This is a genomic window from Pseudoselenomonas ruminantium, from assembly GCF_900142515.1.
GTDB classification, from domain to species: Bacteria; Bacillota; Negativicutes; order Selenomonadales; family Selenomonadaceae; genus Selenomonas_A; species Selenomonas_A ruminantium_D.
Window position 1 is genome coordinate 1 of the sequence record NZ_FRBC01000003.1, and the last position, 57,671, is coordinate 57,671.

53 protein-coding genes (1 of these 53 running past the window's edge) are annotated in these 57,671 nt (G+C 52.8%); 8 read left to right on the plus strand and 45 right to left on the minus strand.

The annotated features are described in order from the left end of the window. Positions 1-294: hypothetical protein (locus BUB68_RS15395; protein WP_218587669.1), on the plus strand; the 294-nt coding region annotated here is incomplete at its 5' end. A 37-nt stretch (positions 295-331) separates the two neighbouring features. On the opposite strand, the gene BUB68_RS02000 is transcribed toward BUB68_RS15395, so the two are convergent. The 8 genes from BUB68_RS02000 to BUB68_RS02035 all read right to left on the minus strand — a co-directional run bounded on the left by BUB68_RS02000 (position 332) and on the right by BUB68_RS02035 (position 12,233). Beyond that, positions 332-1,057: a hypothetical protein gene (locus BUB68_RS02000; protein ID WP_073088139.1), complete on the minus strand. Its 726-nt coding sequence runs from the start codon at positions 1,055-1,057 to the stop codon at positions 332-334. Between the two features lie 18 nt (positions 1,058-1,075). Beyond that, positions 1,076-1,798, minus strand: coding sequence for a hypothetical protein (locus BUB68_RS02005; protein WP_073088140.1), 723 nt, complete (start codon positions 1,796-1,798; stop codon positions 1,076-1,078). 131 nt (positions 1,799-1,929) lie between these two features. After that, positions 1,930-5,061 carry a pullulanase X25 domain-containing protein gene (locus BUB68_RS02010; RefSeq protein ID WP_073088141.1) on the minus strand — a complete coding sequence of 1,044 codons (3,132 nt, stop codon included), beginning with the start codon at positions 5,059-5,061 and terminating at the stop codon, positions 1,930-1,932. A 20-nt stretch (positions 5,062-5,081) separates the two neighbouring features. Then, complete coding sequence (locus tag BUB68_RS02015; RefSeq protein ID WP_073088142.1) at positions 5,082-6,608, minus strand: S-layer homology domain-containing protein; 1,527 nt, start codon at positions 6,606-6,608, stop codon at positions 5,082-5,084. Between the two features lie 90 nt (positions 6,609-6,698). After that, the gene (locus BUB68_RS02020) at positions 6,699-7,472 is read right to left on the minus strand and encodes an HAD-IIB family hydrolase (protein WP_073088143.1); all 774 of its coding nucleotides are present in this window, start codon (positions 7,470-7,472) and stop codon (positions 6,699-6,701) included. Next, positions 7,469-9,163 (minus strand): glycoside hydrolase family 13 protein, encoded by a 1,695-nt coding sequence (locus tag BUB68_RS02025; protein WP_073088144.1) that lies wholly within the window; start codon positions 9,161-9,163, stop codon positions 7,469-7,471. The genes BUB68_RS02020 and BUB68_RS02025 overlap by 4 nt, the downstream gene beginning before the upstream one ends. A 12-nt stretch (positions 9,164-9,175) precedes the next feature. After that, the gene (locus BUB68_RS02030; RefSeq protein WP_073088145.1) at positions 9,176-11,293 is read right to left on the minus strand and encodes an alpha-glucoside-specific PTS transporter subunit IIBC; all 2,118 of its coding nucleotides are present in this window, start codon (positions 11,291-11,293) and stop codon (positions 9,176-9,178) included. Between the two features lie 169 nt (positions 11,294-11,462). Then, on the minus strand, positions 11,463-12,233 hold the full coding sequence (locus BUB68_RS02035; protein WP_073088146.1) for a MurR/RpiR family transcriptional regulator: 771 nt from the start codon (positions 12,231-12,233) through the stop codon (positions 11,463-11,465). Between the two features lie 99 nt (positions 12,234-12,332). On the opposite strand from BUB68_RS02035, the gene BUB68_RS02040 reads away from it, so the two are divergent. Further along, entirely contained in the window at positions 12,333-12,986 is a 654-nt protein-coding gene (locus BUB68_RS02040; protein ID WP_143188051.1) for an RNA polymerase sigma factor, read from the plus strand. Here the strand turns inward: BUB68_RS02040 and BUB68_RS02045 are convergent. From BUB68_RS02045 to BUB68_RS02080, 8 genes are all read right to left on the minus strand, one after another. Continuing rightward, a complete protein-coding gene (locus tag BUB68_RS02045; protein ID WP_073088148.1) occupies positions 12,944-13,981 on the minus strand; it encodes a LacI family DNA-binding transcriptional regulator in 1,038 nt (345 codons plus the stop codon). The two genes, BUB68_RS02040 and BUB68_RS02045, sit on opposite strands and share 43 nt — an antisense overlap. Positions 13,982-14,078: 97 nt before the next feature. Further along, the gene (locus BUB68_RS02050; RefSeq protein ID WP_073088149.1) at positions 14,079-14,753 is read right to left on the minus strand and encodes a uracil-DNA glycosylase; all 675 of its coding nucleotides are present in this window, start codon (positions 14,751-14,753) and stop codon (positions 14,079-14,081) included. A 3-nt stretch (positions 14,754-14,756) separates the two neighbouring features. Continuing rightward, positions 14,757-15,743: a 2-amino-4-hydroxy-6-hydroxymethyldihydropteridine diphosphokinase gene (folK, locus tag BUB68_RS02055; RefSeq protein ID WP_073088150.1), complete on the minus strand. Its 987-nt coding sequence runs from the start codon at positions 15,741-15,743 to the stop codon at positions 14,757-14,759. A 3-nt stretch (positions 15,744-15,746) separates the two neighbouring features. Continuing rightward, the gene (gene folB / locus BUB68_RS02060; protein WP_073088151.1) at positions 15,747-16,109 is read right to left on the minus strand and encodes a dihydroneopterin aldolase; all 363 of its coding nucleotides are present in this window, start codon (positions 16,107-16,109) and stop codon (positions 15,747-15,749) included. Then, a complete protein-coding gene (gene folP, locus BUB68_RS02065; RefSeq protein ID WP_073088152.1) occupies positions 16,102-16,962 on the minus strand; it encodes a dihydropteroate synthase in 861 nt (286 codons plus the stop codon). The genes folB and folP overlap by 8 nt, the downstream gene beginning before the upstream one ends. Then, complete coding sequence (gene folE, locus BUB68_RS02070; RefSeq protein WP_073088153.1) at positions 16,959-17,525, minus strand: GTP cyclohydrolase I; 567 nt, start codon at positions 17,523-17,525, stop codon at positions 16,959-16,961. Before folE ends, folP begins: the two co-directional genes overlap by 4 nt. Before the next feature lie 104 nt (positions 17,526-17,629). Beyond that, entirely contained in the window at positions 17,630-19,462 is a 1,833-nt protein-coding gene (locus BUB68_RS02075; RefSeq protein ID WP_073088154.1) for an acyltransferase family protein, read from the minus strand. Positions 19,463-19,553: 91 nt separating this feature from the next. Beyond that, on the minus strand, positions 19,554-20,168 hold the full coding sequence (locus BUB68_RS02080) for an S-layer homology domain-containing protein (protein ID WP_073088155.1): 615 nt from the start codon (positions 20,166-20,168) through the stop codon (positions 19,554-19,556). Between the two features lie 176 nt (positions 20,169-20,344). On the opposite strand from BUB68_RS02080, the gene BUB68_RS02085 reads away from it, so the two are divergent. Next, the gene (locus BUB68_RS02085) at positions 20,345-21,055 is read left to right on the plus strand and encodes a phosphatase (protein ID WP_073088156.1); all 711 of its coding nucleotides are present in this window, start codon (positions 20,345-20,347) and stop codon (positions 21,053-21,055) included. 5 nt (positions 21,056-21,060) lie between these two features. On the opposite strand, the gene BUB68_RS02090 is transcribed toward BUB68_RS02085, so the two are convergent. After that, a complete protein-coding gene (locus BUB68_RS02090) occupies positions 21,061-21,675 on the minus strand; it encodes an endolysin-like domain-containing protein (RefSeq protein WP_073088157.1) in 615 nt (204 codons plus the stop codon). 518 nt (positions 21,676-22,193) lie between these two features. On the opposite strand from BUB68_RS02090, the gene BUB68_RS15400 reads away from it, so the two are divergent. Next, on the plus strand, positions 22,194-22,388 hold the full coding sequence (locus tag BUB68_RS15400; protein WP_218587674.1) for a hypothetical protein: 195 nt from the start codon (positions 22,194-22,196) through the stop codon (positions 22,386-22,388). Positions 22,389-22,499: 111 nt separating this feature from the next. Here the strand turns inward: BUB68_RS15400 and BUB68_RS02095 are convergent, their stop codons facing one another. From BUB68_RS02095 to BUB68_RS02170, 16 genes are all read right to left on the minus strand, one after another. Continuing rightward, entirely contained in the window at positions 22,500-23,186 is a 687-nt protein-coding gene (locus BUB68_RS02095; RefSeq protein WP_073088158.1) for a CsgG/HfaB family protein, read from the minus strand. Positions 23,187-23,223: 37 nt separating this feature from the next. Beyond that, the gene (locus BUB68_RS02100; protein WP_073088159.1) at positions 23,224-24,255 is read right to left on the minus strand and encodes an autotransporter outer membrane beta-barrel domain-containing protein; all 1,032 of its coding nucleotides are present in this window, start codon (positions 24,253-24,255) and stop codon (positions 23,224-23,226) included. A gap of 24 nt (positions 24,256-24,279) precedes the next feature. After that, on the minus strand, positions 24,280-25,128 hold the full coding sequence (locus BUB68_RS02105; protein WP_073088160.1) for a hypothetical protein: 849 nt from the start codon (positions 25,126-25,128) through the stop codon (positions 24,280-24,282). After that, positions 25,125-25,910, minus strand: a complete 786-nt coding sequence (locus BUB68_RS02110) for a hypothetical protein (RefSeq protein WP_073088161.1) — start codon at positions 25,908-25,910, stop codon at positions 25,125-25,127. The genes BUB68_RS02105 and BUB68_RS02110 overlap by 4 nt, the downstream gene beginning before the upstream one ends. Next, positions 25,911-26,723: a hypothetical protein gene (locus tag BUB68_RS02115; RefSeq protein ID WP_073088162.1), complete on the minus strand. Its 813-nt coding sequence runs from the start codon at positions 26,721-26,723 to the stop codon at positions 25,911-25,913. Position 26,724: 1 nt separating this feature from the next. Beyond that, positions 26,725-27,657: a CsgG/HfaB family protein gene (locus tag BUB68_RS02120; RefSeq protein ID WP_073088163.1), complete on the minus strand. Its 933-nt coding sequence runs from the start codon at positions 27,655-27,657 to the stop codon at positions 26,725-26,727. Continuing rightward, the gene (locus tag BUB68_RS02125; RefSeq protein WP_073088164.1) at positions 27,644-28,474 is read right to left on the minus strand and encodes a hypothetical protein; all 831 of its coding nucleotides are present in this window, start codon (positions 28,472-28,474) and stop codon (positions 27,644-27,646) included. The genes BUB68_RS02120 and BUB68_RS02125 overlap by 14 nt, the downstream gene beginning before the upstream one ends. 165 nt (positions 28,475-28,639) lie before the next feature. Further along, positions 28,640-29,605, minus strand: a complete 966-nt coding sequence (locus tag BUB68_RS02130; protein WP_073088165.1) for a CAP domain-containing protein — start codon at positions 29,603-29,605, stop codon at positions 28,640-28,642. Between the two features lie 12 nt (positions 29,606-29,617). Further along, a complete protein-coding gene (locus BUB68_RS02135) occupies positions 29,618-30,793 on the minus strand; it encodes a tetratricopeptide repeat protein (RefSeq protein ID WP_073088166.1) in 1,176 nt (391 codons plus the stop codon). Between the two features lie 94 nt (positions 30,794-30,887). Further along, positions 30,888-32,063: a hypothetical protein gene (locus BUB68_RS15170; RefSeq protein WP_073088167.1), complete on the minus strand. Its 1,176-nt coding sequence runs from the start codon at positions 32,061-32,063 to the stop codon at positions 30,888-30,890. Between the two features lie 225 nt (positions 32,064-32,288). After that, the gene (araA, locus tag BUB68_RS02145; RefSeq protein ID WP_073088168.1) at positions 32,289-33,713 is read right to left on the minus strand and encodes an L-arabinose isomerase; all 1,425 of its coding nucleotides are present in this window, start codon (positions 33,711-33,713) and stop codon (positions 32,289-32,291) included. A gap of 209 nt (positions 33,714-33,922) precedes the next feature. Continuing rightward, the gene (locus BUB68_RS02150; RefSeq protein WP_073088169.1) at positions 33,923-35,530 is read right to left on the minus strand and encodes a xylulokinase; all 1,608 of its coding nucleotides are present in this window, start codon (positions 35,528-35,530) and stop codon (positions 33,923-33,925) included. A 33-nt stretch (positions 35,531-35,563) separates the two neighbouring features. After that, positions 35,564-36,991: a sugar porter family MFS transporter gene (locus tag BUB68_RS02155; protein ID WP_073088170.1), complete on the minus strand. Its 1,428-nt coding sequence runs from the start codon at positions 36,989-36,991 to the stop codon at positions 35,564-35,566. 240 nt (positions 36,992-37,231) lie between these two features. Continuing rightward, positions 37,232-38,110, minus strand: a complete 879-nt coding sequence (locus BUB68_RS02160) for a LysR family transcriptional regulator (protein ID WP_073088296.1) — start codon at positions 38,108-38,110, stop codon at positions 37,232-37,234. A 227-nt stretch (positions 38,111-38,337) separates the two neighbouring features. Next, positions 38,338-39,144: a response regulator gene (locus BUB68_RS02165; protein WP_073088171.1), complete on the minus strand. Its 807-nt coding sequence runs from the start codon at positions 39,142-39,144 to the stop codon at positions 38,338-38,340. Between the two features lie 2 nt (positions 39,145-39,146). Then, positions 39,147-41,936: a hybrid sensor histidine kinase/response regulator gene (locus BUB68_RS02170; protein ID WP_178139445.1), complete on the minus strand. Its 2,790-nt coding sequence runs from the start codon at positions 41,934-41,936 to the stop codon at positions 39,147-39,149. Positions 41,937-41,973: 37 nt separating this feature from the next. Here BUB68_RS02170 and BUB68_RS15175 point away from each other — a divergent pair, with 37 nt between their 5' ends. Next, complete coding sequence (locus tag BUB68_RS15175; protein ID WP_178139446.1) at positions 41,974-42,222, plus strand: hypothetical protein; 249 nt, start codon at positions 41,974-41,976, stop codon at positions 42,220-42,222. On the opposite strand, the gene BUB68_RS02180 is transcribed toward BUB68_RS15175, so the two are convergent. The 12 genes from BUB68_RS02180 to BUB68_RS02235 form a co-directional block, all read right to left on the minus strand. Continuing rightward, positions 42,195-43,058 carry a 4Fe-4S binding protein gene (locus BUB68_RS02180; protein WP_073088174.1) on the minus strand — a complete coding sequence of 288 codons (864 nt, stop codon included), beginning with the start codon at positions 43,056-43,058 and terminating at the stop codon, positions 42,195-42,197. The two genes, BUB68_RS15175 and BUB68_RS02180, sit on opposite strands and share 28 nt — an antisense overlap. 41 nt (positions 43,059-43,099) lie before the next feature. Beyond that, positions 43,100-44,527, minus strand: coding sequence for a sulfate adenylyltransferase subunit 1 (locus BUB68_RS02185; protein WP_073088175.1), 1,428 nt, complete (start codon positions 44,525-44,527; stop codon positions 43,100-43,102). Next, positions 44,527-45,345, minus strand: a complete 819-nt coding sequence (cysD, locus tag BUB68_RS02190; RefSeq protein WP_014425867.1) for a sulfate adenylyltransferase subunit CysD — start codon at positions 45,343-45,345, stop codon at positions 44,527-44,529. The genes BUB68_RS02185 and cysD overlap by 1 nt, the downstream gene beginning before the upstream one ends. Before the next feature lie 21 nt (positions 45,346-45,366). Further along, positions 45,367-45,678, minus strand: coding sequence for a 4Fe-4S dicluster domain-containing protein (locus tag BUB68_RS02195; RefSeq protein WP_073088176.1), 312 nt, complete (start codon positions 45,676-45,678; stop codon positions 45,367-45,369). Next, the gene (locus BUB68_RS02200) at positions 45,675-47,354 is read right to left on the minus strand and encodes an adenylyl-sulfate reductase subunit alpha (protein ID WP_073088177.1); all 1,680 of its coding nucleotides are present in this window, start codon (positions 47,352-47,354) and stop codon (positions 45,675-45,677) included. Before BUB68_RS02200 ends, BUB68_RS02195 begins: the two co-directional genes overlap by 4 nt. A 14-nt stretch (positions 47,355-47,368) precedes the next feature. Next, on the minus strand, positions 47,369-48,439 hold the full coding sequence (locus BUB68_RS02205) for an ABC transporter ATP-binding protein (RefSeq protein ID WP_073088178.1): 1,071 nt from the start codon (positions 48,437-48,439) through the stop codon (positions 47,369-47,371). Then, complete coding sequence (gene cysW, locus BUB68_RS02210) at positions 48,429-49,304, minus strand: sulfate ABC transporter permease subunit CysW (protein WP_014425871.1); 876 nt, start codon at positions 49,302-49,304, stop codon at positions 48,429-48,431. The genes BUB68_RS02205 and cysW overlap by 11 nt, the downstream gene beginning before the upstream one ends. Before the next feature lie 2 nt (positions 49,305-49,306). Further along, complete coding sequence (gene cysT, locus BUB68_RS02215) at positions 49,307-50,131, minus strand: sulfate ABC transporter permease subunit CysT (protein WP_073088179.1); 825 nt, start codon at positions 50,129-50,131, stop codon at positions 49,307-49,309. A gap of 21 nt (positions 50,132-50,152) precedes the next feature. Next, positions 50,153-51,190 (minus strand): sulfate ABC transporter substrate-binding protein, encoded by a 1,038-nt coding sequence (locus BUB68_RS02220; protein ID WP_218587671.1) that lies wholly within the window; start codon positions 51,188-51,190, stop codon positions 50,153-50,155. A 282-nt stretch (positions 51,191-51,472) separates the two neighbouring features. Continuing rightward, entirely contained in the window at positions 51,473-52,756 is a 1,284-nt protein-coding gene (locus BUB68_RS02225) for a flagellar hook protein FlgE (protein ID WP_073088181.1), read from the minus strand. Positions 52,757-53,273: 517 nt separating this feature from the next. Next, positions 53,274-53,408: a hypothetical protein gene (locus BUB68_RS15525; protein WP_371914842.1), complete on the minus strand. Its 135-nt coding sequence runs from the start codon at positions 53,406-53,408 to the stop codon at positions 53,274-53,276. Between the two features lie 138 nt (positions 53,409-53,546). Next, on the minus strand, positions 53,547-53,867 hold the full coding sequence (locus BUB68_RS02235) for a YezD family protein (RefSeq protein WP_073088182.1): 321 nt from the start codon (positions 53,865-53,867) through the stop codon (positions 53,547-53,549). 182 nt (positions 53,868-54,049) lie between these two features. On the opposite strand from BUB68_RS02235, the gene BUB68_RS02240 reads away from it, so the two are divergent. The 3 genes from BUB68_RS02240 to BUB68_RS02250 all read left to right on the plus strand — a co-directional run. Then, entirely contained in the window at positions 54,050-54,703 is a 654-nt protein-coding gene (locus tag BUB68_RS02240; RefSeq protein ID WP_143188058.1) for a hypothetical protein, read from the plus strand. 301 nt (positions 54,704-55,004) lie between these two features. Beyond that, positions 55,005-56,156, plus strand: coding sequence for an exonuclease SbcCD subunit D (locus BUB68_RS02245; RefSeq protein WP_073088184.1), 1,152 nt, complete (start codon positions 55,005-55,007; stop codon positions 56,154-56,156). Between the two features lie 14 nt (positions 56,157-56,170). After that, positions 56,171-57,671, plus strand: partial view of an AAA family ATPase gene (locus tag BUB68_RS02250; protein WP_073088185.1) — the start only. The gene runs 1,691 nt beyond the window's last position; the window shows 1,501 of its 3,192 coding nt (coding positions 1-1,501); the start codon lies at positions 56,171-56,173; its stop codon lies off the right edge, out of view.

Genomic DNA, 57,671 nt, shown 5'->3' on the forward strand with positions numbered 1-57,671 from the left:
AAGTTTCTTCAAACATCTGGCTTAATCATGTTGCATGATTATTTTGCATTGTTTAGTTTTCAAAGAACAATCTTGCAAAGCATTTCTTTCGAAGTGCCTGTCGCTTCAAGCGACTCATTTATCTTACCACCATCAGATCAGCTTGTCAAGAACTTTTTGAAGTTTTTTCGAAGCTTTTTGGAAGCTTTTCAGCGGCCTGCCAATCAAGGCTTGCTGGGCTGTTTCATTTCCGTATCTGTCAGCGACTTGTATTATATTACACGAGTCTTGAGCATATGTCAACACCTTTTTTGAAAAAATATAAAAAAAGTCCCCGCAATGCGGGGATGCTTTATTTCAGCCGGATTACGCCAGGCTGCACGATCTTCCAGGAACCAGCCTTACGAGTGAAACAGGCGGGTAATTTCACCTGGATCTGCTTGAAGCTGCCTGTTTCGTAATTAGAAGCAAACGTCTCTTTCATGCCCCCTGCCTGATGCAGCTTCTCATCATAGGGAACTAATGGATTGGGAACCACCACAAAATCCTCCGGCTGCCCTGCCACGTTCCACGCCCAATAATTGCTGCCTGCCACTTGCTCTACGGTCTCATACGACAGGCTGCCGCCATTCGCGCTTGCCGGACCTGACACCACGCAGACGAGCAAAGTCAGTTTATGGCTTTTCACAAAGTTATCGCAGGCCTCTGCCGCCCTTGGCACATTCATGCTATTCGCCAGGTTATTGTAGTCATCCACAAATTTACGCCAAACCTCTGGCTGCATTTTCTTCTCTGGCGGGGTACGTTTTTGTGTATCAGCTGCAGCTGATGCCCCCGCCTCAGCCGCAGGCGCTGCTTCTCCGCGCCGTATTTTGACTGCGCCGTTTTTGAGTTCTCGGATTTCCTGTTGCAAGAGCTTCAAATCGCGCTCCAGCTGTTCGATCTTCAGGATCTTATCGCGTCTGCTGATGATAATGGAATAGTTGTAAGCTGTCCCAATAAGCGCCACTATACTGACTGCGCCGACCAATATCAGTATCATATCCGCCATCATAGGTGAAAACAAAGCCGGTTCCATAATCATCCTTCCTCTCTATCAGGTTTCTTTCTTGCCATTCAAGATATCACACAGCTCCAGGATATTCTTGATGCGGTTCGCTTCCACCGCAGATAACATACGGTCGTCATTGGAGCCGCCATCCACGCCCAACATCAGGATCTTGCCTGCCAGTTGATCACCAACCTCCCGCATGGCCTTGAGCGTCTCCGTATCCGCGATCTGGTCACACCATTCCATAATGCCGCTGTTCGTCTTAGCTGTGACGACATTGCCTGTGGTCCGCACGAAGTAAATGCTGTCTTCCCCGGTCTGCAAGCCTACGCCATGAAATCCCATCGGTCTCTGCCCGCGATGACGCAGGATAATATGGATCACCGCATTGCCGCCTGCATCCCGAACCAGATACGGCTGTATAAAGATGCCATCCTCGGTGGGGTCTTCATAACGGTAATAGGTGGAACCATCCATTTCCTTGGCTACCAACATATCCGCAGTCAGGCCGCGAATAACCTGGTCCGGTTCTTCCGCCCGCCCGGTACGCTTGTCGATAAGGGCTTGTTTACGGCGAGCCTTTTCCCGTTGTGCTGCTTCCTTGGCCTCTTTTTCAGCCTGGACCGCTTTCCTGGCGGCTTCTTTCTTATCCTGTTCCGCCTGCACGACAGCTCGCGTCTGGTCATACTGTATCGCTGCATAATAACCAGCCACTCCAGCCACCCCAATGACCAACAGGGCTAAAATGATATATTTCAGCTTCGCCATAACAGACACTCCCTTCTCTGGGCGAATGACACTTCTCATCGTAGATATACGCCCCGAAAACTGAATTTTCCTGCAAGGGCGAAGAAAAAACTACGCAAAAAGCCCTCCCCCGAAGGAGAAGGCTTAGAGCATCACTTCATTAACATCATGCCCTGATTTTCATTCAGATGCAATTTCACTTTTCCATTCTGTACACTGACCGTCGTCCCTGTCAATTGGTCGGTAAACACCGTACCATCTGCAGCAAACTGCACGGGCAGTTCCACATCAGCAGCACCGCCGCGGTTCAAAGCCACGATTGCAGCTTCGCCCTGCGCATCCGTCCGGGCAAAAGCATAGACATCACCGCGCGCCAGCAGTGTCTGCACATCACCATGCGCAAAAAGCTGTTTATTCCCTGTCCTTACGCTGATGACCTTGCGATAGAAATCCACCAGCTCCTTGTCCTCACGGCCCCAAGGATAAGTACGGCGGCAATCCGGATCAGCACTGCCATAGACACCGGCTTCATCCCCATAGTAAATGGTGGGCATGCCGGGATACCCCATCAGGAACATGGCCGCCAGTTTCAGACGGGCCTTGCCCAAACGGTAATCAAAGTCCTGGCGGGAAGCCTGCGCCACATTTTCCTTGCCACCACCGAATTTATAGATAGCTCGGACGGTATCATGGGAATCCACGATATTCATCAGGTCATAGAGCGCTTCCTTCGGATAATTCTGCCGCAGCACCGTCAGTTCATCATCACAGGCCTCGGCCTTGCCCTGATTCAGGAACAGATCGCCCACTGCAAAGGAAAGCTTGTAGTTCATCACCGAGTCAAATTGGTCACCCGTCAGGAACTGCGTGCCATCCTGCCAGATTTCTCCCAACAGCAGCGGTTCTTCACCCGATTGCGTGCGGATGGATTTCACATCTTTGCGCACATTCGCCCAGAATCCCGGTGGAACCTCCTTGGCCACATCCAGACGCCAGCCGGACAGTCCATCATCAAACCATTTCATGATGACACCCTTCTGCCCGTCACGGCCCCGCAGGAGATAATCGCCCAAATCGGACACCTGCGTGCCTGCTTCACTGCCGGGATAATCCGCATCCCGGAACGGCGTCAGGCTGTCAAAGCCCTGCCAGTCATGGTAAGCATATTTCTCGCCCATGCTGTCCTTGGTCTTTTCATTGCGGATCTCAAACCAGTTTTCCCAATGCCACGGTGAGAATACCTGACCTTCGGCCTCCAGCTGTTTCTTCGCTTCAGCCTTAGCTGCCTCCAGCTTCATATGTTTATCATTCATCAGGTCGTAAATGCGCGACCAGTATTCATAGGCTCCGACTGTCTTGTACTTGCCATAACGGTCAAAGTAGATCGAGTCATCCCCCACATGATTGAACACACCGTCCATGATCAGGTGCATGCCCCGCTTCTGCATTTCGGCAGCCAAAGTCTTCAGTTCTGGCAATTTTCCTAATATCGGGTCAATATTGCCATAATCCACGGCATCATAGCGGTGATTGGAGCACGCTGCCGACAGCGGATTGACATAGATTGCCGTAATGCCCAAATCCTGCAGGTAGTCCAGCTTCTGCGCAATGCCGGCGATATCCCCGCCAAAGAAGTCATTGCATTCCCAGTTGTCGCCATCAGCTTTGGGAGACTTGCTGGCATTGGCAGGCAGATCCGTCCAGGCGCGATGCTGCACGGGCTGGCTGCCTCGTGCCGTGGTACGGGCGTTATCATTGCTGGGATCACCATTAAAGAAGCGATCCGGGAAAATCTGATAGGTCACAGCCTCCTTGGCCCAATCCGGCGTATGGAAGTCCGCACTGTAGACTGTCAGCTGGAAGGGTTTTGCCCCGCGCAGTTTAAGCGCGCCCGTATGGCCCGGCTTATCATCATCGCCGTATTCCTTGGTATCATCCAACACGAATTTATAGCCATAGATCCCATTTTCCTGCGGACGTATCGTGACTTCCCAATAATCCCGCCCGCCATGGCTTTCCTTCAAAGCCAGCGGATATTCCGTCTTCGTGCCGGCAGCATAGTCGGGATTGTACTCATCGCCGCCATTAGCCGTGATTTTTGCCTTGTAAAGCACGGCTTTGACATTTGCGGCTTCATCTTTGCCCACAGCCAGCCGCAACGTTACCGGAGAACCCGCCTTGATGGCTTCAAAAGGGACGCGGTAAGCCTTGCTCCAGGTATCATGTTCCACCAGCTTTTCCGAAATGCGCCCATCATCCGCGATCAGGCGGTTTTCTTTGCTGTCATAATAGAACGTCACCGCGCCATCTTTTTTGATATTCACCGTCTGCGACAATGGCTTCTTGCCCTTCTGCGCGACTTTGACCTGATAATTGCCCGCTTTCAGATCCACCGTCTGCTGATAGAACTCCGCCAGCTGCAGATCCTGCATGGTATCATCTTTGAGCGCACCGAAGCTGCCACTGATTTTCGGCAGGCTGCCATTATCCAGCATCTTATAACTCGTGCTGTCAGCGATGGCATGCGTCTTGTCATTGTAATAGAACGTAACCTTCTGCGCCTTGGGCAGGGTCAGCTGCACATTGGCACCGTCAAAGTTGCCGCCCAGACCATAGTTTTCTGCCCAGCTGCCGCCCACAGCAATCTTATAATAGTAAGTGCCGGCCGGCAGATCCACGGACAAGCTGTAGAAATCATGTCCCAGCGGCTTCATGCGGGTAGCCATATCGCCCGGGTCCCAGTCCTTCTGGGCTCCGGCCTTGGACTGCACAGTCCCCGCCAGCACGACCACGCGCCCCTGAGCCGCTTCCGCTTTTTTGGCAGCGGCCTGATCCGCTTCCATGCCCTCGTAGCTGACCGTAGTCTCATGACTCAGGCTGTCATAAGTAAAGGTGACTTCTTTCTCCGCCGAAAGTTTCAGGCTGATATTGCCGCCATCGCGGGCACCGCCCGCACCATAATTCTCATTCCAGCTGCCACCGATGGCAACCTTGAATTCATAATTGCCCTTGGGCAGTTTGCCTTTGAGCTGATACTTGCCATTGTCGACAGGCTGCATGATGGTCGCACCATCAGCCGGAGCCCAATCATTGCCGGCACCGAGCTTGGACTGTACCGTCCCCACCAGCACCACATCCGTTGGCCCCACCGCCTGCGCAGCTTCTGCCGTAGCAGCAGCCAGGCCAGCGGGCATCCCCGCTGCAGGGAACGGCATAGGAGCTGCCCAAAGCCCCAATGCCAAAGACATGCCAATAGCAGCCTTCAAGGATTCTTTGCGATTCATATTCCTTAGCTCCTTTCCGCTTAGAAATGGAAGTCCAACCAGGTGCGGAGGATATGACGTTTCACAGGATTGTTCCAGGTGATCTGCTCAGAAAGATGCGGTGCCCAGAGGGTTTCCCATTCCACATTATGTGCCGGCACACACTTGAAGCCAAAGTACCAGCCACGCACGCCATTGGTAAAGGTCGGCTCACGGGTAGACCATTCATCATCATGGCCCAGGTCTGCAAAAGCACCGAGGTTCACATACTTCGCATAGAGTCCATAACTGCCCACACGGTTGAGGTCCGTGCCTCTGTATTCTGCCTTGAAGGCCCAATCGCGGTCACCATGGCCATAGGTTTCATCCTGCTTGGTAAAGGCATGGACATAGGAACCGGTCAGCGTTACGTCCTTGATTGGTTTCACGCTGAGATCGGCATTGACAAAGCCCTTCGTATCATACCAGTAACCAGAGCCATTTTCCTGATATTTATGCCCCACAATATGCGTATAGCCAACATTAGCATTGACATATTTGCCAATAGGGCCCCAGAAATCCAGGGTTGCATTGACCGGTGCGCGCCGTACCTGCACATCCGTATGGTCATAGGTATAGATGTTCTTGGATGGATCGTTGGGATCCGGGGTGCTGTTCCATACCGGCGTAAAGCTGGAGCAGTCCGAAGAAGATTTCCAATACTGGGCGCTCACCCACCAGCCATGGCCTTTTTCAATGGGATGATAGGTGGCGATACCATCGACCTGCCCCCCCAGAAGCAGGTTCTGCATGCCGATGCCGTTCCACTTGCGGCCGATATTCGTGTACCAGTCATGTTTCGGCCCTAGCTGCAATTCCACCCAGATATTGCTGACCAGGCCGCTGTGGTTCGTATCCATATCCGGCATATCCCGCAGCTCACCGGTTACCGGCGCGCTGATCTTATGAGCTACGCCATTGGGATCGTTTGCCACCGAATCCTTCATGACATATTCACGGTCGCGATAACGGGCATTCTTTTCAATGCTGAACCGGGCAGTAGCATGGGGATTTACTTTCAGGGAGCCTTCGAGATCCATATAGAAGCGATTGTTGTAATCCCCGTTCTTTTCCTGCCCCCAGGCTCTGGCATCATTTTTCAGGCCGTTGTCACTGCCCATCTGCACACGGGCCAGGCCATGCAGCTGGAAGCGGTCTGCCTTTTCCTTCAATTCCTTGATGTCTTTATCATGCGCATCCACCCGGCGTTTCAGCGTATCCATCTCACCAGCATACTCTGCAGCCAGTTTATCGAGCACGGCTTTATCCCCAAAGTTCGTGTCCTTTTTCTGCATGGCCTTGGCTACAATAGAAGCCACCTCATAGCGAGTCATGGTGCGGCCTCCCTGGAAGGTATTATCTCCCATTCCTTCAATAACACCTTCTTTGGCCAGATAATCCAATGCCTCATAACTCCAATGATCTTTTGGCACATCACTGAAGCTGTCAGCACTGGCGGCATAAACCTGGCCCATGGCCCCCACGGTCAAACCTGCTAAGATTGCGACAACTTTCTTGTTCATTCTCATAACCAAAGCTCCCTTTCTCTAATAACAACATATATTCATTTATTGATATGTTTACTTAAACTCTTCCCCAAAAAGAAGAGCTATTTACGTTTAAAGATTCGCCAGCAGCATCCCGCCCACAGAGGGATATACCGCTCTGGCTTTTTCCTGGATTGCCTTCCGGGCTGTATCTACGGTAAAGCCCTGGAACGCTTCCAGCATGGGCAGGTCATTGGTCTCATCGCCAATGGCATAAACCTCCGGCTCCTGCCAATGCATCAGCTGCACCAACATCTCAATGCCCTGTTTCTTGCTTACGCCGCGGGGTACGATATCCACGCTGCAGCCATTGGGATAGGCCTCGACCACATCACCATATTTCTCGTTGATGATCGCGCTGACCTCATCCGCTTCGCTGGCCTGCGGAAAGCCCAGGCAAAACTGATGGATCTGCGGCAGGTTCATGATGTCTTCTTCTTTTATCTTGACAATGGTGAAGTTCCATTCCTGCGCCTCCCGCATGATCCAGGATCCCTCCCGTTCATGATAAAGATAGGTCTTGTCCAAGGCCGAAAACGCAAAATGAAAGGAACGTCGTACAGCGGGTTCTTTTACCATTGCCGCCAGCACGTTGTGCGGGATCTCGCCCTGCCATAAAGCAGTCCCATCAGCCCGGCAGATTATGCCGCCATTGTTGCAGACCGCATAATCGGATTCAATGCCGTAATATTTCAGCTGTGGCATCAGCATCCCATAATCCCGCCCGCTGACGACGCCGAATTTATGGCCAGCCGCCCGCCAAGCCTTGACACCGGCCACATCTTCAGCGGCTATTGTTCGCTGACGGAAAAGGGTCCCATCATAGTCGCTTGCTCCAATCTTCATATCGCTTCACCTGTTTCTTTGATATAGATAACGGATTCCCAAGGGCGTAAAGAACCGTGAGCACTATCGGGAATGGTTTCTGCCAGCAATTTCGCCCCAGTCAATTCCGGCAAGTCATAGAATTCTGCCCTGTCCGTGAAATTGATCAACGTATATACACTGCGGCAGCCAAACCGGCGCTTAAACGCCATAATAGAAGGATGCTCTGGCAGCAGCTCCGTATAATCGCCCTGCTGCAGGACACCAGCCGCTTCACCATAAAGGCGGAGTCTGGCCATACGGCGATAAAAACTCAGGACGGAATCTTCATCCAGCGCTTCCGTTTCCACACATTGCTGACGGAAATCTTCATGCACGGGCAGCCAGGGGGTACCGGTGGTAAAACCGGCATTCTTCCCCCGGGTCCACTGCATAGGGGTGCGGGCATTGTCACGGCTGTAGCGGTGAACAATGTCCAAGGCCTCGGCAGGGGTCTTGCCTTCAGCCAGAGCCAGGTCATACTGGCCATGGGAGGATATATCGTTGTAGTTCTCAATCGACCCCCAGGCCACATTAGCCAGGCCTAATTCCTGCCCTTCGTAGATAAAGGGGGTTCCACGAAGGGTCATAAGCATGACGGCCACTGCCTTGGCTGCCAAAATCCGATCTGCTGTAAAGGGGAAGTAATGATTGACACAGCGCATCTGATCGTGATTTTCAAAGAAAATAGGATACCAGCCATTTTGCGCCGTAGCAAACTGACTGGCGCTGAGCACCTGTTTCAGGCGGGGAATGATTGCGGGGGAATAGCCCGTTGCCTGACTCCAAAGCTCACCATGGGGAAATTCCAGATTCATATGGGAAAACTCAAAGAGCATATCGAAAACGCCCTTTTCGCCGACCCACTTGTCCAGATCTTCCGGCTCAATGCCATTGGCCTCGGCCACGGTAAAGATATCGTGGCCTTGGAAGACCTTTTCCTTGAACTCATGCAGGAAATCCAGGATGCCCGGGGTATTGGCGATCATGGAATGGATATTGACCATGCCGTCATCACTGTCCGGCTCGCCATCCACGAATTCTGCAGGTTTCTTGATGTAGACAATGGCATCGATGCGGAAGCCGCCCACACCCTTGTCCAGCCAGAAATTAGCCGCATCATAGAGCGCCTGCCGGACCTGAGGATTTTCCCAGTTCAGATCCGGCTGAGCCTCAGCAAAGGTGTGCAGATAATACTGCTGACGGGCTTCGCACCAGGTCCAGGCACTGCCGCCGAAGATGGAGCGCCAGTTGGTGGGTGCCGAACCATCAGGCTTGGCATCCCGCCAGATATACCAGTCACTGTGTTCACTGTCCCGAGAGCTTTTCGAGTCGATAAACCAGGGATGTTTGTCGGAAGAATGGTTATAGACCAGATCCATGACCATGCGGATGCCCCGGCGCTTGCCTTCGGCGATCAGCCGTTCCATATCCGCCATCGTGCCATAGGACGGGTCAATGCCCGTGAAATCAGCGATATCATAACCATTATCCACCATGGGAGAAGGGTAGACCGGCGTCAGCCAGACAGCTCCGACTCCCAGCGTGTTCAAGTAGTCCAGTTTTTCGGTGACACCATTGAGATCCCCCATGCCGCTGCCTGTAGTATCGAGGAAGCTCTTAGGGTAGACCTGATAGACATTGGTTTTCTGCCACCATTTCAAATCGTTCATGTTATATCTCCATTAGAATACGAGTACCGGGGTTGCACTGGCTTTCACATCAGCATCCTCATGTTTCTGCATCTGCGGATAGTCAGCACTGTTGGTCACAGCCATGATGACGGTAGTCTGATAACCGGCATCCTTGATGACCTGCTGATCGAACTGGATCAGCGGCGAACCAGCCTTTACCTTATCGCCCGCTTTTACGAGAGCCTTGAAGCCCTTGCCGCCCAGTTTCACCGTATCAATGCCGATATGGATCAGGATTTCGGCACCGTTGGCAAAACGCAGGCCAATGGCATGTAGGCTCTCTTCCATGATCATGGTGACTTCTGCATCAGCCGGAGCGACGACTGTATCATCGGTGGGTTCGATAGCAACGCCATCCCCCATCATCTTCTGGGAGAACATATCATCTTTCACTTCGCTCATATCAATGAGCTTGCCGGAAACGCAGGCGCTGAGCTTCATGCCCAGGCTGCTGTCCAGAGCAGTTTCCTGCGGCGCTGCCTGCTGCACGGCTGCCCCTTCAATCTTCTCACCTTTGAGCAGGGCATCGAAATAGCTGCGCACCTGCGGTACAGAAAGACCGACGATAACCTGGATGGCCTTGCCATTCTTCACGAGCCCGAAAGCACCGGCCTTGGTGAACTTGCCTACTGCAGCCACCTTATCCGCATCGGCTACCGTCACACGCAGGCGGGTAGCACAGTTGGTGACTTCCTTGATATTGTCCGGGCCGCCCAGGCAATCGAGGAATACTTTGGCCTTGATGGCCAGTGCATTATCGGCCAGGCCCATCTCTTCCATTTCTTTCTTGGCCTGATATTCAGCCTTGGAGAAGAGTTTATCTTCCACATCATCAGCCGTACGGCCAGGAGTTGCATAATCAAATTTCAGAATCAACGTACGGAAAACTACAAAGTAAATACCCGTGAAGCACAGACCGATGACGATCTGCATGATATAAGTACCCGCATGATACTGGAACAGCGGGACCCAGTTCTGGACAAAGCAGTCAATGAGGCCGCCGCCGAAGTTGCCGGCCAGGCCGATCGCATAAAGTGCCGTGGACAGGCAGGCAGAGAGAACAGCATGCACCAGATAAAGAAGCGGTGCGACAAACAGGAAGGTGAATTCCAAGGGTTCCGTAATGCCGCAGATCACAGCGGTAAGGGTTGCCGGGATAAGGAGCGCTGCGGTCTTCTTGCGTTTTTCCGGCTTAGCGCACATATAGATAGCCAGTGCTGCACCGGGCAGGCCAAAGACCTTGGAGCTGCCATGGAGGGCAAAACCGCCTTCCGGGAACATCTCCTTGAGGCTGTGTGCGCTCGTGGCAAAATCATTGAGATGCTGCAGCCAATAAGCCTGAATGCCGCCATCGCAGACAGCCGGGCCGAAGATGAACGGCAGATAGATGAAATGATGCAGCCCTGCAGGCAAAAGGATTCTTTCTGAGAACGTGTAAGCCCAGACACCAACCAATCCACTGGTCTTCAAAAAATCCTGGAACTGCATGATAGCATGCTGCACAGCCGGCCATACCAGGCAGAAGAGGAAGGCCAGCGGAATCATTACGAGGAAGCCTACCGCGACGACAAAAGCAGGGCCTTTGAAGATACCGAGCCAGTCGGGAATATTCGTATCATAGAAGCGATTGTGGAGATATGCGGTCATGCAGGCGATAAAGATGGCCCCGAGCATACCCATATCCAAGGTCTTGATATTGGCAATCATGGCCAGTCCCGTGCCGGCTCCGGCATCCTGACTGTAATCCACTCCGAAGTATGCACCATGAAGGGTGAGGAACCCGGCGATGAAGTAGTTGAACAGCATGTAGATGACGAAACCTTCCATCGCGCAACGGGCTTGTTCCTTTTTCGCAAAGCCGATTGGCACGGCGATGGCAAAAAGAATCGGCATCTGGGCGAAGACCGTCCAGGCCCCCTGTTCGACTACGAACCAGAAATCGTACCATAAGGTTCCCTGCGCAGCCAGGCTGCCGAGAATGCCTTCATTCTTACAGATGATGGATAATGCCACCGTCAAACCAAAGAACGCGAACAGGATGACCGGCGTATACATCGCGCCGCCAAACCGTTGCATCCCCTGCATCAGACGGTCTTTACTGATTGTCATTGTAATGCCCCCTAATTCATTATGGTTTATTATTGCTTCGCTGAATAAAGGATAACCCAAAAAGCCCGCGAACACAATAGTTTCGCGGGCTTTCGGCACTATGGCCTGCAGCTGTATTTTGTTACATTTGGCGTACTTTGTTCCATGCCTTGCCCACTAAAGGCCCTGGCTATTTTTCCCTGCGCTGCAGATACATGCGGTACTTCACGAACCAGACCTCAATCAACATAAAATAAGGCATCATGGACTGAAAGGCCGTATGCTCATCTTCGCTGTCATAGAGCTGGAAACGCGCCGGCGATACATACAGGTTCACCGTCGACAAGCTGGCCAGCGTGTTATCATGCAGCTTCGTAATGGAGATGAAGGGTACATCCAATAGCTGCAGGCGCCGGGCAAAGTCTACGACCAGAGGCGTTTCCCCCGACAGGGAAACGAAGATAAAAAGATCATCAGCCGTCAGGCTCTGGGCAATAGAGGCAAACTCCTCCCGCCCACTGATTTCATAGATCAGTACGTTATCGTAGAAAAACAGGCGCTTGAGCTCCTGTGCCACATTGCTCTGCACATATCCCGAAGCAAAGATGAACACCCGGTCAGCCTCATGGATCAAGCGGCTGGCACTGTCAAAATTCCGCTTAAAGACCTTGCTGGCCGTCTGCGTGTAGAAATCCTGCAGATCCTGCAGGACATCCTCTTTATAGTAGGACTTCGCCCCTTCCTCCATCTTGAGCACAGCTTTCAAATCGCCAAATCCGTCAAAGCCCAGCTTCTGGGCAAAACGCACAATGGTGGTAGATGACACGGCACAATTCCTCGCCAGCTCATGAATAGAAATATGCCTTGCTTCCATCCGATGCTGAAGGATGTATTTATAGATGACCATATCGGTGTCATTCAAATCCTGCAAATGCGCATTAATGATTTCTTCTAATCGCATGAAAAAACCTCCATTTCCCCTTCATAGTATAGCAAATTACACGATATAAGCCAAATATCAGCCCATTTGAGCGTCAAAACCTGCCTTGCTGCTGAAGGATTGCTTTTCTATACTGAACATCAGCAAAGATCTATAGGAGAAGGAGGTTTTACCATGTATCAGGAACAGGAAGAAAACGAACTGATCTGCCGCGCACAAAAAGGCGACAAGCAGGCTTGTTGCAAGCTGCTTGCCGCCTATGAAGGACTGCTCCGGAAAATGAGCCATCGCTACCAGCATACCCCTGCTGGCAGCCAGCTGAGCGAAGATTCACCGGGCATCCTCAACCTGGCATTTATGGAAGCACTCAAAGAATTCGATTCCCGCCGGGGCACACACTTCGCCGCGTTCCTGCAAAGCCGCCTCCACGGTGCCATCTACAAAGCCTTCCGCCGAAGCTTAAACGATCGCGGGCACACGGCCCATCCTGAAACAGGCACGGAGGACAACACGGAATGGTATGATGCCATCGCCAGCCCAGCCCCAACGCCCGAGCGCTATGCCGCCGCCCGCACGGAACTTGCCGCCATCTTCCATCATCTGAGCACCGCGGAAAAACGACTGCTATCACTGATCTACGTCCGGGGACTCTCATTAAAAGAAATCGCCCGCCGGCTGGAGCTGAGCCCTGCGGCTATCAGCAAGCGCAAGGCAAAACTCCTGGCACATATTCAGGCCATCACCGACATGGATACAGCCTGTCCCTGCACATAATCTTCCTGCAGGTTGCGGACACTTTCCCGTTCCACAAAGGTCAACGGCATGTCCAGATTGGGTGTCTCACGCTTATCCTGCAGCAGATAAAGCAGATAGCTGGCGGCCTTCATGCCCATGAGCTCATAGTCAAAGGACACGGTAGTGAGCGCCGGATAGACAACCGCACCCACTTCATAACCGCCAAACCCCACGACAGAGATCTCCCGGGGGACATCAATCCCCCGTTCATGGAAGTAACGCAGGATTCCCAGACTGATATTATCCGTAGCCCCCACGACAACACTGGGGGCTAATTTGCGTATTTCCTCGGCCTGATTATAAGCCGAGAGAAAATCAAAGCCCGTTTCCACGAAATCGACGCGGGCATCCGTCCGGTCCTCACAGAAGCCTGCCAGGAAGCCCTGTTTGCGCTCAATGCCCACCGCTTCATCATGTTCGGTTACACCGGCAAACACGGCATGCTTATGCCCCATCTGCCGCAAATAGACGCCCATGCGATGACCTGCCGCCGCGTCATCCATCTTCAGGCAATGCACCGCCGGATTCTGCTGGCCCAGATAGACAATGGGCAGGGACCATTCCTGCGCCCGCTGCACATGTTCAGCCGTAATGCCCACAGAATCCACCAGGATTGCATCCACGCCCTGCTGACGCAGCTTCTGCATGTTCTCCAATTCCTTCTCGGCGGAAAGCTGGCTTACCAGCAGGATGCTCTGATACCCCTCCGGCTCCAGTATCCGGGTAATGCCCGCCAACAGTTTCCCCACCGTCACGGAATCCATGCGCGGCAGCACGATGCCGATCAATTTGCTCTCTCTGGTCTTTAACCGCTTGGCAAAGAAATTGGACTGAAATCCGGTCTGCTCAATGGCCTGACGCACACGCGCCTGCTTTTCCACACTGATATAGCCATTATTCAGATAGCGGGATACCGTGCTTTTCGAGACACCAGCCAGCTCGGCTACATCTTTGATTGTTATCTTTTGTTCCATATTTATGCTCAACTTCCCCAAATCGTCGCGTAATCTAATTATATATTAGGAGATTTTTACCTAAAATGCAAGAAAAGAATGGAACTAATCCCACACATCATATATTCGGCAATTGCCAATCGATCGGCGCCTGTCCGGTACGTTTGAGAAAGTCATTCACCCGGGAAAACGGACGACTGCCAAAAAAGCCCCGATAAGCAGACAGCGGACTGGGATGCGGCGATTCCACGATGAAATGCTGTGGATTCGTGATCATCGCCTTCTTGCGCCGGGCAGGTGCGCCCCAGAGAATGAAGGCCATCGGCTTCTCCCGCTGATTCAGCAGTTCGATGATCCGGTCCGTGAACGTTTCCCATCCCTTGCCCTGATGCGAAGCAGCCTGATGCGCCCGCACCGTCAGCACCGTGTTGAGCAGCAGGACACCCTGCTCCGCCCAAGGCTTCAGGCAGCCATTGTTCGGGACCGTACACCCCAGATCGGTCTCCAATTCCTTGAAGATATTCAACAGCGACGGCGGCGGCTCCACGCCCGGCAGTACCGAGAACGAAAGCCCGTGTGCCTGCCCATCCCCATGATAGGGATCCTGCCCCAGGATAACCACCTTGGTATCCGCATAGCTCGTATAATGCAGCGCATTGAAAATGGCATACATATCCGGAAAGATCTGCCGCGTGCGATACTCACCGATCAAAAATTGCCGCAAATCCTGATAATAAGGCTTCTTCAATTCATCATTCAAGAGCCCCGCCCAATCATTATGAAAGATCTCCATTGTTTACCTCACCTCATCAGCCTCAGCCCGCACATACCGGACAAACGAAAGTCCCTGCCGGGACTCGCGGGCAGACTCGGAAAAACCATCAAACTGCGGGAAAAACGTATCCGCCGCCCAGTCGCCTGCCACTTCGGTCAGCAAAAGCTCCCTGGCATAAGGCAACAGCAGCGAATACACCTCACCGCCGCCGATGCCGATAAAACGCTTGTGCGGATAATCCCGGCAAATCTTGCCCAGCACACACCAAAGTTCCGTCAGACTGCGGCATAGCAAAACATCATCCCGCTGCAGCGTCCGCGAGAGCACGATATTCACCCGGTCCGCCAGAGGCCTGCCTCCCGGCAAAGATTCCAGGGTCTTGCGCCCCATAATGACCACCTGGCCAAGGGTCTCCTGCCGGAAATGCGCCATATCCTCAGCATGGTGCAACAACAGGTTTCCCTGTTTCCCAATGCCCAGCTTCTCATCCACGCAGGCAATCAGAGACAACGGATATGGCTCACTGACCTCCGCAGCCGGAAAGATCTCCTGCCCGGCTATGGCCTCATCCTGGCACCAGTCCGCCACCCTGCGCCCCTGCACCACCAGATCCGGGGCAATATCGTTCAACGGTGTGAGCACGAAAGCCCGTTCTGTAAGATAGGGATGCGGCAGCCGCAATTCTTCCTCAGCCGAGGTAAAACCTTCGGCCCAAAGCAAATCGATGTCAATGGTGCGCGCCCCCCAATGCTCGTGACGCACCCGTCCCAGGTCAAATTCAATCTGCTGCGCTCGATGTAAAAAATCCAGCGGTAGCAGGGATGTTTCCACTGCTGCCGCTGTGTTTATAAATGCAGGCTGATCCAGTTTTCCCCAGGGAGCTGTCTCATAAAAAGGAGCATGTCTCAACAACCTGGTACGGGGCAGAGCGCCCAAACGCCGCAAGGCCTCCCGCAAAGTCTCGCCCCGATTGCCCAGATTGGCGCCTAAGCTCAGATAAATACGCATGGCTTAGGACCGGCTGCGCACTACACTGATGCTGGCATCCGTAAATACCCCCGGCAACGGAGCATGGGGCTTGTGTACCGTCACCCGCACCTTCTGTACTTGCGCAAAATCCCGCAGGATGAGCTGGGCGATCTCCTCCCCGACGGACTCGATCAGCTTCCGCGGCTGTCCTTCCACGACTTTTTTCACCACGGTATAGACTTCTGCATAATTGGCCGTGGCTTCCAATTTATCCGTTTTTCCTGCCTCCTGCAGATCCAGATACATGCTCACGTCCACAGAAAACTCCTGCCCCATCTGCTGTTCCTCTGGCAGCACGCCATGATAGCCATAAAAATTCAGGCCCGTCAGTTTTATCTTATCCATTCTGCTCACTCCTCAAAATCACATCCGCCATCCGGCACATCCGCACAATGGGCTTCACATCATGCACCCGCACGATGCTGGCACCCTTCATGATGCCGATCACACAGGAAGCGCCCGTAGCTTCCATACGTTCATCCACCGGCAGGCCCAAAGTCTTCCCGATAAAGCTCTTGCGGCTATTGGCCAGCAGCAAAGGATATTCCCTGCCCGCAACCGTCAGCAATTCTTCCTGCCGCCGCAGGACCTCCACATTCTGCTCAGCGGTCTTGCCAAAGCCAATACCCGGATCAAAGATGAATTGTTCCTCCTTCATCCCTGCCTTCCGGCCAATCCGCAGGGATTCCTGGAAAAAGTCCTGCATCGCAGCGATAACATCCCCGCTGTACTCTGTGCCGTTCTGATTATGCATCACGATCACAGGCAGACCACATTCAGCAGCCACCTGCGCCATCATTCCCGGCTCTTTTTCATACTGCAGCCCCCAGATATCATTGAGGATATGGGCACCGGCTTTTGCTGCCGCCCGTGCCGTTTCTGCCTTGAAGGTATCCACGGACACGGGCACCGGCGAATTCTTGAGGATTTCTTCCAGCAACGGCATCAGTCGTTCCATTTCCTCACTGGCAGGCATCGGCGTGAACCCCGGACGGCTGGATTCTGCCCCCACATCAATGATATCCGCACCATCCGCTACCATTTCTTCCAGATGACGCAATGCGGTATCCCGGGTGTTGAATTTGCCACCATCGGAAAAGGAATCCGGGGTGATATTCAGGATTCCCATTACCAACGTGCGCCCGCCCAGTGTCAATCTCTTTCCATCGGCAAAATCATAAGTTCTTGCTGCAGTCATGCTTTTTCTCCCCCCAAAATCATCCATGCCTGTTGATAAAGAGCGGTATCATCCTTAAACACGCCATTACACTCCGAAGTCACCGTGCGGGTACCATGTGCCAGATCCCCCCGCATAGTCATGCAGAGCTGCTGCGCCTCTACGACCACCAGCACAGCACGGGCACCTAGATCCCGCTTCACTGCTGCTGCGATCTGCGCCGTGAGACGTTCCTGCAACTGGGGCTGATGGGAGAGCTGTTCCACAAGCTTCGAGAACTTGCTGAACCCTGCCACCCGTCCGTTTTCTGGCAGATAGGCAATACTGACCTCGCCAAAGAAAGGTACCAGATGATGCTCACACATCGAATAAAAAGGCACATGACGCACAGCCACGATGCCATCAGAACCGGCATCGAAGGTCTCCCCCCAAAGTCCTGCCGTATCCTTGTTGATTCCATTGAACAGGAATTCATACATCTGTGCCACCCGCTCAGGGGTTTTTTCCATGCCCCGTGCCTCTATATCCACACCTACGGCTTCCAAGAACTCACGCATGGCCTTTATCGCCCGTTCATTTGCCAAAAAAAAACCTCCCCATCTGCTTACTGACTATAATATACTACACTTTCCCCAGCAAGAAAAGGCAAACAGACAAAAGACCGGTCAAAACTGACCGGTCAAACCAATTATTTTTCCAATGTCTGCACAATCGTAGCCTTCACTAATTGTGCAAAAGCCCTGGCACCCTCGTTATTGGGATGGACGCCGTCCTCCACCAGCCACTCAGGATGCTGGCTGGCAGCACTGCACCAGTCCACAATGGTCACATTGGGATGCGCTTTCACCAGCTCTGCCAGATAGGCATTATTGGTATTCTGCCATTTCAGATGCGGTGCATAGGTATTGACCCAGAATATATGCCGCTGCGGCCCCAAAGCATCCAACAGCCGCTTCGTCTGGACTTCATAACGCTCACCGCCGGCAATCGGGCCATTGGTTCCCAGAGCAATGACCACAATATCCCCGATTTTCCCCTGGGCGACCCAGGCCTGAGCCACATCAGCGCCGCCACTTACATAGCGGGATACCTCTGCATCGATCTGACAATCAGGCAAAGCTGCCCGCAATTCACTGCCTGCGCCCAGCATCACCGAGTCACCGATGCAGGCAATGCCATTCAGGTTGACCGCCTTTTTCACCACAGATTCTGCTGCCGGATCTGCTGCCGCAGGTGGTTCCTCCACAGGTTTATCCTGTACCTGATCCAGCTGCTCCGCTTCATGAGCCAGCCGCTGCGCCAGCTCCTGCTGGATATTGGCACGCGCATCAGCAGACATGGCAATCCCATAACAGCCACTTCCCATAAAGAACATGCCCGCTAACGACAGGCAGGCCAGCACCATTACCCTGGCCGCTTGGACACCAGACCCACAGGCAAAGAAATGCGGGCGCCGCAGGAAAGCTGCCAGGCGTTCTCCCCACAAAGTCAACAAGAAAATAGCCAGCAATTGGAGGCCATAATGCCAAACTTCGCTTGTATAACCGAACTGTTCGCTGAGGTAAATCACAGGATACTGCCAGAGAAAAATCCCATAGCTGTGCTGGCCCAACCACTTGCAGACACCATTATCCAGCCAGGCCCCCACCAGCAAGCGGTCATCCGTCGCCAGCTTCATAAGCAGCATGAAGACAAAAGTCATCGCCAGCATGCCGCCCTGATAAACCAGCGGATTGCCGCCATCCAGCCGGCAATACACCACCACGGTTGCCACCAGGGCAACTGCCGACAACAGATATTTCCCCCACGAGCTCCCGGCCGGAACGCGTCCTCCGAACGAAGATAACGGACCGTTTGCCGCCACGGCCAGCCCCAGGCCCGCGCCCCAGAGGAGCGCACAGATCCGGGTATCCGTGCCATAGTAGAGCCGGGTGATATCGCCGCCCTGCTGATAAAGCCACGGCATCAGGCCAGAAGTCCCTGCCGCCAATAAGAACAACAGGCCAATGGCCCAGCGCCGCCCCAAGATTTCCCAGAAGGCAACGACCACAGCAAAAAGCACTGGCCACAGCAGATAATACTGCAATTCCACCCCCAGGAACCACAAATGGGCAAAGGGCGAAGCATTCAGCAGACGCGTAAAATAATCCATGCTCTGCCCGATCTGCCACCAGTTATTATACCCCAACAAGATGGAAAGCACTTCCGGCCGCACCGCTGCTACCGCATTGGGCACCAGCCAGTAAAGCACGCCGATACTGCTGAGCAGCATGATCAGCAGTTCCGGATAGATCCGCCTGACACGCTTGCCATAATAGGAAAGCATGCCAAACCGCCCATCCCGCCAGGCATTGAAACTCGTATAAGACAACAAGAATCCCGTCAGCACAAAAAACAAAACCACGCCCATATAACCACCTGGAAGCATATCCGGCACCATATGGAACGCCGTGACCCCGGCAATCGCCAGCGCACGCAAACCATCCAGACCTCGTAACTGGGGCCGTTTCCCCAAATTCATCAAAAAAATCCTCCCTTTTCAAATTCTACCTTCATTACACTATAAAGGATAGAACTCATAAAAACAAGGGAGGATTCTCATCCATCAACGCCTATTTCTGCAGCGCATTCAAAAATGCTACCATTACAATAGCGGCTTCGTTCTTGGTCATATGTCCGTCACCACGGAAGGTACCATCGCCATATCCGCTCATAATATCCTTGCCACACACATCACTTACAGCCTCATAGGCCCAATGCGCCTGCGGCACATCACTGAAGGAAACCGATGCCGCGCTATGTTCTTTCCCAAAAATATGCAACAATTTGTGCAGGCTCAATGCAATTTCCATACGCGTCATAGCCTTATCACCACGGAAAGTGCCATCACCATAACCAGACAACACTTCATAGCCGGCTGTCATGCTGATCTTATCGGCAGCCCAATGGCTGGCAGGTACATCTTTGAACGTGGCTTTCTTGGCCTGCCCGCCTGATTTTTCCAATACGCTGCCGACCATATAGGCAAAATCATAACGCGTCAGATTGCTGTCCCCTTTGAACAAGCCATCACTGCCCTGATGAAGGATGCCCTCATCCGTCAATGCGATAACCTTGTCGTAGGCCCAATGCCCTTGCGGCAGATCCTTATACTGGGCAGCCATGGCATTAGCCGATATCCCGATAACCAGTGCAGCCGCCATTGCGGCAAATTTTTTCTTCAACATGATAACATCGCCTCCTGATTCTCTTTCCCAAATCACAAAACAATTATTCGCTATGTACACCCCAAAATCCTGTTTTATGCCGGAATCCTGACAAGATTTATTGCAGAAGGCATAGCCAAAAAAAACGATCTGCGTTATGATGGTATTCGATGAAACGATTTGCAGGAGGAAATTTTATGTTAGATCTACTCGATGTCCATACGCATACCATCGCCAGTGTTCACGCCTACAGCACCCTGCGTGAAATGATCACGGCGGCCAAAGAGAAAGGACTGTCCCTGATTGGCATTTCTGACCACGGCCCCAAGATGCCCGGAGCCTTCCACGAATTCTACTTCTGTAACTTCAAGGTCATTCAGCGGGACGCCTATGGCATCGACCTTGTCATGGGTGTTGAACTGAATATCCTCGATTTCTCCGGTTCCACAGATTTGCGGCAGGACCTCTTGGACCGCATGGACTACGCCATCGCCAGCCTCCATGATCCCTGCATCCGCCCCGGTACCAGAGAGCAGAACACCTGCGCCCTGATCAATGCCATGAAAAATCCCAAGGTAAAGATCATCGGCCACCCGGATAACCCATATTATCCCGTGGACTTTGATGCACTGGCCCAGGCTGCCAAGGAAAACAAGGTGCTGCTCGAATGCAACAACAGCTCCTACACCCCCGGCGGCAGCCGCCAAGGTTCCAGAGAACTGGCCGGTGAACTCCTGCAAGCCTGTCAGAAACACGGCACGATGGTCATCCTGGGCAGCGACGCTCATATCGACCTTGATGTGGGCAACCACACGCACGCCCAGGAACTCATAAAAAAATACCAGTTCCCGGAGGAACTGGTCATCAACAGTCAGCCAGAACGGTTCAAAACGTGGATAAAGGACTGAAATTTTTACTTGCCCGTATAGCGGTATACTTCCGTCCAGCCACGTCCATAGGCACTGTAGCAGTCAATCTCGCCGCCCTGATCGCCAGTGCGCCAATCACCGCCTCTGGGGTTATTGACGCCCCGCGCTTCCACAGTCTTGCCGTTGCCGATATAGATGGCCACATGGGCTTCGGGCCGGCACAGGATATCGCCGCGCTTGAGATTATCCTTGACCTCATTCCAGGAATATTTCGTGAATCCGCCGATCCTCTGCATATCCGGCCAGATGGTATCGGCATCACCGCTATACTGCTTGCCCTGATAGAGTTTCATGTAATCGGGATTCTGATGCCAGGCCTCAATGATGGGAAAACCGGCATGTTCCAAAGCATGATAAACCAGCGCTGAGCAGTCGTAATCCGGCCCCTCCCGGGAACCTGTATAAGGATTATTTGCCGTAGCATTCTCTGCCCCCTGGGAATAACCGTGACTATCGTCCGCCGCAATCTGCAACGCCCATACTACAGCCTTCTCCATGGGGTTATCCTTTTGCGGGGCAGCCTGTGCTGCAGACAGTCCGCCCCATATCATGCTTCCCGCAACCATAGAAGCCACAATCCAGCGGCTTATTTTTCTCATAACCTGCACCTGCCTTTTCCTCTTTGCTCTCAAAATCCATTACTGATACTTATTATTATACATGGCAGGCACATTTTTTCAACAATCAGGTATTTAGTACCTGATAGAAAAATCTGCTGCTAAAAAAGATGCTGTAAACATACATATAAATTGCAGTTTGTCGTTTAGTTCGTGCTGAAACTATCCCGTTCATACGCAACAGGGGTTCACGGGGGAGTGCTTTTTCTGTTTCCGCTAAACGACCCTCCCTGTAAGGTTAGAGTTGTTTAGCTGGATTGCGCCGGGCAGGCCAGCGGCGCGTTTTTCAGCGTGCTCTTTAGCTGCTGCCTGCGTCGGGCCGGTCTTCGCTGCGCTCAGACGGTCGCTCCCACAGAAAAAGCACTCCCCCGTTCGCCACCAGGCACGATTTTGGCAATTGGCACAGACTCGGTTCTCCTGTGACAAGAACATCGATGTGCTTGCACCTTTCAGCAAAGGCGTAGTAGTCTTTACGAGCGTACCTTTGGGTGGAGGTGGGGATGCTTTTTCGCCGACGGAACGACTGCCTGAACGAAGTGAAGGCTGGCCCGCAAACAGCATTGGCTGGAAGCTTCGTTGATTGGAGCGCCGTTGGCCTGCCCGGCGCAGGTAGCTGGAAGATGCTTACTTCTGCTGGCGGGTCATTTAGTGGAGCGGCGAAAAAGTATTCCCACCGCCGCCCCACTGCTCTGTAACGAATTGCGTTTCAGCTCGCACCCACAAACTGCAATTTACACGCCAAAAATCCGCTGACATTTCTCAGCGGATTTTTGTGATTTCCGGGAGATATTTCACTGCCCGATAAATTAATTTTTTCTCTTGTTGCCGCTTTTGCCACAAAGCTTTTCCGTGAGCATATCTGCAGTCTGGACGGTCGCTTTGCGGACAGCGTTATGGACGCTGATCTGCGTTACCTTGCGGGTACCCACGGTGACATAGCCGGCCGCTTCACTCCCTAACTTGGCAATGGCACTGTCGGATTTACCCTCGCCCTTTGCCGCCGCTATGATTTCACCGGTCCGGACATCCATCACCCGGGCCACGACCTGCGCTCTTACCGTATGCACTTTGGCACCGCTGCCCATGACGGTGGCCGTGTTCTCACTGACCACCAGGCTGCCGAGATTGCCGTAGACAATATAGGGAACGCCGAGCAGCTCACCGATTTGCTGTGCACTATCCGGGTCAATCCGCCCCGTGTATTTTATCCCCGCGGCCTGCAGCTTCTCCGCATATATATCCTTGTCCATGATGATGAATTTCCCGGATTCGAGCATCTGTTCAATCAGATAATCACTGATAGACTTATTCGCGCCCTTCATCTGCACCTCGCTGGTGAAAGCCCCTGGATAACTGCCAAAATCCATCACCGCGATCCGGCAAGGTACCTCCACCAATGGCGCCGCCAGAACACTGTCGGCTGACAATCTTGACCATAACAGAACTGCCAGCAGCCACAGGATGAACATCCCTTTTTTCAGCACGGTTTGCATTCCGCTCCGCCCCTTCCTGCAGCCTCGAACTCACGCCTCAAAAAACTTTTTTGAACTTTACCCCTGTCGTAACACCGTGCTGCTTGCCCATCCAGCCGGTGACATTGATATCCAGCGCACTGGAGGATCGGGCCGACTGGCGTACCTGCCAGCCCAGTTCGAGCATGCCGCTGGAGCCGTGCTCACTATCGCCCTTCACACTCCAGCCGTTCCCATACGTATCGGCGGCACCGCTATGGTCATACTGATAAGCCAGCCCGGTGTAAAAGCTCTGGGTTTTGCTCGTATAACGGGTAACCTTTGCGCCGACGCGGAAACGGCCGCTGTTGCTCGAACTCGTCCTGTAGCCGAACTTGTTGAGGCTCAGGCCTTTCTGATAGGTATGATGATACATGCCATAGACTTTCAGAATACTCTGCGGATCCACCTTGAGCTGCCGCCCCACATGAATATGCCCGGACCACACAGGCGCCGAAGCATCATCGCTGATCCAGCCTCGCTGCGTATATTCTACCTTGTTGCGGCCATAACGCAGACTGGCTTCATAGTAGAAACCATTCTGCATGGATTGGCGCACTATGCCTCCGCCTGCCCAATAGGTGGTTTTGCCGTTTCCCATTTTCCCCCATTGGTTCGAATAGGTGTCAAAACGGCCATGACCATAGTCGATGACCGGCGCAAAGGTGAGCTGGCCGCCACCAGCAGTATCGATGGTCTTGGCCAGGCCCAGATTCACACCGGTGCTATTCGATTTAATCTCTCCATCCTTAAGATTCGTGTTAAGGTGGCCATATCCCACATTGGCAAAGACCTGAAAATCCCCGGAAGAAGGGGCGCCCGCCACATTCACATCCACCTTGTCGCCATCCTCTTTGACTTCCACGGTATCCGCCGCCAGCCAATCAGTGGACAGATCCGCCACCTGATTGATAACGGTCTGGGCAGGTATGTTCTCACTGACACTGCTCCCTGCATAAGCGGGCGCAGCATACAGGGCCACGCTGCCCGCCAATCCCCCCAAAAGCACATTTCTCGTGATTATCCTGCGCTCTTTGCTGCTTAACTTCATCGTTACCATTCCTTCCTGCAAAAATTATTTCAAAAACAATTTTCCCGTTTCGACATCGGCAAGCAGGGCCTCTGTCACCTTGCCGGCAGCCTGCTCGAGCGCCTTGCGATAAAGGCTGCCGCTCAGCCTGGCCGAGCCCAGGGTAACTGCACCGATGGTAATCCCTCTGGTGGTCGCCAGGCCTACCACCCGCTTCGTCCACAGGACTTCCCCCGTGGCCGCTTTTATCAGGCGGATGTCGCATTCGATGCCTATCCCGGACCTGCTGATCTCGATGTCCCCGAGCATGCCACCCAACGGCCCCGAGATGCCGCTGAGCGACACCGAGATGGGAGTTGCTGCCAGCGCCGAAGCGGTGTTGACCGCCGTCGACATCGCGGCATAATCCACATTCCACCAATTGCCAATTCCCATATTGATGATGGTTCCCTGTATGAGATAGTCCGCCTTGTGCTGTTCGCCGATAGCGCGCGTGATCGAAGGCGTCACGATCTGCCCGACCGAGGCCGTGGCAATGGATTGTGCCTTGTTCTCCCGAAACCCCGGCCCCTCAAAGAGAGCATTGTAATCATGGGTGGCAGCCGCCGTCTTGAATTCCTGCAGCTCCTGCATTTTCTCGCGGTAGAGTTCCCGCTCCATATTTTCCTCAAGCGGCCGGGTCTCCATCAGGCGGAAACGATGACTGTCAAGCAGACGCACCATCACCAGCTCCGAGAGCTGCTCGGCCGTCTCGATGGCATCATAGCGGGTATCATCGGTGAATTTCATCAGCACGCAGGCCGGACGGTTATCTGCTGCCGGCGCCGCCCCCGCCAGTTGCGGCAACAGCAGCCCCAGCGCAAGGCCTGCAAAAAGAATTTTTCTCAGCTTCATTTCGCCTTTGCCTCCTTGCGCTTCGTAACATCCGCCAGCTTAGCCGGCAGGGAAAGATATTCTTCCCGCGGGGCAGCGGTAAAAGCCTTTACCGCAATAATACACTTATGCCCCGTAAGGTTCCCGGCAGCATCCGCACCGAACTCGGCAACTGCGATTTTTGTCAACACGCCGCCTGTAAAATAGCAGCGGATAATCTGCGTGCGGTCCTCGCTTTTCCCCTGATAATCCTCATAGGTGACGCCACCCGCCAGAGTGCCAGCCGCCACCTGAGCCCAACCTTGGGGACGGCCCGCAGAAAGCAGAGCATTTATGATCCGGGACATATCCTCATCCCCGTAGCTCTTGCCCTCCAGGGCTTCGGCCAGATAGTTGCGGTTATTGGCCGTCACCTGATTCTTTTTTGTGCCGAAATACTCATAGCCGCCTTTGCCCTTGTATTTCGTGAAAAAGAAGTCCTCCCCCCCCTTCGTCAAGCGGCAGGCGGCAAATTCCTCATCCCCGACTTCCTCGTAACGGTCCTCTCCCCGGCTCACGATCATCCCCTTGCGGGGGCGATTGGTCAGATAATCATTCTGCGCCACCGCCAGCCCAGTCTTGCCGAAAAGGTGCACCCGGTCACGATTGGTGACCCGCTCCGCCGGGGTAATGTTGTGATATTCGATGGTGTAACGGCCCTCCAGCAGGATTTGCCGATAGCGATCCAACGCAGCAGCCTCGCCAAAGGACGCAGGCAAGATTTCCAAGCCAAGAAGCAGGAGCACCAGCAGGCATTTCATCACTCAAATCCCCTCCAGAATGCCAATCTGCACCGGCTCTTCCAGAAGGTCATTCATATCCCCCCTGCCGGCAGCGTAGAGTTTCGTTTTTTTGGCCACGCGGAACAAATCCTGCGGCCAGGCACTGCCTATGGCCTTTACCTCCAGCGTGTTCACCGCCATTTCCCGGCCGTTGCTCACCACGAAGGAACGGGCCAGCATCAGTTGCCCATCCAGGTATAAAAGCTCATATTGGTAGTCCGCATCCCTTCCGTCAAAGGTCTTCAACTTGCTGCTGTAACGGTCGGACTCGTAATTCTTTCCCCCCAGCACGACCTTGCCGCTCTCCAGGAATTGCGGCTCCGTCATGGACTTAGCGTAAGCTGCATAGGGATCGTCCCAGTAAAGCGGAGCTAGTTCCAACGGCAGGGCGAGCTTCGTCTTCACCTTGCTCCAGCCCATGCGGGGATCGAGGTTTTCGCCTTCCGCTTCCGCTGCGGGGCAGACAAAGGCCTTGTCCGGCTCAATGAACTGATAGTATCTCCCATCCTTATACATGGTTTCCGGATTCCGCGGCGTACGGCCGCCAAAAAGATTGCCGATAGGATTCAAATTCGTCACCCAGGACAGGCTGCTGCCGTAACGGGTGCGCTCCATGCGGGCACCCCCCGCCTCACCGATGACCCGCACATTGTAGTCATCCTTATATTCCACATAAAACTGCCCAGAATGAAAGATACTACGCAACTCCCCGGCCGCCGGATTTTCGGCACTGACCGCCGCAGGGCACAGGCAGCATAGGCACAGCCATAGCGCTGTTATGGATTTTTTCATCATCTCACACCCGCCGCCGCTGGCCTTTGCCGTCCAATTTGGCCAAGAAACCGAATTTCTTGTTGAACACAAGATCGTCAACGGCTTTATACAGGGCGTTCCGGACCTGCACCTGACTGAACTCAGTCGTGCCAATCGTAATCGTGTGCTGTACGGTCTGCTGTACGTGCTGCACGACGACAGGCTGAGTCCCCTCCGTGGTGCTCTCCGTGGCGCTCTCCGTAAGGCTCGTATCCAACACTCCCGCAGCCGTTTCGGATTCACTCGTTTCCGTCTCGGCAGAAGTGCTCTCTACTGCCTCGCTGGACGTGCTCTCCGCTGCCTCGCTGGACGTGCCGGCCACCGCCTCACTGGATGTGCTTGCCGCGGGCTCGCCGATGACCGGTGTTGTCACCGTTTTCTTGAGCTTGAACTGGGCATAGGTGCTGGCAGATTCACCTGTACCACTGGCGGCACAGACAATCTGCCCGGTTTCCACATCAATCATGCGCAGGGTGACATTGGCAATCACCGTATTCTTCTTGCCCCCCACAGAACCGGCCTGGCTGTTCTCATAGGACATGCCGCTTTTCTTGGCACTGAGGCCTGTGACACTGCCGGCGATGAGATATTTCACCCCCGCCAGCCTCCCTACTGCCACAGCAGTACTCTGATCCACCAGTCCGCTCATATTGAGCTTATGCTCCTCCGTGATGGCCAATAGTTCCGAACGTTCAATGAGGTTGAACCTGCCCGTATCTAAAAGCGCTTCAATGACGAACTCCGACACCATGCCTGCATCCTCTAACGACAGTTCCTTGGACACCGCCGCCCGCTGGGCATAGGGAAGCACCGCCACGTTATCCCGCGCCTTGTCCAACGCGGCCTCGCACCCCCCTTGCGGGACAAGCAGCAACGCCCAGAGCACGAGCATGCCCAAAAACTTAACCATTCGCATCTTCATCGCCTCCTTGCCAGGCCGTGGATCGCACTACCTGAACTTTTGCACCGACCTTTTTGAACAGGCCCTCCAGCCGCTCAGCGGCTTCACGGACAGCCTTGGCGCCCGCCTTTTCCTCAGCCCCTTCTGCACTTGCTGCCACGTCACTGGCCCGCAAGGAAAAAGTTCCCACTACGTGATTGCTGCTTTTCTCGATCACCGTCACATCGAGGCTTGCCTGTCCGGAGAACAGCCCCGTAGCCGTGCTTTCCCGTTTGGCATTGGGCACGAAAATCTCCTGGCTCGAAGCAGAAAGCTCCCCTTTCACCAAAAAATCAGGATTATCCTCCTCGGCCTGCACATTACCAAAGCCCAGTTCCAACAGCCGCTCATTGAACACGGACTCCGCCGTCGCATCCCGTTCCGCCGCCTCTGCGCCACCGCGTGTGACCGAAACGAAAAAGGCGGGATCATTCAGGAGCATCAGCATGGTAAGCTTGTCCATCAGGCCAGCATCCGGCGCATCATTTACATCGACCAAAGCCTTCACCGTGTAACCTGCATCCGTTGCCCCTTCCTCGAGCACCTTGATTTTCCGCACGTACCCCCGGGAATGCGTATAGATATTATCCAGCGCCAGCCGGCTTTCCCGCACCAAAGTCCAGGCATCGATATACGTGCCCACAACTTCTTCCACGGCACACCTGGCCGCGTGCTGGATTGCGGCCGCACGGTCTACCCCCATCCCCTCGACGACAGCCTCCTTGGCCGAGGCAGAGGGCAAGCCTCCTAAACAGGCGGCCAGCAGCAATAGAAAGATTTTTTTTGCATACACGACACGCACCTTCCTTGCACTTGTAAAATCCCCATAATGTACCCTACCTATTCGCAACTGCAGTGCAAAATTCCTGCCTATCACAGAAAGTTTTTAAGTCCCTTGCAGCGGCTCCGCCCGATCCGCATCGCGCCGCGCATAAGCTGCCGGATAGCATACTGTCACTCAGTAGACACGGAACGCTGGCTGCTCTGCTATATACTGTGTCAATTGCCATAGCCGCTCACCACCGGACAGCCGGTAGGACTTGCCGCGGCGCAGTTCTTCGATATCCGTGAAGAAATTATGGGCATTGAAGGCGAGCACGATCCATGTGCCATCCTTCATGTGGAAACGAAATACCTCGCTGTAATCGTCCACCTCCCCCTGATTGGCATATCCTTCTGCCCGGATAAGTGAAAGGGCATCTGCCACGGCCTGGATTACCGCCTTGTCCCTTACGGTAAACCGCTGGAACATATGATACTGCCGGTCGTACACCAGTTCATCGCAGCTTGCGGCATTCAATCCCAAAAGTTTCGGCTCCGCAGCTAACCCGGCCAGCGTACAAGGAAAGGCACCCGCTTCGCTGCAGCTTCCCTCAGCAGGCATATCCCCTGCCTGTGGCTGGGATATCGCAGACTTTTCTCCCGCCAAATCCCCGGGCTGTATTTCCTCTCCCCTGCCGCTGGTTGGAGCCGCAAAGAGCTGCACCCAATAGACCTTCCCATTGGACAGGGTAAAATGGGCAATGCCCGTATGGGTAAAGGGCGCATGAAGAATATTGTCCAGATGGTCTGGCGAGTCCACCCAGTCATCCACGGCCCGTTCCGGCGTCAGATCCATGCCAGCGACAAGATTTTCTCCCGCCGTGCGGTAAGTCATGCCTACTTCCCTGAATACCGTCAGACAGTCCGAACCATCGGGGCGGTCATGGGCGAAAAGACGCTCCATCTCTGCTGCGCGGATGGCCGCCGCTTTGTTGATGACGCTGTCCATGACCAAAGGCTCCAGGCCTTTTTGCTGGCGCACCTCGTTGACCAGCCGCAGCACCTCCCCGTCCTCTGCTGTCGCCGCCTCACTAGCGGGCATAAGGGCCATGAACGCCATGAACGCCACCACCAGGAGCACGAAAAACCTATGCATTTTCATGTGGCTCTCCCCCTATCCTGCATAGCCAAGGGCTTGCGCCCTCTGCCAATCTGCCGCAGCCGCTGCGGCATTTCCCAGCTGCTGGTATACCAGTGCACGGTTGTAATAGCACATGCCGTTATTAGGGGCCAAGGCGATGGCCTGATTGATTGCCTGCAAGGCAGCCTGAAAATCTTTCTGAGCATAGCATACGACGCCGAGTTTGATAAAGACATCCGGGTTCGTAGGCAGAAGGCTGGCCGCCTTCTCGAAATCCTGCCGGGCGAGAACCAATTCCTGGCGATGGTAATGGGCATACCCGCGGTTGGAATAAGCTTCGCCATAGTTTGGATTCAGGCGGATAGCCGCATCAAACTCGGCGATGGACTCCTCGCCCCGGCCCAACTGCCAGTACACATAGCCCCGATTGTAACGCACCAAAGGATTGTTCGGAGCAAGCCTTACCGCTACATTGCAATCCTCCAGTGCGGCTTGGGGCTGCCCTTTGACCATCATCAGGAGCCTGCTGCGGTTGACGCGCGGCTCCAAAGCATTCGGATTGAGCCGGATGGCTTCCCCATAAAGGCTCAGTGCCTCATCGAAGCGCCCTTCATATTCGGCCCGGATTGCTGCCGAATTCTTTTCCACGGCCTGGAAAGTATTGTCTACGGCCTGAACTTCTGCCTGAATGGCCTGCTCTTCCTGTGGCGATGCCGCCGTGTTCATCTTCTCCTTTAATGCGCGCAGCTCGGCAGCCTGCGCCTCGTATTCGGCTTGCAATTTATTGTATTTGTCCGTAATCTCCCCCACATCCCCGCGGCGCAAGCCCTGGACAGCCGCATCTGTGTCCACGCTGGCCTGAATACTGGCGATAACGGTTATATTCCCTGCCTGGTCCAAGGAATTTTCAAATTTCTTATCCTGAATCTTGAGGATATTGCTGGCCACAGCCGTGATTTCATCCGCCACCACCTGCAGATCCTTGGTCTTCGTGTAACTCTCGATATAAACGCCTGCCTGCTCCACGGCCTGGCGTTCCGCTTCCTTCAAGGCTCGCTGCTGGGCGATGTCAACGGTTTCATACTTGCTCATCGTATATTGTCCCGTGCCCTTCACCTGCACAATTTCGGCAGCGGCAAGGCCAGGAAGTGTCGTTGCCAACAAGGCAGCAAGAGGAAGCGCGCGGAATAGCTTCCGCAATTGATTCATCCTTGTCCACTCCATGCACACTCATCCTTTCCAAAATCAGTAACGAAAAGTCGTAAAGCCGCCCCCTTAGGGGGCGGCCAGGTATGCTATCTTCTTACTTCACCAGGGTGGCCTCTCTGCTCTGGATCGAAATCGAGCAATTACCGCTCGTGCGTGCGTAGGCCGTGGTGTTCTTGGTCACTTTCTGTGGCAGCGTCTTGAAATATAAATGGAATACCTTATCCGTATCCTTCATGTTCTTGATCTTCAACCAACCACTAAAGCCGGAATACGTTGTTGTCTCGGTCAGTTTCTCACCCGTGTCGGCATTATAGATGGCGATGTTGGGAGCGCAGGTTCTTACTTTGTTAATGCCGGCTTTATCTTTCTTTTCCTGGATACCGCCCAAGTTAATGGAAAGCACGATATGGTCGGTTGCCCATTTCTTTCCCTTCAATGGACGCACGGTAAAATTGACATTGCCAAGGCCATAAGTGGTTTTGATCGTGTCCAGACGTTTTTCCTGCGGAGTGTTGGGTTTATTGTTGTTATTGTTGGTGGCTGCTGGTGCTGGTGCCGGTGCCGGAGCTGGGGCGGGCGCGGGAGCCGGAGTTGTTGCCTGCACTATGGGCTGGTTGGCGTTGAAGCTGCCCTGCCTCCAGGCATGCCCACCTCCCTTGGGGCATTTACCAACAGGCACCTTGGCGGCAACAGATTCTGTACTCGTCGTCTTCTGATAGCATTTCAGGCAGGTATAGGTGTATTTCTTGGCAGGCGGAGGATTCAGGCTGCCACTGACCCAGTTATGTACGCCGCCCTTGGAACATTTGGTCTTGGGAACAGCCTGGGCATTGGCAATAGTGGTCGTGGTCTTTTGGTAGCACTTAGTGCAGGTGTAGGTGTACTGCTTGGCAGGCTGTGGCTTTATCTGCGGAGTTATCGGCGGTTTAACCGGCTGAACCGTTGGCGGCTTTGCAGGCTGCGGCTTAGCTGGCTGTGGCTTAGCTGGCTGCGGTTTAGCTGGCTGTGGTCTAGCTGGCTGCGGCTGGTTTACTATGGTGCTCCGCCAGGTATGGGTGCCGCCTTTGGCACACCCTAGGACAGTAGGCATGTTGGGCTGCGTCACACTCTTGCCGCATTTGCTGCATGTCCACTTAACCGTCGTAGCCGCCTGTGCTATGCTCTGCACGCTCTCCGGGGAAAAATCGGCCACTGGGGCACCCGTAATCCCCAAAAAGGCTCCCGCACACACGAGAGCAACGGTCTTGTTTTTCCATGATGAGGTTTCCATCCTACGCACTTCCTTTCTAAGATACGAATTTTCTTGCAATTTGAAGTTATCGTTCTATTCTCCACCAGGCAAAGGATTTCCTGCCTAAAGAAAAATTTCTTCCAAAGAAAAACAGGCTGTGAAATAACAAAAAGAATAACAATTGGCGAGCAAATACTTACTCGCCAATCGTTATTCTTGCTATTCGCTATGCAGCCACCCGCTCAAAGGAAGTGGATGGGCAAATCAGCAGATTTCTACCAGATTTACGCCCAGCATTACACCGAGGTCGTGGATCTGTTCTTCCGTCAGGCGGAAGGAAAGTACCGTATGATGGCCGCCGCCAGCTTTGATCCATTCCGTGGAGCCTTTCTTCAGGCCGCATTTCGGCGTCCAGAGCTGTTTGGCTACCGGCAGATGCGGGGTTTCGGCTTCAGCCTTGCGGCAGTCAACCGGATAGCTGATCATGCGGAAACCATCACGGAAGTCAGCCACGGTCACATCCACAGCTTCGCCATCAGCGCCCGTGAATACCAGACGTGCCGGATCGTCCTTGCCGCCGATATCCAGCGGATGGACTTCGACTTTCGGCTTGTCGCTGGCAATGGTCGGATCGACTTCGAGCATATGTGCACCAAGGATGGCCTCATGGCCTTTGCGCAGGTCAAGGGTGTAGTCTTCCATGAAGACCGTACGGTCATTATGAGCCATGATTTTCAGCAGGCGGGTAAGGGCTGCATGTTTCCAGTCACCTTCAGCAGCAAAGCCATAGCCGTCACGCATGAGGAGCTGGGCAGCCAGACCCGGCAGCTGTTTGAGGCCCTTGAGATCCTGGAAGTTCGTGCAGAAGGCATTGTAGCCACGGTCATCCAGGAACTTCTTGATGGCGATGTATTCGCGCAGCTGATAGCGCACGGATTCTTCGAATTTGTCCTGGGGGTTATCCTGCGGATTCAGCGTGTACAGTTCGGCCAGTTTCTTGTATTCAGCGTCGATATCTGCTTCGGAAACGGCGTCAACCTCGTCCACGAGTTCGCCTACCGGCCAGTAGTCAACCGTCCAGCCCAACTGGATCTGTGCTTCTACCTTGTCGCCTTCGGTAACGGCTACATCTCGCATGGTATCGCCGAAACGACAGACACGGATGTTGAAGCTTTCGTTATAAGCCACAGCCACATCCTGCCAGGAAGCGATTTCCTTCTGGACTTCCTCGTCGCCCCAATAACCATAGACAATCTTGTTATTGATGCCCAGACGGGAGTTCAGATAACCATATTCACGATCACCATGGGCGCTCTGGTTGAGATTCATGTAGTCAAAGTCAATCGTAGCATAGGGAATCTCATTGAGATACTGCGTAGCCAGATGCAACAGCGGTTTTTGCAGAAGCTTCGTGCCACGAATCCAGTTCTTGGCCGGAGAGAAGGTGTGCATCCAGGTGATGACACCAGCGACTTCATCATGGTAGTTGACATCCTTCATGAACTGCGTGATGCCTTCAGCCGTGGTCATAACGCCTTTGCAGACCACCTTGTACGGCAGCTTGCCGCTCTCATTGAGCTTGGCTGCGATTTCCATCGCATCCCGTTCTACATTCTTGAGCTGCTCCTCACCATAAAGGAACTGACTGCCAGCAACAAACCAGAATTCGTAATTCTTAACTTCCAACATTGAAAATACTTCCCTTCTATTTGACATTGACTTTATATGACATTATTGTAGGTGCCTACTTTGAAGCCCCTTCCGCCCCTGACGCGGGACACCTTCCCCAGATGGGCAGGCTATTGGGATATGTGCCGCAAGATTTAACTAAACGTCCTCAGCTCAGGCTTATGAACAGCCGATAACCCAAAATCAAGGTCTATCGTTGCCCGGCGCCCTTACTTATCTGCTACCAGCCCGCCTGCCTGCTGTTCCAACGGCAGACCTTCCTGATAAGCTGCAATGAACTCCTTGCATCCCTCTACTCCTTCGGCATTCGGTGTCAGCGTAGTGCTCTGGGGGTTCTTGAACACCTTGGTATCCAGGAAATCCGGCAGGCTGTCTTTGCCTGCGTTGTCCTTGGCATACACCGCCAACACTGCCATGCCCCAGGGGCCGCCTTCGCTGGCGGTTTCCATTACGGTAATGGGAATCCCCAGGCTGTCGGAAAGTACCTGCTGGGCAATGACCGGCGTCTTGAACAATCCGCCCTGTGCCACCATCACATCCGTCTTGACGCCTTCGTCCTTGATCAGCACATCCATGCCGATTTTCAGCGGTGCAAAGGCCCCGTAGAGCTGAGCCAGCATAAAGTTGCCCAAGCCCATATGGCTATGAGGTGTTCTCACGAACAGGGGACGTCCAGACTCTACCTGCGTGATGTTCTCACCGGACAGGCAGCTGTAATTCACGAGGCCGCCAGCGTCCTTGTCCGCGCCCTGCACCGTATTGAACAGGGTGCTGTAAAGTTTTGCCGGAGTCTGTTCGTGGCCAATGGCTTTGGCAAATTCCCCGAACATATTCACCCAGGCATTGATATCAGAAGAACAGTTGTTGACATGCACCATGGCCACATTGGCACCATCGGGGGTTGTGACGATGTCGATGTCCCGGTGCACCTTCTTCAAGGGTTCATCCAATACATTCATGGAAAAAGCGGAAGTACCCACGGAGATATTGCCCGTGCGTTTGCGCACGCTGTTGGTGGATACCATGCCCGTGCCTGCATCCCCTTCCGGCGGAGCCATCAGGGCACCAGCCTTTAACGTGCCGGAAGGATCGAGCAATTTGGCACCAGCTTCACTCAAACGGCCGGCCTCCACGCCAGCTCGCAGGGATTTGGGCAGGATTGCAGTCAGCTTCCAGGGATAAGCGGCGACTTCCGGCAATCCATCGAAAATCCTGACCATGCCTTCGTCATAGTCGCCGGTGCTCTCGTCAATCGGGAACATACCAGAGGCATCGCCTACACCCAGAACCTTCTCACCGCAAAGCTGCCAATGGATGTAGCCTGCCAGGGTCGTAAGGAAGTCAATATCCTTTACATGCTCTTCCCCATTCAGGATGGCCTGATACAGATGGGCAATGCTCCAACGCTGCGGAATGTTGAAGGAAAGTTTTTCCGTCAGCTTATCCGCGGCCTCACCCGTGATATTGTTGCGCCAGGTGCGGAAAGCAGCCAGCTGCTTGCCCTCCTTGTCAAAGGGCAGATAACCATGCATCATGGCACTGATGCCGATGGAACCAAGCTTGTCCAGCGTCACATGGTAACGGCTCTTCACATCTGCTGCGAGCTCTGCAAAGCAGGTCTGAATGCCTTTCCAGGCTTCACTCATCTCATAAGTCCAGATACCATCCACCAGCTGGTTTTCCCATTCAAAGCTGGCGCTTGCCAAAGTTTCGCAATCTTCGTTCACGAGCACGGCCTTGATACGGGTGGAGCCGAGCTCCACCCCCAGTGCCGTCGCACCGCTTTCAATGCTTGCCGCATTTTTTACCAAATCCATAACCAAAGCCTCCTAAATGATGAAGGATATATCTTAGCCCATATTAGTTGCCGGGCAGGCTTTATCTTTTTTTCCGTGAGCAATTCCTGCTGCTTCAATTTCTTCCAGCGTTGCGCCACGGGTTTCCGGTACGCAGTTGCGGATGAAAGCTACGCCCAAGAGGCAGATGCAGCCGAAGATGGCAAACACAGCGGCCTGAGAAATGCTGGCCGTCATGATCGGGAACAGCAGACCTACCAGGAAGGAACCGATCCAGTTGAAGGAAGATGCCATACCAGAAGCACGGCCGCGGATTGCCAGGGGGAATATTTCACCAACGATTACCCAGGTGAGAGGTGCCCAAGTAAAGGAGTAGAACGCAACATAGACACAGAGGAAACCAACGATCATCATGGGATCAGTATCCGGCACGATGCTGTTGATGACAGCCGGCAGGATGAAGGACAGGCCCATAACCGTACCGCCCAAAGTCAGCAGCGTGCGGCGGTTGAAGCGATCGGCCACAGCCAGGAATACGAGAGAACCGAAAACTAAGAGAATGCCCTGAATGATCGGCCACATGAGCTGGGAGCTGGCTGCCTGACCGGTAGCCTGTTCCACGATCAGCGGAATGTAATAGAAAATCGCATTAGCACCCTGGAACTGCTGGAAGGCGGCCACGCCAACGCCAGCGGTAACCAGATAGCGGTATTTGTCAGAGAGGAGAGTGCTGAGGGAAGTATTGGCAGCAGCTGCCGTTTCTTCCTGAGCCGTTTCCTGAATGTCGCGGAGTTCAGCATCCACTTCATCTTTCTCACGGATAAAACCGAGGACCTGACGAGCTTCAGCAATCTTGCCATGACGGACGAGGAAACGCGGAGATTCTGGGAGTCTCAGCACTCCGAGGAAAAGTATGACAGCGGGAACAGCGGCGAGGCTGAGCATCAGTCTCCATGCCAAAGTTTCCGGCATATCCTTTAATAGGAAGTCAACTACATAAGAAAGAAGCATACCAGATACGATCATGGTCTGATTGATACCGGACAGGCGCCCACGCAGACGAGCCGGAGACATTTCCGACATATAAGCCGGAACGAGAGCCGAAGCTGCACCGACAGCCAGACCTAAGAGCACGCGGACAGCAATCAGATAAAGGGAACCATCCTGCGGAGCCAGACCAGAAAGAATCGAACCGACAACAAAGATAAGTGCTGATAAAAGAATCATCTTACGGCGGCCCAGCTTATCCGAAAGCTGACCAGCCAAAGCGCCACCGAAGATAGCGCCGAACATAACAGAAGAAGTGATCCAGCCGATGATGCTGGCGTTGCCCGCGAGGCCCCAGTCGTTCTGCAGGAACGGAAGAGCACCGGTCATAACGCCGATATCATAGCCAAAGAGTATACCGCCAAACGAACCAAAGAAATAGATGAATGCGCTGGAGATCTTCTTCTCCTGCACACTAGAGGAACCATTTGCCATAGTGTACTAACCTCATTTCTTATTTTTTCTTGTTCTTGTTTTTAAAGCTTTCTGTGTTCGAGCACACTTATAATATAGCACTGCACAATTACTTTGTCAATGTATTTATTACTTTTTATTTGTGATATATTTATAATTCTATATACTATTTTCAGTATATTCTTTTTATTCTTGCCTCAAAAATCTCCCTGGAAAGCCAGTGTGAAGCATCCGGCTTTCCAGGGAAGAATCCTTGAAAAATCAATAGCTGCGGGTGATTTCCTTCAGATATTTTATCAACAGGCGTTCATCATCATAGACCTGGCGTCCCTTCCTGGTGACAATGCCGGAATTGATATAGAAGGGTTCCTGCATAGGAATGACCACCAAATCATCCCGCTGCAGGATTGCCTGTCTGGTCAGAAAGGTAGAGCCGATGCCAGCCCGGACCAAGTTCTTGATGGTATGGAGATAAGGAGAATAATGGACGACCTGAGGTTTGTAGTTTTCCTGAGCATACATATCATGAACCATGCGGTAGACGAAGAAAGAACTATCCAATAGAACGAGAGGTTCCTCCACGACATCGGCCAATGTGACAGAGTCCTTCGCGGCCAATGGATTCTGCGGGCTGGTCACGAGACAGCATTCGCAAGCGAAGAGCTTCTCATAATTGAGCTTCTGGCTGAATCCGTCTTCATAATTCGTAAAGGCGATATCCAGCTTCTCCTCCTCCACCATATGCAAAGCAGAGATACCGCCGGATTCGATGATATCCAGACGGATTTCCGGATGGGCCGCGCGGAACTCCCCCAATATCCTGGGCAGGAACTGCGTGCCCAATTGCAACGGCATGGCCATGCGGATATGATTGCGGTTATGGGCCATATCCTGGATTTCGTCATCCAGCCTGTCCAATTGGTCTAAAATGTGTTTGACTTTGCCAAGTAATTTATTGCCCTCATTGGTGATAATGATTTTCCGTCCCTCACGATGAAACAGGTTCAACCCCGTCTCTGCTTCCAACGTCTGCATGGCCACGCTGATGGTCGGCTGGGAAACATGGAGGTGTTCTGCCGCCTTGGTTATGTTCTGCCATTGGCAGACCTCATAGAAATATCGCATCTGTATCAGTGTCATAATCTGCTCCTTTTTATCAACAGACAAGCTTCTCTTTGCCCTCATTATAGCGCAAAGGATGCGCAAAACATAGAAAAATATTATAGCTCCCCCTATGAGAGACAGTAAAAAATAAAACTGTCATCATAGGGGGAGCATATCACTGAAAGGGGCAGCTTTCTATGTTTTTCTACAGCCTCTTTTTATGTTAAACGCCATGAGAATGCCGAAGCCGTTTTCGCACGGATTCAGCCATTTTTCCACTGTCCACTGGCAAAGAAATGCTCCAACAGTGCCACAAGGTCTTCTCGGGTTACAGATTTCAACAAATACCCCTGTGGTTTCAAATGCATGGCATCCATGACACTGGCGCGATCGGAATGGCCAGTCAGGAACACCACCGGAATCCCTGCCGTCTTTTCTTCCTTCCGCAGTTCTTCCAACACCTGCGTTCCAGGCATGACGGGCATATCATAGTCCAGCAGGATGAGTTCCGGCTGGCTTTTGGCCGCAATGGACACGGCCATCATACCGGTCTTGACGGCCGTTACCTGATACTTGTCCCCCAACCATTGCTGAACCATCTTCAAAAACATGACATCATCATCACATAGCAGCAGATGGTGTTTTGCCTCAACCGGGGATGCCTGTCGGAGAGCAGATCCAGTTTTCAACGCACTTCGTTTTAACGCCAGGTCAGCAATCTGGCGGGCCACATCCGGCACTTCAAAAGGACGGGAAAATTCCGCCGCGATAGAAGCCATATCCACCTGCCTTTCCACTACCTCCAGCTCATCCGGATAACCAATCACACAAAAGAATATACCCTCTTTATCACACTTGTCTGCCAGACAGGACAATACCTGTATATCATCCTTGACCTGCTCATTGGCATAAAACAACACCAAAAGAGTCTGCTCTTTGGTAATACCGGCAATATGCTCCATCTCAAGTTTACTATAACGGACCTCAAGATTTTCCTTTTTCAACAGACCTTCGATTGACCCCAATATGAACGATGTGCCCTGACTAAAGATAAGAATCTCATTTTTCATGATCAAGCGTCTCCTTTACCCTGTGGAATGATATCTGGTAACTTGTCATAATCGAACTGCGCGACCGCCTCGCAAATGGCTGCTACACGTGCCTGTTCTTCCTTTGGGATCTGATAATCCCCCAAACTCCCGGTCACTTCATCAACCCGCTGCAAGTCACCGTCCTCCAGTGCTGTCTGTATCTGCCTATATGCCTCACGCAATTCATCAACGGCAATCAGCGGCCTGCTCGCACGGACAGGCTGCGGCTCCGCCAACAGAAGCGAAATCTTGTCCCCAAGTGCCCTGCACCTTGCCAGGAACCCGTCCAGATCTGCCTGCAAGACCTGCTTGTCGCCGGCTTTTCCAGCATCTTCCAGTCTCTGTGCCAGAACGCTGAGTTCCTGCGCGCCAATGATGCGGGAAGTGCTTTTAAGGGCATGTATCCTGATGGTCGCATTTTCTATATCACCTGCCTGCTGCAAGGCTTCTATCTCAGTTGCATAGCCACCGACGCTATTGCCATAGGTTTTCAGCGTCGACCGATACGTTTCCAGGGAACCACAGTTCTGCAAGCCCACAGCCGGGTCGATCTCCGGTATCTCGCGCAGGAACGCCGGCAATTCCTCGGAGTTTTCTTTGGGGTCCGCCTCTGCCACGACCTTTACTTTTTCCGTAGGCAACAGATGCATAAGCATTTCCTCCAGATGATCCGGCTTGATCGGTTTGGTCAGATAATCATCAAAGCCAGCGGCCATGTATTCCTCCCGCGCGCCGGAAACCGCATTGGCAGTCAGGCAGATGATCTTCCCCTTTTGATTGGGATTATCCGCATCTGCCCGGATTTCCTTGAGGGTTTCTATGCCATTCTTACCGGGCATCATATGGTCGAGAAAGATCACATCATACTTTTTTGTCTTTGTCGCTGCGATTCCCTTATCACCGTTGTCAGCCGTATCGACCTGCACCTGTGTCCGCTTGAGCAGGCTGCTGAAAACATCGAGATTGAGCGGCATATCGTCTACCACCAACAGCATCGCATCCGGCGCAATGAACTTCTCGTGATACTTCTTGTGGGCAGCCAAAGCCGCCTTGCCCCCCTGCTTATAATCCCCCAGCGGCGTGTCCTTCACCACACCCTGCCGTACAGCAAAACGGAAGACAGAGCCCTTGCCATAGGTACTGCTTACCTCCAGATAAGAATCCATCATCGCCAGCAGCCGCTGGGTAATGCTCATGCCCAGACCTGTCCCTTCTATATGGCTATTGCGTGCCTCCTCAATGCGTTCAAACTGGGCAAACAGTTTGGGCAGGTCCTCCTCTTTGATGCCGATTCCCGTGTCTTCCACGGCAACCTTCAGCAGGATTTCCCCCGGCTCTGTCTGAACGAAATCGACATGGAAGGTCACGATTCCCCGCTCTGTGTACTTTACCGCATTCGTCAGCAGATTGGTGATAACCTGTTTCAAGCGTATACCATCACCAAAAAGCTTTGCCGGTATCCCGGGGTTGAAGTCCACCACCATGGACAACCCCTTGGCCTCAGCCCGTCCTCCCACCATGTTCACTAAATCATTCAACAGGGAAGATAGATCGTATTCCACGGGAATGATCTCCATTTTCCCCGCCTCGATCTTGGAAAAATCCAAGATATCGTTGACCAGGCTCAAGAGGGTTGTTCCCGCAGTTTCCACATTCGCCGCATAGGTAAGGATATTCTTGCTGTCACATTCCCGCAGGATCATCTCATTCATGCCCAAGATCGCATTGATGGGCGTGCGTATCTCATGTGACATATTGGAAAGAAATGAAGATTTGGCCTTGCTTGCCGCTACGGCATTCAACTTATCCTGCAATTGCCGGTTGGATTTTTCCATGATATATCCCAACACCAGCACCATCACAAGTACCACCACGATAGTGGCAGCCAGCAGCATCTTCAAAGGGGCAAATACGCTGGTTGTCTCCTGAATGGACCAGGAGCGCCAATCATTGATAATAGGTGCCGTATAGACAATGTAGTTATTGCCCTTATAGTTGATTTCAAAAAAGTCCTGTTGGGCCTTCTCTTCTGCAGCGGCAATCGCATCCCAAAAGGAACTGCCACCTGACGCATCATATTTTTTTCCCACCTCATCCGGGTCGGAATGGGCAATAACCGTGTTTTCATCATCAAGGATCACGACATAATCCGATCCCCCCTCAGCCTGCGCGACCTCAGCCAGCATCTTTTCCATCCGTTCAAGCGTAATATCCATCGCCACGACGCTTTTGCCATCGGCCAGCAATTTCACTATGGATATCACCCGCTTGTTGGTGAACGCATCCTCATAACCTGCCACCAACCCCACATTACCACCAGCCTTCATGGCTGTAACATACCAGGGCCGTTCCTGAGGGTTGAAAGATGTATCCATATCAGCCGTAAACATGCCATAACTGTCCACATAAGCATATAGGCCGGTAGTATTTTCCAGCACCGTACTGGTCACCGCGATGGTCTGTTTAGCCAAATATTTGCGGAATTCTTCAGGACTACGATTCTTGGCCAGCATCTTGTCCATAGTATAGGCCGTCAATTGAATAGCATTCATGCTGACCGCCAGATAATCCCGCACCTGATCAGCCGTAGACCAGGCAGACATCTGCTCATGTTTTATGATATTCGTACGCTTCTCATTATAGAGCATAGTATAATACGACAGAATGATGCCCACGAAAAAGAGAATGATCACTACCGAAATCAGCATATTCTTCAGTGTAGCAGTCCTATACTCTTTATTTTCCAAAAGCTGTTTCAAGCGAACAAACACAATGGATCCACCTCCCAGGGAAACCATAGGAGTCTTCTTGGTCAAATGGAAGTACGCGCCAGACTCTTTGTTACCGGATAAAATTCGACAACAGACTGCCCGGTTCCTGCTGAAAAACACAATCACACAGCCGGACAGCTGCACCATCATCACCTGTCTTAAAAAATCCGCTAAGATCACGAAAAAAAAAACGATTGTTGCACGTGCAACAATCGTTTTTTTATATCCTTTTGCCCAAACGAATAACAGCAAGATTGCTTATTCAGCTGCTGCCTTGATGACCTGACGGAACTCATCCCAGCCAATCCTGTCCAGCAGATTGCGGAAGCGTTCGCCCTTCTTGCCGTGCTGTTCAAAGTAATCCAGTGCAGCATCCAGGGTCTTATAGAGCTTGTCTTCGCCGTAGATGATGGGCGTGAACTTCTTGCCCACGGCAATGCGGTTGCCGTAGAGGCCGCCGAAGGACACAGCAAAGCCGATTTTTTTCTCCCAGGCACCGAAGCTGCAGCTCTTGATGCACTTGCCACAATAGACGCACTTGCGATGGTTCCAGGTGATTTTCTTGTTTTCCCTGTCCATAGCCAGCGCGCCCTGCGGGCAGATCTTGACGCAGGCACCGCAGAATTTGCAGCTGTCATGCTGCCATACAGGCTTTACGGCACCCTTGACGCCAATGTCGTTTTCCTCGGTCTTGAGGCAGTTATTATGGCAGCCCGTGAAGCCCACCTTGAACTTATGGGGCAGGCTGCGGCCGGCGTAACGCTCGGCGAATGACTCGGCAAGTCTGCTGGTATCGATAAGGCCCGAACGGCAAATGGCACAGCCCTGACAAGCCGTGATGGTGCGCACCTGGGCACCGCAGAAGCCCGTGGCCAGACCGCCTGCCGCCAACGTTTTCTTGACATCTTCAATATCCTTTTCCTTGATAAAGGGAATCTCGATGCCCTGACGAGAGGTCAGATGCACATAGCCCTCGCCGAATTTTTCCGCCACTTCCTGCACGGTCTGCAGCTGGGCGGCAGTGAATTTGCCCCCCACGCTCTTCAGGCGCATAGAAAAACACCCGGGTTGCTTCTGCTGCATAAAGCCGTGGGCTTTCAGCTCCTTGTAATCGTATGCCATAATATCTGCTCTCCCCTAAATATTTTTTCTCTATTATACGCTCAAATACCCTCGCCGTCTATGCCGCTGAATACTTCCCGCTCCGTGCGTTCCAGACGGACGATTTCGCCGTCCTTGACCACCACGATGAGTTCGCCGTTCTGGGGCAGGTGGTTCATGATATAGCGCATGGCTTTCTGGGAGAATTCTCCCTGCTGTTCCTTCTCGGCCCCGAGCACGATGCCTCCACCGGCCACATCATAGCCGTCCACCAATACGAAGCGGCCCGTAGCCTGATAGTCCTGGAAGCGGTCAAAGGCGATTTCCTCTTTGAGTTTCAGGATGACTTCAGCCACATCATTCAGGCGGATTTCCTTGACGGTTTCCGCCGCCCGCTGGTCAAGGCTAGAGGCATCGATAATCTTTTCAATGCTCTCCACCTGAGCTTCCACTTCCTGCGTGCCCAATTTCAGCTTATAGCGGCGATTGAGCTTCAGGGAATTCTTGCCCAGCCAGAACAGGGACACCCGCAGGCGCTTGCCCGTCAAGGGCGGCGTATCGGCAGCCCGGGTGATGATCTCGCCCCGCTGGTTGAAGAACTCGTCGGCTACCTGAATGCCCGTGGAAGCGCCGGCACTGGCCTCTTCCACCTTGTCCTTGGACTGCCAGTACGGGAACGCCACGACCTTCGTCTTGCGGCCGCCGGGATAGATGGCAATCTCGTCTCCAACTGCCAGCTGACCAGCTTCGATACGCCCCGCAATGATGCGGCGGGAATCGAATTTATAGACATCCTGAATGGGCAGGCGCAGGGCCTTGCTCACAGCCGCCTGTTCCCCTTCCAAAAGGTCGAGGGCTTCGAGCAGGGTTTCGCCCTTGTACCATTCCATATGCTCCGAATGGCTGGCGATATTGTCCCCCTGTAACCCCGAGACAGGAATATATTTCAGCGGATAAACACCCAGTTCCGCCAAGAATGCGCCCATCTCATGCTTGATTTTCACGAAGGAGGTTTCAGCGTAGCCTGCCAAGTCCATCTTATTGACCAGCACATATACCTTCTTGATGCCCAAAAGGCTCAACATATAGGCATGGCGGCGGCTCTGCTCCTGCACGCCCTGCTTGCCGTCCACAATCAGGAGTGCCGCTTCAGCACCGGCGGCGCCAGAAATCATGTTCTTCAAAAATTCCTTGTGGCCCGGCGCGTCGATGATCACATAATCCCGCTTGGCTGTGGAGAACTGGATGCGGGTGGTGTCGATGGTGATGCCCTGCTGCTGTTCCTCCTCAAAGGCATCCAGAAGATAGGCGTACTCGAAGGGCTTGCCCGTGTCGTGAGCAATCTTGGCCACCTTATCGATGGCCCCCTGGGGCAGGGAATCCGTGTCGTAGAGGAGCCTGCCGATAACGGTGGACTTGCCGTGGTCCACATGGCCCACCACCACGATATTCAAACCGGCTTCTTTATGATTATGTTCTGTATTGCTCATTACATATACCCCTCTTTCCGCAGTTTCTGCATGGCGTAGGAATCCTCCTGATCCTGCTTGCGCCCTGCCCGCTCACTGGTGGTGGTGTGCTTCAGTTCCTCAATAATTTTGTCCAGCGTGTCCGCATTGGACTTAATCTGGCCCGTGCAGCAGGCGCAGCCCAACGAGCGGTAGCGCTTGCCGTTCTTGGCAAAGTACAAATCGATGATGGGAATGTTCTCCCGGCGTATGTACTCCCAGATATCCAGCTCATTCCAGGCCAGCAGGGGATGGACGCGGATATGGTGGCCTTTCGGGAAATCCGTCTTGAACTGGTCCCAAAGCTCCGGCGGCTGGTTGGCATAATCCCAGGCATCATCCTCCTTGCGCTCACTGAAGACACGCTCCTTGGAACGGGAACCTTCCTCATCCCGTCGCACGCCCACAATCAAGCCGTCAAAGCCGTATTCCTTCACCACCTGCTTGAGCCCCTCGGTCTTCAAGGCCTGGCAGCAGGCCAACCTGCCCTTGTCCGGGCCCATGCCGGCATCGATGGCCGCCTGATTGGTATGAACAATCAAATCCAGATTGAGTTCCTTAGCCACCCGGTCACGATACTCAATCATCGCGGGAATCTTGTGCTTCGTATCCACATGGATGAAGGGAAACGGGCAATGGCCGTAAAAGGCCTTCTTCGCCAGCCACAGCAGGACGGTGGAGTCCTTGCCGATGGACCAGAGCATGCCCAACTTCCCTAATTTCTTATAAGCCTCCCGCAGGATATAGATGCTTTCGGCTTCCAATCTGTCTAACTTATCTGCTGTTTCTGTCTGCGCCATAATGCTCCCCTACTTTTCTATTCAATATTTATTGGCTTCCTGCTTGACCGTGACAATCTCATCAGAGCTGCCATCCGGCCAAAGCATCTGCCATTTGATTTCTCGTTCATTGTTTTGGGCATAGAGCCTGCCGCCACTGCCGCCAAGGTCCGCCGCCAGATAATAATAGATAGCCTGACGGGGGCACTCCTTGACGCAGGCGGTGCAGCCCCAGCAATCCCGCACATCGCGAATATGGGCTTTTCCTTCCCACAACTTTAGCAAGTTGCCGGGGCAGGCCTCCGTGCAGAGGCCGCAGCCTACGCACTTGTCTTTTTCAATGGCGATACTCATCCCACCGCCTCCTTGCTTTCAGACTCAACCAAAGGACGGCGGATAATCTTCACTTCGCCTTGTTCCAGACGGGAATTGATGAAAAGCTGATATTCCTCCCGCCGCTCCGGGTAGTCCAGATGCTCCCCAAAAGCATGCCAGCGGGTTTCCTGCCGGGCTGCCAGATGGGCAATCAAGGCCTTGCAGACCAGCAGCCGCTCCCGCAGTTCAAAAATCTTCAAGAGGCCATAGAAATCGGCCGCCCGCAGCTTGTCGCTGAGTTTTGTCAATCGCTCAATATGCTTGCGGGCGATACGCAGGGAGCTTTCACTGTAGCCATAATGACTCTTGATGCCTCCGGCGTATTCATCCATGGCCTGCTGCATGGCTTCTTCGAGACTTTCCACGGTGTAGTTTCCTTCTGAACTTCCCTCCATGAAAGTCTCCACTTGCTTGATGATATTTTCCTGCACCTCTGCGTCAATCCCGCTCTTACCCGCCTGCCGGGCAAAGGCTGCTGCCGCGCGGGCGGCGATTTCCCCTTCCACAAAGGAGCCGGTCACGTATTTCTGCGGACAACCTCCGGCCACATCCCCGGCAGCAAAGAGCCCCGGCAGAGTCGTTGACCGGTCATTGCCGATCCAGTAGCCGCTGGCAGTATGACCTCCCACCACATAGGGCTCAGAACCTTCGATTTCCACATCGTAATCCCGGGGATTCAGGCCGCTCTCCCGCCAAAAGAGGGTTTGAGCCGGGGCCATATTGAGATAGGCCCGCTCCAAAGCCGCCGCCTGTTCCAGCGTGATGCCCTTGGTGCCCAGATAACAGGGCCCATGGCCCGCCAAGTTTTCCTTGACCACTGCCCAGAGCCGCTCCGCCGTGGTGTTGCCATATTTATCCTGATACTTCTCCCCACGGGAATTCACCTGCGGTGCGCCCACCCCCTGAGCAATGGTGCCCGTAGGCGCGATGGTGCCCTTACACCTGAGGGCGATAAACCGCATCTCGAAGGTGGTCATCTCCGCCCCGGCCCGCAGGCCCATGGCATAGCCCGCTCCGGTATTAAAGGGACTGTACCACATCTTGTGCCGGGAAGTTCCCGGATGGTTGGGCTGGTAAAGCCCCGCTGCTCCGCCCGTGGCACAGATAACCGCCCCCGCGCTGATGATGACGGCTTCCTCTTTGGCAAGGTCGATGCCCCAGGCTCCCCTGACCCGGCCATCTTCCACCAGATAGTCCACTATATTGATATGGTTCAGCACTTTGACATTTGCCTTGTCCTGTACGGCCTTTGCTAATATCGGCTTGATATTTTCCCCATTTATCTTGATATTGCGCCAGCCCCGGGAGGCATAGCTGCCATCGGGATTCTTCTGAATCACCAGCCCCAGTTTTTCCAGCTTGGCAGTGACTTCATTGAGCCCCTCACTCATGGAGAGCAACAAGTCCTCCCGCACGATGCCCGCCGCATCTTCCTTGGCGTAATCGGCATAATCCTGTGGCGTATGCCCCGGCGTGATATAGGCGTTCAGGGCGTTTACCCCTGCCGCCAGACAGCCGCTGCGCTTGATATTGGCCTTGTCCGCCAACAGCACGTCCAGCCCCGGATACTCCTCCCCCAGAGTAAGGGCCGCATAACAGCCTGCCGCTCCACCGCCGATGATCAGGATATCGCTTTGCTCATTTCTGACTTTCATTCGCCTCATCTACCTTAAATAACTACGGATTCCTTCTGCTTGGCCCGGTTTTCGATAATCCGGGTCCTGCCTGCTTCCAAACTGTAAATGCGGTGGATAAAGGCCAAAGCCTTGTCCCCGGCCTGCAACGGTGCTTTTTCCAGACTGCGGTGTGCCCGCAATATCTGCCCCCGCACCTCGATATCCACCGCTACGGAACTGCCCCGGAAGTAGGTAGCCTTCACCGTTCCCCGCTCAGCGCCCAAAGGCAAGGAAATCTCCTTCTCGTCCTTGGCCAGCTCGATAAACTCAGGACGGATAATGCCCTGATGGCTTCCTCCTTTTTCCTCAGCAGTAAAGCCTTTGAACTGGGTATAGTCCTCCACTTTGACGGACTCACCGATAAAATCTGCCACAAAGGGCGTCTGGGGTGCCTGATAGATTTCCAAAGGGCTCCCCGCCTGTTCGATGCGGCCATTGTTGACGATAATGATCTTATCGGCCACTTCCACCGCCTCGTCCTGGTCATGTGTCACAAAGAGACTCGTGATACCTAAGTTATGGATGGCCTCCCTGAGCCAGCTGCGCAGTTCCTTGCGGACTTTCGCATCAATGGCGGCAAAGGGCTCATCCAACAATAGCAGGCTCGGGCTCGGTGCCAACGCCCGGGCAAAGGCCACCCGCTGGCGCTGGCCGCCGGATAGCTGCAAGGGATAGCGCTTGGCCACCTGACTTAGCCCGGTAAGTTCCAGCAGTTCATCGGTACGAACCTTTATCTTGTGGCTGTCCTCCTTCTGCACCCGCAGGCCGAAGGCGATATTGTCCCGCACCGTCATATGGCGGAACAGGGCATAGTTCTGAAACACGAAGCCGATGCCCCGCTCCCGGGCGGGCAAATCGTTGACCCGCCGTCCCGCAATCAGGATATCGCCCTTGTCCGGCTTTTCCAGACCTGCCAGCATGCGCAGCAAGGTGGTCTTGCCGCTGCCCGAAGGCCCCAAGAGTCCTGCCAGTTCCCCCTTGGCCACGCCGAAGCTGGCATCATTTGCGGCCTTGAAGCCGTTAAAGCTCTTCTCGATATGTTTCAGTTCCACTTCATACTTCATGGTCATCCTTCCTTTCCATGCGCCATTCCACGAAATTGCGCAGAATCAGTACCAGGACTGCCAGCCCCACCAGAATGGAGGACACGGCAAAGGCCGCGGTAAAATTGTACTCATTGTAGAGGATTTCGATATGCAAAGGCAGGGTGTTGGTCTTGCCCCGGATATGGCCCGAGACTACCGACACGGCCCCGAATTCCCCCATGGCCCGGGCGGTACAGAGGATGATGCCGTACATCAGCCCCCATTTGATATTCGGGAGGGTTATCTGCCAGAAAATCCGCCAGCCACTAGCCCCCATCAGCGCCGCCGCTTCCTCCTCGTCCCGGCCCTGGCCCTCCATCACGGGAATGATGCTCCGGGCAATAAAAGGAAGCGTCACAAAGATGGTGGCCAGCACGATACCTGGCACCGCAAAAACCACGGCGATATGATAAGCCTGCAAGGTATCATAGAAGGGACTGAGCCTGCCAAACAACATGATGAAAAACAAGCCCGCTACTACCGGCGACACCGCAAAAGGCAAATCAATGATGGACCCCAGCAAAGTCTTGCCCCGGAAGTCAAACTTCGTCAGCAGCCAGGCCGCCGCCAGCCCGAAGATGGTGTTGGACACTACCGAGAGCACCGTGGCCTCAGCCGTCAGCCAGAGGGCCTTGCGGGCAAAAGGCTCATTGAGAGCCGCAAGATAGGCATTCCAGCCCTTGCCCAGAGCCTCCACCCCGATAAGGATCAGGGGCAGGATCATCATGACCACGAGAAAGGCTGCGCCCGTCAGGATCAGTGACCACTTGACGATTGTTTCGGTTTTGAGGAATCTGCTCTGGCTACCAGCCACAGGCTTTGCCAATTTTGTCACCGCTTCCATCCTTACGCCCCCTGTCTTTGCAAACGATAACGCTGATAGCCGTTGAGAACCAAAAGCACCAACAACGACATGGCCAGCATCACGATGGCCACGGCAGCAGCCGCCTGATAGTCAAACTGCTCCAGCTTGGTCATGATGAGCAACGGCGCAATCTCCGTTTCAAAAGGCACATTGCCCGCAATGAAGACCACGCTGCCATACTCCCCAATGCCCCGGGAAAAGGCCAGGGCAAAACCGCTGACGAGCGGCGTGATGAGCTCCGGCAAAATTACCTTCCGGAAGGTCAGGAATTTTCCTGCCCCCAAAAGCGCCGCCGCTTCTTCCAAAGAGCCATCCAAATCTTTCAGCACCGGCTGGACGCTGCGGGCCACAAAAGGTATGCCCACAAAGACCAAGGCAATCGTGATGCCCACTGCGGAAAAGGCCGTCGGTATGCCCAGCTGATAGAAGAATCTTCCCAGCCAGCCTGTCTCCACATAAAGGGTGGTCAGGGCTATGCCTGCCACCGCCGTGGGCAGGGCAAAGGGCAAATCAATCAGCCCGTCCATCAGTCGCTTGCCGGGAAAATCGTAACGCACCAGCACCCAAGCCAACAGCAGTCCGAAGACCGCATTGATGATTGCCGCCGCCAGGGCACAGCCGAAACTGAGCAGATAGCCATGCACCATGCGGTAATCCGTCACCTGCCGAATGAAATCCTGCCCGCTCATATCGCTGGCATAGAGCACGAAAGCACTCAGCGGCAGCAGCACCAGCAAAGACAGATAGAAAAACACGATTCCCATGGTCAGATGGCCACCTGGTATAACCTGCCCAGTCCTGCCCATATTTATTCCTCCCTCGTAAAATTACTTCTTGTAAATCTGGTCAAAGGTGCCGCCATCAGCAAAATGTTCCTTCTGGGCCTTCGTCCAGCCGCCGAACTTGTCGTCAATGGTAAAGAGCTTCAGTTCCGGGAACTGCTGCTTATACTTCTCGAAGACAGCCTTGTTGCGGGGACGATAGAAGTTCTTGGCGGCAATCTCCTGGCCTTCCGGCGAATAGAGATAATTGATGTAGGCTTCGGCCACCTTGCGGGTGCCCTTCTTGTCCACTACCTTGTCCACGATAGCCACAGACGGCTCGGCCAGAATGGAGATGGACGGTGCCACAATCTCGTAATCCGGGGAATCCTTCAGGGTAATCAGTGCTTCATTTTCCCAAGCAATCAGCACATCGCCTTGACCGCGCTGCACAAAGCTGGTGGTGGCGCCGCGAGCGCCGGAATCAAGGGCCACGACGTTCTGGAAGAGCTTCTTGACGAAAGCCTTTACCTGCCCTTCATCGCCATTGAACTTCTCCCGGGCGTATTCCCAGGCCGCCAGATAATTCCAGCGAGCACCGCCGGAGGTCTTGGGGTTCGGCGTGACGATCTTCACATCATCACGGGCGAGGTCATCCCAGTCATGGATGTTCTTGGGATTGCCCTTGCGCACGAGGAATACGATGGTTGACGTATAGGGCGCAGAATTGTCTGGGAACTTCTTGAGCCAGTCCTTTTCGATAAGGCCAGCTTGAGCGATTTCGTCCACATCATAGGCCAAAGCCAGCGTCACCACATCGGCTTCCAGTCCCTCAATCACGGAGCGGGCCTGCTTGCCGGAACCGCCGTTGGATTGACGGAACTCGATATCCTGACCGCTGGCCTTCTTCCATTCTCCCGTGAATACCTGATTGAACTCCGCATAGAGTTCCCGGGTGGGATCATAGGACACATTCAGGAACTCACTGGCCGCCTTGCCGTCTTCCCCACCGGCTGCCGACTCATCCCCGCAGCCTGCAAACAGGCCTGCGGCCGCCACAAGCCCCAAAGCTAAACTCGCTGCTTTCCACCACTTCTTCATCATGAATTCCCCCTCAAAAATAGATATGATTGCTTATTTATAAAACAAGAGGTTCCACAAACAGCCCTGCAGGGCAATCTGTGGAACCTCCAATTTTTTTGGTCAGTTCACTGAACCATGTGCATATGTAACACTTCTTCGCTATGCTTGCGTTGATGATGACATTTATGTTACACTATTACACCTATTATGTCAATAGGTGTAATAAATAATCACAGAAATACTTTTCATACTATCATTACATTCCCCTTGGTTAGCAGAATGGATAATTTTCCTCCGACACTTTTAACGCTTCATGTTTATGGCTGTTTCCGTCAGTTCGTCACTAACAGTTATTGTTTTAGCATTAGACTGGAAACCACGCTGTGTTATAATCATATCCGCAAATTCATTTGCCACATTCACATTCGACATCTCCAAAGCCCCTGGTGTCAGGACAGTACCAAACTCTCCTGCTTTAATCGTTAGAGGCTTACCTGAATTGGCACTTTCCTGATAAAGACTCTTACCAGTCTTTAAAAGACCTGCCGAATTGCTAAAATGTGCCAATGCCACCTGCGCCTCAGAACGACGCGTACCATCCGTGTATATGCCCGTAATTATTCCGGAGGAATCAATTTGAATTTCTTTTAACGTAGCATCACTACCACCGATACTTTCCGTTAAAGGTAAGTCCAATGTAAACGTAATATCATTTTTTCCATCCGTTATAGTAATTGTATTACTACCAGCCACAGCTCCACCGGGTTTTAGAACCCAATTTGATTTATACTTATCACTATCCATACTAATGGCTTTATATGTTTTACCATCAATTGTGATAGTGAGCGGATATTGCTTCGTTACACTCCCCATGGTCAAAATATCGTATGTTTGAAAATATACATCTGTTCCCTTCGCAACTTCAAATGTAGCTGCTGGTATAATTTGGACCGTTGCACCTTTGCCATCTTGGTCTACAATATCTGCAGTCTGGGCACCAAGTAGAACATCATCTTTAAAACTCCACTTTTTTCCATTGTCAGGAATCCCACTTATACGAAATTCTTTCCCTCCAAATTCGACACTAAAAGACTCATCCGCAAGCGGCTGACCTATTGTTATTTTTATATTCTCTATTCCACCAGTCGTGTCAATTACACCTTTGCTTGCCATCCATCCCTGCACAAAATGACCACTACCCGGCAGTACATAGTTTCCTGTCGCATCAAGGTCGAAGACACCGTCACGGGTGTAATAAGTTTCATTTCCTCCCCTTACTATAAACAAGCCATCCCCCGAAAGGCACAGGTCAGTGTTTTTACCGGTCATCATAGGCGCACCATCTTTGAAAATAAGGTCTGTACTTGCTGTTTGGGTTCCCAGACCAATCTGAGTGGGATTTGTACTTCCTACGTTTCCATTAGAAGCGGCGGCACCTTTAATATTTTGTGATAGAATATCGGCAAATGTTGTGCGGCTGGATTTGTAACCTACTGTATTAACATTGGAAATATTATTACCAACAGTATCCATTTTGCTTTGATGATTTTTAAGTCCTGACGCCCCAGTATACAACGAACGAATCATAATAACATTCCTCCCTGAATTATCGAACCACTATATGTTCATCGCTTGTCATCAGATTTACTGTTACCAATAGGCGTAAATAATGCCATCGTATAATTTACGCTCCCAAAATCCTTGATTTTCACGCATGCCACTCCATTTTTGGCACACTTCGACAAGGTTCCCCCATATCCCTGCTGAAAATCATTATTTTTTACATAAGCCAATCCATGTATTGTTATCGAAAGGGAAGTATCCCTTAGAAAATTTATTCTTGACACAGTCCTTGGGCTCATGTATCTTAAAGGCAAGAGAATATATGGTTACTACGAGTGGCTGTAGCCATCCCTTCCGTTGGGGACAATAAAGATACAGCGGAGTTGACCGTCGGTGAAGGTAGGGAAATTTACCGCTGCTCGAAGATAGGGAGAATTGTGTTGGCAAATCTCCCTATCTTCTTAAGAAAAAGAACAAGCATCATAGCAAAAAAGTGCTGAGATTGTAAAGTCTCAGCACTTTTGACGTATAAACATTTTCCTCAAATAAAATACTCGATGGTTTTCTCTGGCGTAAGTTTGGTGCGGGTGTCAAAGAGCAGCACGGCTTCCCGCTCATCCATAGCCCCCAGCGCATAGGGGCCGTCGTCCTCGCGGTTGAAGCAGTAAAAGGGCATCCACCATCAAGCTGTTCTCCCCCATATACACCGACCTGCCGGATAGATTTCGCTTATTTTTCCACCTGCCCCAGATAGCTCAGATCATAATTCACCTGCAAATCCCGAAGCCTCCGTTGATTACGGTCAGTCTATCTATCAAATACCATCCCCATCCATAAACCGCTGTTTTTCCAGACGGTCGAAATGGGTGATTTCTCCCTTTTTCACCACGATGGTAATCCGGCCATAATAGAGACTTTTCAATTCCCGCTCAATCAGCTTGCGGATATTTTCCTCCATTATCGGGGACCAGACCTGAGGTTTTGGCACCCCCTGCCAGGGATGCACCCGCATCTTTTCCGTGCGCTCTACCTGAATCAGCACACCATTCTGGGCCACTAATACCACTTCTCCAAAATACACCCCTCGCAGGACTTCCAAAATATAATGCAGAACCTCCGCTGGAATATCTTTCATAAGCCTCATGCACTCCCCTAAATAACATGCCCCTATGTTACAACATTACACCCATTATGTCAATAGGTGTAACCCCCATTTCTCAAGCAATCCGCCTGAGCCACGCAAAACAGCAGGATTTTTTGAGTTTTGAGCGAATACAATCATATAGAATACTTATTTTTGCAAAGGAGATGATTTGGATGAGAACCCCAAGACAATTATTGCCCATTGCGGGATTTTTATGCCTGCTCTGTCTGTTGCTGCTTCCTGCCCTGCCCGCCAGCGCTGAAAAAACCGACTGGGTGGACAAGAACTATGACTTCAGCAAAGTCCACAAAGCGCTGGTCTATGATATCGTGCTGACAGACACCAGTGAATTTGAAAGTGACCTGCTGGAACAGACCCTTCAGGAAGATTATCTGAAGAATGCCCAACGGCCCAAATACCAGCTTATCCGCCCGGAAAAAGCTGCCGTGCTGTCGCCGGAAAATCCACAGGCAGCGGCTGATATCTACATCAAAGCCGAACTCCTGAAATGGCATGACGATTCCTATATCAAGGAACCATACACTTCCTGGGAAACAAAAACAGGCTCCCGGACCAAGAAAATGCCCGACGGATCCAAGATTGAAGAAACCTATCAATACACCGTGCCGGTCTATCATCCTGCCCGCACCATCTACACCTCCACCGTACGCCTGAAATTCGAGGTCTTTGATGCCAAGACCAATCAACGGATCATGGCCAGGGATGAATTGCGCCTGCGTGATGATTCTCAGCATGGACAAAAGGGGATATTCGGCCGTATCAGCAAATCCTTCTTTGATGATTTAGGAAAAAAACTGCATCATTGATACAAGCTATTGTTCCTAACAGTATTTATAAGAAAATCCTATAACCTTATCAAAAAACTGAATTTTACAGGCCATGCCTTCTATGGCATAATAATCTCATATCAAAGAGATGAGATTGTATAATTATTGTATATTCTCTCTTCCTTTCCATAACACAACATCACATCAGATTAGGCCAGCCCGCTCCCCTTGGGCTGGCTTTTTCACGTGCAAAACTTCCGACAAAACTTTATTTCGCCCTACACTCTGACTAGCAAATAACGCTATAATAGAAAAGAAAGCAAAATAAGGAGGCGTCACCATGAAATTCTTTCATCTTTCCGATTTGCATATCGGTTTGAAACTCATCAATCATGACCTCAGAGAAGATCTGGAATACATTTTACAGGAAATCATCAGGCTAGCAGCAGAACGCCAGCCGGATGCCATAGTCATCGCCGGTGATATCTATGATAAGGCCGTCCCCTCTGCCGAAGCGGTCACCCTGTTTGATGAATTCATCACGCAACTCAGCACCGCCATTCCTCAGGCAGAGATCATGCTGATTTCCGGCAACCATGACAGTGCTCCCCGCGTCAATGTCTTCCGTTCCCTGCTCGCCCGCCACCATCTGCATATGATTGGCCTGCCCCCTCAGACCCCGGATCAGTATATCGCCCAGGTTACCCTGACAGATGAATACGGCCCCGTGAATTTCTATCTGCTTCCCTTCGTCAAGCCCTCCATGGTCAAAGCCATCACGGGCACGGACGAGAATGGCAATAACCTGTCCTATGATGCTGCCCTCCATGCTCTTGTTGCACGTGAAACAATCGATACGAAACAGCGCAATGTGCTCGTAAGCCATCAATTCTACCTATCGACCAACGGCAACGTCGAAGATATTCTCCGCAGCGAATCCGAAATCATCACCGTGGGCAATATCGATGCCATCAATGGCGATATATTGGAACAGTTCGATTACGCGGCCTTGGGACATATCCATAAGCCCCAACAGCTCAATGGCCAGGAATGCTATCGCTATTGCGGGACCCCCTTGGCCTGCTCCGTCAGTGAAGCGGGCCAGGCCAAGGGAATCATCGAGGTCGAACTCCTGGAAAAAGGCACGGTTACCACCACCCTTCTTCCTCTTCACCCACTGCATCCTGTACGTAAGTTAAGGGATACACTCAAAAATATCCTGTCCCTCCCCTCCACGGATTATGTCAGCATCACACTGACGGACAAAGAAGATCTCGATGTATTCGATATGCAGGACCGCTTGCGGGAAGCGTTTCCTAACCTTCTGGAAATCCAGCGGGAAGGACAGCGGCAGGTCAATTATGGACAGAATATCACAGCTCAGGATATTCTGTCCCCATTTGATTTGTGCAAGAGCTTCTTAGGTGATATGGACAGCGAAGAAGAACAGCTGCTTACAGACATCATCAACGAAGTACAACAGGCACGCTGATTGGAGGAACTGGCATGAAACCGATAAAACTCACCTTACAAGCATTTGGTTCCTATGGCGAACGAACCATCATTGATTTTACCCGCCCCAGCCAAAGCCTCTTTCTGGTTACGGGCGATACAGGCGCCGGCAAAACCACGATCTTCGATGCACTGGTCTATGCCCTGTACGGCGAAAACAGTTCCAACACCAACAAGAAAACCGGCAATGACCTGCAAAGCCAGTTTGTCGGCCGGGATATCGAACCCTTTGTCGAACTGACCTTCAGTGAAGCCAAAGGCGGCAATGATGAAATCTATACCGTCCACCGGACGCCCGCCCATTTTCGCAAGCGCCAGCGCGGCACAGGCGGGGATATCGCCGTCAATGAAAGCATCGCCCTGACCCTGCCAGACGGGACGGATTTTTGCGGCAAGAACAATGAGATCAACGCTAAGCTGCAGGAGATCCTCGGCCTGACCAAAGAGCAATTCATGCAGGTGGGCATGATTGCCCAGGGGGAATTCATGGAGCTGCTGCGCACGGATTCGGCAACGAAAAAAGAGATCTTCCGCAAACTCTTCAATACCGACATCTTCCAACGGCTTATCGATGCGTTGAAAGAACGCAACAAGGACGCACAGGGAAAAATGGAAAAACTCCTGCTGCGCTGCAAGCTGAAAGCCGAGGATATCCGCCTGCCGGAAGGTACGCCTGCCGACAGCACCATAGCCCAGTTGAAAGCCGCGATCAGCAATGCAGACAAGCCGAATATCGCCACCATTGAAAGACTGATGGAAGAACTTTTGCCGCTATGTGAAAATCTTGGCCAGCAGGAAAAAGACCTTACGGCAGAATATGAAGTTCTTGCCGCACAGCAGGAAAAGAGCATTTCGGCTTATACTGCGGGAAAGATCCTGGCCAACGCCTATGACGAACTGGATAAGATCACCGCACAGGAAAAGGAACTGCTTGCCCAACAGCCCCAACAGGAAAAAGAAGCCCAGCTCTCACAGGCTATCCTGTCTGCCTGGCAGATAAAAGCCGCCTATGATATTTATGCGGGCACGGATAATCTCCTGCAGAAAACCAGTGAGCAGAAAGAGCGGGAATCCACCCGTCTCCCCCAGCTGAAAGCGGCCGAAGAACAGAGCCAGGCCAGGAATCAAGCAGCACAAGAAGCCCAAAAAGAGGAACTGGCCCGTCTGGCGACTCTGCAGACAAAAGTTGCAGCCGCCCAGGATAATTTTGCCGCCATAGCAGCTGCGGAAAAAGCCTGTGCAGCCGCCCAGACCAAAGCCACCAAAGCGCAGGCTGAAAACAGCTCGGCGCAAAAAAAAGCTGCTGACTTCAAAGAAGAAGTACAACAGTGGAATCAGCGCTTTCAGGAATTATCGCCTGCTGAAGGCAAGATGCAGGAATGGGTTGGCAAACAGGAAAAAATCAATACCTGGCAAAAACAGCGCCAGGACCTCGTGGACCTGAAGCAAAAACTGGCCACGGCTCAGAATACGGCCACACAGGCACAGACAGCCT

What these genes read in the sequence shown, in the direction of transcription:
- cysT (WP_073088179.1), bottom strand. Translation starts at nt 50,131, where the DNA reads ATGGGCAGGACTGGGCAGGTTATACCAGGTGGCCATCTGACCATGGGA.
- folB (WP_073088151.1), bottom strand. Translation starts at nt 16,109, where the DNA reads ATGGATAAGATAAAACTGACGGGCCTGAATTTTTATGGCTATCATGGC.
- BUB68_RS02045 (WP_073088148.1), bottom strand. Translation starts at nt 13,981, where the DNA reads ATGGAACAAAAGATAACAATCAAAGATGTAGCCGAGCTGGCTGGTGTC.
- BUB68_RS02165 (WP_073088171.1), bottom strand. Translation starts at nt 39,144, where the DNA reads ATGAAAAATGAGATTCTTATCTTTAGTCAGGGCACATCGTTCATATTG.
- folP (WP_073088152.1), bottom strand. Translation starts at nt 16,962, where the DNA reads ATGACTGCAGCAAGAACTTATGATTTTGCCGATGGAAAGAGATTGACA.
- BUB68_RS02180 (WP_073088174.1), bottom strand. Translation starts at nt 43,058, where the DNA reads ATGGCATACGATTACAAGGAGCTGAAAGCCCACGGCTTTATGCAGCAG.
- BUB68_RS02095 (WP_073088158.1), bottom strand. Translation starts at nt 23,186, where the DNA reads ATGCAAACCGTGCTGAAAAAAGGGATGTTCATCCTGTGGCTGCTGGCA.
- BUB68_RS02050 (WP_073088149.1), bottom strand. Translation starts at nt 14,753, where the DNA reads ATGGAGATCTTTCATAATGATTGGGCGGGGCTCTTGAATGATGAATTG.
- BUB68_RS02030 (WP_073088145.1), bottom strand. Translation starts at nt 11,293, where the DNA reads ATGACAATCAGTAAAGACCGTCTGATGCAGGGGATGCAACGGTTTGGC.
- BUB68_RS02225 (WP_073088181.1), bottom strand. Translation starts at nt 52,756, where the DNA reads ATGATTCGTTCGTTGTATACTGGGGCGTCAGGACTTAAAAATCATCAA.
- folK (WP_073088150.1), bottom strand. Translation starts at nt 15,743, where the DNA reads ATGCGTATTTATCTGAGCTTAGGCGCCAATCTGGGCAATCGGGGCGAG.
- BUB68_RS02105 (WP_073088160.1), bottom strand. Translation starts at nt 25,128, where the DNA reads ATGAAGCTGAGAAAAATTCTTTTTGCAGGCCTTGCGCTGGGGCTGCTG.
- BUB68_RS02245 (WP_073088184.1), top strand. Translation starts at nt 55,005, where the DNA reads ATGAAATTCTTTCATCTTTCCGATTTGCATATCGGTTTGAAACTCATC.
- BUB68_RS02240 (WP_143188058.1), top strand. Translation starts at nt 54,050, where the DNA reads ATGAGAACCCCAAGACAATTATTGCCCATTGCGGGATTTTTATGCCTG.
- BUB68_RS02090 (WP_073088157.1), bottom strand. Translation starts at nt 21,675, where the DNA reads ATGAGAAAAATAAGCCGCTGGATTGTGGCTTCTATGGTTGCGGGAAGC.
- BUB68_RS02000 (WP_073088139.1), bottom strand. Translation starts at nt 1,057, where the DNA reads ATGGAACCGGCTTTGTTTTCACCTATGATGGCGGATATGATACTGATA.
- BUB68_RS02115 (WP_073088162.1), bottom strand. Translation starts at nt 26,723, where the DNA reads ATGATGAAAAAATCCATAACAGCGCTATGGCTGTGCCTATGCTGCCTG.
- BUB68_RS15525 (WP_371914842.1), bottom strand. Translation starts at nt 53,408, where the DNA reads ATGCCCTTTTACTGCTTCAACCGCGAGGACGACGGCCCCTATGCGCTG.
- BUB68_RS02080 (WP_073088155.1), bottom strand. Translation starts at nt 20,168, where the DNA reads ATGTTGAAGAAAAAATTTGCCGCAATGGCGGCTGCACTGGTTATCGGG.
- BUB68_RS02075 (WP_073088154.1), bottom strand. Translation starts at nt 19,462, where the DNA reads ATGAATTTGGGGAAACGGCCCCAGTTACGAGGTCTGGATGGTTTGCGT.
- BUB68_RS02185 (WP_073088175.1), bottom strand. Translation starts at nt 44,527, where the DNA reads ATGAGCAATACAGAACATAATCATAAAGAAGCCGGTTTGAATATCGTG.
- BUB68_RS02160 (WP_073088296.1), bottom strand. Translation starts at nt 38,110, where the DNA reads ATGACACTGATACAGATGCGATATTTCTATGAGGTCTGCCAATGGCAG.
- BUB68_RS02195 (WP_073088176.1), bottom strand. Translation starts at nt 45,678, where the DNA reads ATGAGTATCGCCATTGAAAAAGACAAGTGCGTAGGCTGCGGCCTCTGC.
- BUB68_RS02100 (WP_073088159.1), bottom strand. Translation starts at nt 24,255, where the DNA reads ATGAAGTTAAGCAGCAAAGAGCGCAGGATAATCACGAGAAATGTGCTT.
- BUB68_RS02150 (WP_073088169.1), bottom strand. Translation starts at nt 35,530, where the DNA reads ATGGATTTGGTAAAAAATGCGGCAAGCATTGAAAGCGGTGCGACGGCA.
- cysD (WP_014425867.1), bottom strand. Translation starts at nt 45,345, where the DNA reads ATGGCGCAGACAGAAACAGCAGATAAGTTAGACAGATTGGAAGCCGAA.
- BUB68_RS02005 (WP_073088140.1), bottom strand. Translation starts at nt 1,798, where the DNA reads ATGGCGAAGCTGAAATATATCATTTTAGCCCTGTTGGTCATTGGGGTG.
- BUB68_RS02205 (WP_073088178.1), bottom strand. Translation starts at nt 48,439, where the DNA reads ATGAAGTATGAAGTGGAACTGAAACATATCGAGAAGAGCTTTAACGGC.
- BUB68_RS02130 (WP_073088165.1), bottom strand. Translation starts at nt 29,605, where the DNA reads ATGAAAATGCATAGGTTTTTCGTGCTCCTGGTGGTGGCGTTCATGGCG.
- BUB68_RS02020 (WP_073088143.1), bottom strand. Translation starts at nt 7,472, where the DNA reads ATGAAGATTGGAGCAAGCGACTATGATGGGACCCTTTTCCGTCAGCGA.
- BUB68_RS02220 (WP_218587671.1), bottom strand. Translation starts at nt 51,190, where the DNA reads ATGATGAAGAAGTGGTGGAAAGCAGCGAGTTTAGCTTTGGGGCTTGTG.
- BUB68_RS02135 (WP_073088166.1), bottom strand. Translation starts at nt 30,793, where the DNA reads ATGAATCAATTGCGGAAGCTATTCCGCGCGCTTCCTCTTGCTGCCTTG.
- BUB68_RS15400 (WP_218587674.1), top strand. Translation starts at nt 22,194, where the DNA reads ATGCTTTTTCGCCGACGGAACGACTGCCTGAACGAAGTGAAGGCTGGC.
- BUB68_RS15170 (WP_073088167.1), bottom strand. Translation starts at nt 32,063, where the DNA reads ATGGAAACCTCATCATGGAAAAACAAGACCGTTGCTCTCGTGTGTGCG.
- BUB68_RS02035 (WP_073088146.1), bottom strand. Translation starts at nt 12,233, where the DNA reads ATGCGATTAGAAGAAATCATTAATGCGCATTTGCAGGATTTGAATGAC.
- cysW (WP_014425871.1), bottom strand. Translation starts at nt 49,304, where the DNA reads ATGGAAGCGGTGACAAAATTGGCAAAGCCTGTGGCTGGTAGCCAGAGC.
- BUB68_RS02200 (WP_073088177.1), bottom strand. Translation starts at nt 47,354, where the DNA reads ATGAAAGTCAGAAATGAGCAAAGCGATATCCTGATCATCGGCGGTGGA.
- BUB68_RS02155 (WP_073088170.1), bottom strand. Translation starts at nt 36,991, where the DNA reads ATGGCAAATGGTTCCTCTAGTGTGCAGGAGAAGAAGATCTCCAGCGCA.
- araA (WP_073088168.1), bottom strand. Translation starts at nt 33,713, where the DNA reads ATGTTGGAAGTTAAGAATTACGAATTCTGGTTTGTTGCTGGCAGTCAG.
- BUB68_RS02120 (WP_073088163.1), bottom strand. Translation starts at nt 27,657, where the DNA reads ATGCGAATGGTTAAGTTTTTGGGCATGCTCGTGCTCTGGGCGTTGCTG.
- BUB68_RS02015 (WP_073088142.1), bottom strand. Translation starts at nt 6,608, where the DNA reads ATGAGAATGAACAAGAAAGTTGTCGCAATCTTAGCAGGTTTGACCGTG.
- BUB68_RS02085 (WP_073088156.1), top strand. Translation starts at nt 20,345, where the DNA reads ATGTTAGATCTACTCGATGTCCATACGCATACCATCGCCAGTGTTCAC.
- BUB68_RS02010 (WP_073088141.1), bottom strand. Translation starts at nt 5,061, where the DNA reads ATGAATCGCAAAGAATCCTTGAAGGCTGCTATTGGCATGTCTTTGGCA.
- BUB68_RS02025 (WP_073088144.1), bottom strand. Translation starts at nt 9,163, where the DNA reads ATGAACGATTTGAAATGGTGGCAGAAAACCAATGTCTATCAGGTCTAC.
- BUB68_RS02235 (WP_073088182.1), bottom strand. Translation starts at nt 53,867, where the DNA reads ATGAAAGATATTCCAGCGGAGGTTCTGCATTATATTTTGGAAGTCCTG.